This window comes from Streptomyces sp. NBC_00557, from assembly GCF_036345995.1.
In the GTDB taxonomy this organism is placed as follows: domain Bacteria; phylum Actinomycetota; class Actinomycetes; order Streptomycetales; family Streptomycetaceae; genus Streptomyces.
The window spans coordinates 8,316,535-8,372,525 of the sequence record NZ_CP107796.1 but is presented as its reverse complement, the minus strand read 5'-3'; the positions used below and the strand labels follow the sequence as shown (position 1 = coordinate 8,372,525).

At 70.4% G+C, this 55,991-nt stretch carries 55 protein-coding genes and 5 pseudogenes (2 of these 60 only partly in view); 33 read left to right on the top strand and 27 right to left on the bottom strand.

Annotated features, from left to right (window positions below; genetic code table 11):
* From OG956_RS37355 to OG956_RS37345, 3 genes are all read right to left on the bottom strand, one after another.
* A protein-coding gene (locus OG956_RS37355) for an Rv1733c family protein (RefSeq protein WP_330342447.1) crosses the window boundary here: on the bottom strand, positions 1-171 show its beginning. It extends 432 nt beyond the left edge of the window; 171 of the gene's 603 nt are visible here — the first part of the coding sequence; its start codon is at positions 169-171; the stop codon falls past the left edge of the window.
* A gap of 47 nt (positions 172-218) precedes the next feature.
* The gene (locus tag OG956_RS37350) at positions 219-920 is read right to left on the bottom strand and encodes a CBS domain-containing protein (RefSeq protein ID WP_330342446.1); all 702 of its coding nucleotides are present in this window, start codon (positions 918-920) and stop codon (positions 219-221) included.
* A gap of 166 nt (positions 921-1,086) precedes the next feature.
* Positions 1,087-2,805 carry a GAF domain-containing sensor histidine kinase gene (locus OG956_RS37345; RefSeq protein WP_330343045.1) on the bottom strand — a complete coding sequence of 573 codons (1,719 nt, stop codon included), beginning with the start codon at positions 2,803-2,805 and terminating at the stop codon, positions 1,087-1,089.
* 72 nt (positions 2,806-2,877) lie between these two features.
* Between OG956_RS37345 and OG956_RS37340 the strand changes: the two are divergent.
* Both OG956_RS37340 and OG956_RS37335 read left to right on the top strand, forming a co-directional pair.
* Positions 2,878-3,847: pseudogene (locus tag OG956_RS37340) on the top strand (putative PEP-binding protein); the annotation flags it as partial.
* A 186-nt stretch (positions 3,848-4,033) separates the two neighbouring features.
* Positions 4,034-4,498 (top strand): pyridoxamine 5'-phosphate oxidase family protein, encoded by a 465-nt coding sequence (locus OG956_RS37335; RefSeq protein ID WP_330342445.1) that lies wholly within the window; start codon positions 4,034-4,036, stop codon positions 4,496-4,498.
* On the opposite strand, the gene OG956_RS37330 is transcribed toward OG956_RS37335, so the two are convergent.
* The gene (locus tag OG956_RS37330) at positions 4,488-4,676 is read right to left on the bottom strand and encodes a hypothetical protein (protein ID WP_330342444.1); all 189 of its coding nucleotides are present in this window, start codon (positions 4,674-4,676) and stop codon (positions 4,488-4,490) included. The two genes, OG956_RS37335 and OG956_RS37330, sit on opposite strands and share 11 nt — an antisense overlap.
* Positions 4,677-4,928: 252 nt before the next feature.
* Between OG956_RS37330 and OG956_RS37325 the strand changes: the two genes are divergently transcribed.
* A complete protein-coding gene (locus OG956_RS37325) occupies positions 4,929-5,501 on the top strand; it encodes an Rv1733c family protein (protein ID WP_330342443.1) in 573 nt (190 codons plus the stop codon).
* Positions 5,502-5,764: 263 nt separating this feature from the next.
* On the opposite strand, the gene OG956_RS37320 is transcribed toward OG956_RS37325, so the two are convergent.
* Together OG956_RS37320 and OG956_RS37315 are read right to left on the bottom strand one after the other, a co-directional pair.
* Complete coding sequence (locus tag OG956_RS37320; RefSeq protein WP_330342442.1) at positions 5,765-6,673, bottom strand: universal stress protein; 909 nt, start codon at positions 6,671-6,673, stop codon at positions 5,765-5,767.
* Between the two features lie 24 nt (positions 6,674-6,697).
* Complete coding sequence (locus OG956_RS37315; protein ID WP_330342441.1) at positions 6,698-7,603, bottom strand: universal stress protein; 906 nt, start codon at positions 7,601-7,603, stop codon at positions 6,698-6,700.
* Positions 7,604-7,859: 256 nt separating this feature from the next.
* On the opposite strand from OG956_RS37315, the gene OG956_RS37310 reads away from it, so the two are divergent.
* From OG956_RS37310 to OG956_RS37275, 8 genes and pseudogenes are all read left to right on the top strand, one after another.
* Positions 7,860-8,582 carry a CBS domain-containing protein gene (locus tag OG956_RS37310; RefSeq protein ID WP_330342440.1) on the top strand — a complete coding sequence of 241 codons (723 nt, stop codon included), beginning with the start codon at positions 7,860-7,862 and terminating at the stop codon, positions 8,580-8,582.
* Positions 8,583-8,824: 242 nt separating this feature from the next.
* A pseudogene (locus OG956_RS37305) lies at positions 8,825-8,965 on the top strand (DUF1918 domain-containing protein); the annotation flags it as partial.
* Between the two features lie 16 nt (positions 8,966-8,981).
* Positions 8,982-9,860 (top strand): universal stress protein, encoded by an 879-nt coding sequence (locus tag OG956_RS37300; RefSeq protein WP_330342439.1) that lies wholly within the window; start codon positions 8,982-8,984, stop codon positions 9,858-9,860.
* A gap of 31 nt (positions 9,861-9,891) precedes the next feature.
* Positions 9,892-10,881 carry an Acg family FMN-binding oxidoreductase gene (locus OG956_RS37295; RefSeq protein WP_330342438.1) on the top strand — a complete coding sequence of 330 codons (990 nt, stop codon included), beginning with the start codon at positions 9,892-9,894 and terminating at the stop codon, positions 10,879-10,881.
* A gap of 39 nt (positions 10,882-10,920) precedes the next feature.
* Complete coding sequence (locus tag OG956_RS37290; protein WP_330342437.1) at positions 10,921-11,379, top strand: CBS domain-containing protein; 459 nt, start codon at positions 10,921-10,923, stop codon at positions 11,377-11,379.
* Positions 11,376-14,231 (top strand): cation-translocating P-type ATPase, encoded by a 2,856-nt coding sequence (locus tag OG956_RS37285; protein ID WP_330342436.1) that lies wholly within the window; start codon positions 11,376-11,378, stop codon positions 14,229-14,231. The genes OG956_RS37290 and OG956_RS37285 overlap by 4 nt, the downstream gene beginning before the upstream one ends.
* Positions 14,228-14,887, top strand: coding sequence for a potassium channel family protein (locus tag OG956_RS37280; protein WP_330342435.1), 660 nt, complete (start codon positions 14,228-14,230; stop codon positions 14,885-14,887). The genes OG956_RS37285 and OG956_RS37280 overlap by 4 nt, the downstream gene beginning before the upstream one ends.
* The gene (locus OG956_RS37275) at positions 14,884-15,540 is read left to right on the top strand and encodes a potassium channel family protein (RefSeq protein WP_330342434.1); all 657 of its coding nucleotides are present in this window, start codon (positions 14,884-14,886) and stop codon (positions 15,538-15,540) included. The genes OG956_RS37280 and OG956_RS37275 overlap by 4 nt, the downstream gene beginning before the upstream one ends.
* Positions 15,541-15,568: 28 nt before the next feature.
* Here the strand turns inward: OG956_RS37275 and OG956_RS37270 are convergent, their stop codons facing one another.
* The 7 genes from OG956_RS37270 to OG956_RS37240 all read right to left on the bottom strand — a co-directional run bounded on the left by OG956_RS37270 (position 15,569) and on the right by OG956_RS37240 (position 21,858).
* Positions 15,569-16,012 carry a universal stress protein gene (locus OG956_RS37270; RefSeq protein ID WP_330342433.1) on the bottom strand — a complete coding sequence of 148 codons (444 nt, stop codon included), beginning with the start codon at positions 16,010-16,012 and terminating at the stop codon, positions 15,569-15,571.
* 134 nt (positions 16,013-16,146) lie between these two features.
* Entirely contained in the window at positions 16,147-17,040 is an 894-nt protein-coding gene (locus OG956_RS37265) for a universal stress protein (protein ID WP_330342432.1), read from the bottom strand.
* 121 nt (positions 17,041-17,161) lie between these two features.
* Positions 17,162-17,626 (bottom strand): hydrogenase maturation protease, encoded by a 465-nt coding sequence (locus tag OG956_RS37260; RefSeq protein WP_330342431.1) that lies wholly within the window; start codon positions 17,624-17,626, stop codon positions 17,162-17,164.
* 11 nt (positions 17,627-17,637) lie between these two features.
* A complete protein-coding gene (locus OG956_RS37255) occupies positions 17,638-18,984 on the bottom strand; it encodes a Ni/Fe hydrogenase subunit alpha (RefSeq protein ID WP_330342430.1) in 1,347 nt (448 codons plus the stop codon).
* Between the two features lie 24 nt (positions 18,985-19,008).
* On the bottom strand, positions 19,009-19,857 hold the full coding sequence (locus OG956_RS37250) for an oxidoreductase (protein WP_330342429.1): 849 nt from the start codon (positions 19,855-19,857) through the stop codon (positions 19,009-19,011).
* A 1-nt stretch (position 19,858) separates the two neighbouring features.
* Positions 19,859-20,677, bottom strand: coding sequence for an FAD/NAD(P)-binding protein (locus tag OG956_RS37245; RefSeq protein ID WP_330342428.1), 819 nt, complete (start codon positions 20,675-20,677; stop codon positions 19,859-19,861).
* Positions 20,674-21,858 carry a 4Fe-4S dicluster domain-containing protein gene (locus OG956_RS37240; RefSeq protein WP_330342427.1) on the bottom strand — a complete coding sequence of 395 codons (1,185 nt, stop codon included), beginning with the start codon at positions 21,856-21,858 and terminating at the stop codon, positions 20,674-20,676. The genes OG956_RS37245 and OG956_RS37240 overlap by 4 nt, the downstream gene beginning before the upstream one ends.
* 332 nt (positions 21,859-22,190) lie before the next feature.
* On the opposite strand from OG956_RS37240, the gene OG956_RS37235 reads away from it, so the two are divergent.
* From OG956_RS37235 to OG956_RS37210, 5 genes and pseudogenes are all read left to right on the top strand, one after another.
* Positions 22,191-24,524, top strand: a complete 2,334-nt coding sequence (locus tag OG956_RS37235) for a heavy metal translocating P-type ATPase (RefSeq protein WP_330342426.1) — start codon at positions 22,191-22,193, stop codon at positions 24,522-24,524.
* Positions 24,525-24,652: 128 nt separating this feature from the next.
* Positions 24,653-26,485 (top strand): acetate--CoA ligase, encoded by a 1,833-nt coding sequence (gene acsA, locus OG956_RS37230; protein ID WP_330342425.1) that lies wholly within the window; start codon positions 24,653-24,655, stop codon positions 26,483-26,485.
* Between the two features lie 80 nt (positions 26,486-26,565).
* Positions 26,566-27,503, top strand: a pseudogene (gene pdhA, locus OG956_RS37220) (pyruvate dehydrogenase (acetyl-transferring) E1 component subunit alpha).
* Positions 27,500-28,051, top strand: coding sequence for an alpha-ketoacid dehydrogenase subunit beta (locus tag OG956_RS37215; protein WP_330342423.1), 552 nt, complete (start codon positions 27,500-27,502; stop codon positions 28,049-28,051). The pseudogene pdhA and the gene OG956_RS37215 overlap by 4 nt, the downstream one beginning before the upstream one ends.
* Complete coding sequence (locus OG956_RS37210; protein WP_330342422.1) at positions 28,045-28,308, top strand: transketolase C-terminal domain-containing protein; 264 nt, start codon at positions 28,045-28,047, stop codon at positions 28,306-28,308. The genes OG956_RS37215 and OG956_RS37210 overlap by 7 nt, the downstream gene beginning before the upstream one ends.
* A 65-nt stretch (positions 28,309-28,373) precedes the next feature.
* Here OG956_RS37210 and OG956_RS37205 read toward each other — a convergent pair whose 3' ends face one another.
* From OG956_RS37205 to OG956_RS37195, 3 genes are all read right to left on the bottom strand, one after another.
* Positions 28,374-29,402 (bottom strand): alcohol dehydrogenase catalytic domain-containing protein, encoded by a 1,029-nt coding sequence (locus OG956_RS37205; protein WP_330342421.1) that lies wholly within the window; start codon positions 29,400-29,402, stop codon positions 28,374-28,376.
* 77 nt (positions 29,403-29,479) lie between these two features.
* Entirely contained in the window at positions 29,480-30,955 is a 1,476-nt protein-coding gene (locus OG956_RS37200) for a bifunctional aminoglycoside phosphotransferase/ATP-binding protein (RefSeq protein ID WP_330343044.1), read from the bottom strand.
* 85 nt (positions 30,956-31,040) lie between these two features.
* The gene (locus OG956_RS37195) at positions 31,041-31,910 is read right to left on the bottom strand and encodes a universal stress protein (protein ID WP_330342420.1); all 870 of its coding nucleotides are present in this window, start codon (positions 31,908-31,910) and stop codon (positions 31,041-31,043) included.
* Between the two features lie 197 nt (positions 31,911-32,107).
* Between OG956_RS37195 and OG956_RS37190 the strand changes: the two genes are divergently transcribed.
* The 3 genes from OG956_RS37190 (at position 32,108) to OG956_RS37180 (ending at position 33,053) form a co-directional block, all read left to right on the top strand.
* Positions 32,108-32,413 (top strand): universal stress protein, encoded by a 306-nt coding sequence (locus OG956_RS37190; protein WP_330342419.1) that lies wholly within the window; start codon positions 32,108-32,110, stop codon positions 32,411-32,413.
* Positions 32,350-32,670: a universal stress protein gene (locus OG956_RS37185; RefSeq protein WP_330342418.1), complete on the top strand. Its 321-nt coding sequence runs from the start codon at positions 32,350-32,352 to the stop codon at positions 32,668-32,670. The genes OG956_RS37190 and OG956_RS37185 overlap by 64 nt, the downstream gene beginning before the upstream one ends.
* 113 nt (positions 32,671-32,783) lie before the next feature.
* Positions 32,784-33,053: a DUF1876 domain-containing protein gene (locus OG956_RS37180; protein ID WP_330342417.1), complete on the top strand. Its 270-nt coding sequence runs from the start codon at positions 32,784-32,786 to the stop codon at positions 33,051-33,053.
* 12 nt (positions 33,054-33,065) lie between these two features.
* Here the strand turns inward: OG956_RS37180 and OG956_RS37175 are convergent, their stop codons facing one another.
* Complete coding sequence (locus OG956_RS37175; protein ID WP_330342416.1) at positions 33,066-33,743, bottom strand: CBS domain-containing protein; 678 nt, start codon at positions 33,741-33,743, stop codon at positions 33,066-33,068.
* Between the two features lie 116 nt (positions 33,744-33,859).
* On the opposite strand from OG956_RS37175, the gene OG956_RS40350 reads away from it, so the two are divergent.
* Positions 33,860-33,970, top strand: a complete 111-nt coding sequence (locus OG956_RS40350; protein WP_443065649.1) for a DUF1918 domain-containing protein — start codon at positions 33,860-33,862, stop codon at positions 33,968-33,970.
* Between the two features lie 27 nt (positions 33,971-33,997).
* A complete protein-coding gene (locus OG956_RS37170) occupies positions 33,998-34,783 on the top strand; it encodes a helix-turn-helix domain-containing protein (RefSeq protein WP_443065648.1) in 786 nt (261 codons plus the stop codon).
* A 4-nt stretch (positions 34,784-34,787) separates the two neighbouring features.
* Here OG956_RS37170 and OG956_RS37165 read toward each other — a convergent pair whose 3' ends face one another.
* Positions 34,788-35,468, bottom strand: coding sequence for a CBS domain-containing protein (locus OG956_RS37165; protein WP_330342415.1), 681 nt, complete (start codon positions 35,466-35,468; stop codon positions 34,788-34,790).
* Positions 35,469-35,661: 193 nt separating this feature from the next.
* Here OG956_RS37165 and OG956_RS37160 point away from each other — a divergent pair, with 193 nt between their 5' ends.
* Both OG956_RS37160 and OG956_RS37155 read left to right on the top strand, forming a co-directional pair.
* Complete coding sequence (locus OG956_RS37160) at positions 35,662-36,537, top strand: universal stress protein (protein ID WP_330342414.1); 876 nt, start codon at positions 35,662-35,664, stop codon at positions 36,535-36,537.
* A 56-nt stretch (positions 36,538-36,593) separates the two neighbouring features.
* Positions 36,594-36,704: pseudogene (locus OG956_RS37155) on the top strand (hypothetical protein); the annotation flags it as partial.
* Here the strand turns inward: OG956_RS37155 and OG956_RS37150 are convergent.
* The gene (locus OG956_RS37150) at positions 36,705-37,979 is read right to left on the bottom strand and encodes an APC family permease (RefSeq protein WP_330342413.1); all 1,275 of its coding nucleotides are present in this window, start codon (positions 37,977-37,979) and stop codon (positions 36,705-36,707) included.
* Positions 37,980-38,537: 558 nt separating this feature from the next.
* On the opposite strand from OG956_RS37150, the gene OG956_RS37145 reads away from it, so the two are divergent.
* Positions 38,538-39,815 carry a vanadium-dependent haloperoxidase gene (locus OG956_RS37145; protein ID WP_330342412.1) on the top strand — a complete coding sequence of 426 codons (1,278 nt, stop codon included), beginning with the start codon at positions 38,538-38,540 and terminating at the stop codon, positions 39,813-39,815.
* Positions 39,816-39,917: 102 nt separating this feature from the next.
* Complete coding sequence (locus OG956_RS37140; RefSeq protein WP_330342411.1) at positions 39,918-41,162, top strand: MFS transporter; 1,245 nt, start codon at positions 39,918-39,920, stop codon at positions 41,160-41,162.
* A 100-nt stretch (positions 41,163-41,262) separates the two neighbouring features.
* On the opposite strand, the gene OG956_RS37135 is transcribed toward OG956_RS37140, so the two are convergent.
* Both OG956_RS37135 and OG956_RS37130 read right to left on the bottom strand, forming a co-directional pair.
* Positions 41,263-41,532 (bottom strand): hypothetical protein, encoded by a 270-nt coding sequence (locus tag OG956_RS37135; protein ID WP_330342410.1) that lies wholly within the window; start codon positions 41,530-41,532, stop codon positions 41,263-41,265.
* Positions 41,533-41,895: 363 nt separating this feature from the next.
* Positions 41,896-42,792 (bottom strand): GNAT family N-acetyltransferase, encoded by an 897-nt coding sequence (locus OG956_RS37130; RefSeq protein ID WP_330342409.1) that lies wholly within the window; start codon positions 42,790-42,792, stop codon positions 41,896-41,898.
* 174 nt (positions 42,793-42,966) lie between these two features.
* On the opposite strand from OG956_RS37130, the gene OG956_RS37125 reads away from it, so the two are divergent.
* Positions 42,967-43,320 (top strand): STAS domain-containing protein, encoded by a 354-nt coding sequence (locus OG956_RS37125; protein ID WP_330342408.1) that lies wholly within the window; start codon positions 42,967-42,969, stop codon positions 43,318-43,320.
* A gap of 280 nt (positions 43,321-43,600) precedes the next feature.
* On the opposite strand, the gene OG956_RS37120 is transcribed toward OG956_RS37125, so the two are convergent.
* Entirely contained in the window at positions 43,601-43,891 is a 291-nt protein-coding gene (locus OG956_RS37120) for a hypothetical protein (RefSeq protein ID WP_330342407.1), read from the bottom strand.
* Between the two features lie 7 nt (positions 43,892-43,898).
* Between OG956_RS37120 and OG956_RS37115 the strand changes: the two genes are divergently transcribed.
* The 3 genes from OG956_RS37115 to OG956_RS37105 all read left to right on the top strand — a co-directional run bounded on the left by OG956_RS37115 (position 43,899) and on the right by OG956_RS37105 (position 45,514).
* A complete protein-coding gene (locus OG956_RS37115; protein WP_330342406.1) occupies positions 43,899-44,072 on the top strand; it encodes a hypothetical protein in 174 nt (57 codons plus the stop codon).
* 332 nt (positions 44,073-44,404) lie between these two features.
* The gene (locus OG956_RS37110; RefSeq protein WP_330342405.1) at positions 44,405-45,211 is read left to right on the top strand and encodes a hypothetical protein; all 807 of its coding nucleotides are present in this window, start codon (positions 44,405-44,407) and stop codon (positions 45,209-45,211) included.
* A gap of 24 nt (positions 45,212-45,235) precedes the next feature.
* Positions 45,236-45,514, top strand: coding sequence for a hypothetical protein (locus OG956_RS37105; RefSeq protein ID WP_330342404.1), 279 nt, complete (start codon positions 45,236-45,238; stop codon positions 45,512-45,514).
* A 56-nt stretch (positions 45,515-45,570) separates the two neighbouring features.
* Here the strand turns inward: OG956_RS37105 and OG956_RS37100 are convergent, their stop codons facing one another.
* Both OG956_RS37100 and OG956_RS37095 read right to left on the bottom strand, forming a co-directional pair.
* Complete coding sequence (locus OG956_RS37100; protein WP_330342403.1) at positions 45,571-47,814, bottom strand: trypsin-like peptidase domain-containing protein; 2,244 nt, start codon at positions 47,812-47,814, stop codon at positions 45,571-45,573.
* Complete coding sequence (locus OG956_RS37095; RefSeq protein WP_330342402.1) at positions 47,804-48,205, bottom strand: hypothetical protein; 402 nt, start codon at positions 48,203-48,205, stop codon at positions 47,804-47,806. The genes OG956_RS37100 and OG956_RS37095 overlap by 11 nt, the downstream gene beginning before the upstream one ends.
* Before the next feature lie 1,024 nt (positions 48,206-49,229).
* On the opposite strand from OG956_RS37095, the gene OG956_RS37090 reads away from it, so the two are divergent.
* Positions 49,230-50,492 (top strand): hypothetical protein, encoded by a 1,263-nt coding sequence (locus tag OG956_RS37090; RefSeq protein WP_330342401.1) that lies wholly within the window; start codon positions 49,230-49,232, stop codon positions 50,490-50,492.
* Positions 50,493-50,929: 437 nt separating this feature from the next.
* Positions 50,930-51,871 carry a hypothetical protein gene (locus OG956_RS37085; protein ID WP_330342400.1) on the top strand — a complete coding sequence of 314 codons (942 nt, stop codon included), beginning with the start codon at positions 50,930-50,932 and terminating at the stop codon, positions 51,869-51,871.
* Between the two features lie 286 nt (positions 51,872-52,157).
* On the opposite strand, the gene OG956_RS37080 is transcribed toward OG956_RS37085, so the two are convergent.
* From OG956_RS37080 to OG956_RS37070, 3 genes and pseudogenes are all read right to left on the bottom strand, one after another.
* Positions 52,158-52,853 carry a type 1 glutamine amidotransferase domain-containing protein gene (locus tag OG956_RS37080; RefSeq protein WP_330342399.1) on the bottom strand — a complete coding sequence of 232 codons (696 nt, stop codon included), beginning with the start codon at positions 52,851-52,853 and terminating at the stop codon, positions 52,158-52,160.
* Between the two features lie 327 nt (positions 52,854-53,180).
* Positions 53,181-53,616, bottom strand: a pseudogene (locus OG956_RS37075) (transposase family protein); the annotation flags it as partial.
* Positions 53,617-53,759: 143 nt separating this feature from the next.
* Complete coding sequence (locus OG956_RS37070; protein WP_330342398.1) at positions 53,760-54,587, bottom strand: SDR family oxidoreductase; 828 nt, start codon at positions 54,585-54,587, stop codon at positions 53,760-53,762.
* 201 nt (positions 54,588-54,788) lie between these two features.
* Here OG956_RS37070 and OG956_RS37065 point away from each other — a divergent pair, with 201 nt between their 5' ends.
* Together OG956_RS37065 and OG956_RS37060 are read left to right on the top strand one after the other, a co-directional pair.
* A complete protein-coding gene (locus OG956_RS37065; RefSeq protein ID WP_330342397.1) occupies positions 54,789-55,676 on the top strand; it encodes a helix-turn-helix transcriptional regulator in 888 nt (295 codons plus the stop codon).
* Between the two features lie 139 nt (positions 55,677-55,815).
* Positions 55,816-55,991, top strand: partial view of a GNAT family N-acetyltransferase gene (locus tag OG956_RS37060; RefSeq protein WP_330342396.1) — the start only. The gene runs 544 nt beyond the window's last position; 176 of the gene's 720 nt are visible here — the first part of the coding sequence; the start codon lies at positions 55,816-55,818; its stop codon lies beyond the right edge, outside the window.

Genomic DNA, 55,991 nt, shown 5'->3' with positions numbered 1-55,991 from the left:
GTCAGTCACCTGTGCCGACACCGCCCCCGCGAGGAGTCCGCCAAGAAGGGCGAGCACCCAGCTGACCAACACGATCCAGGCCTCGACGACATCGCTGTGCCGCCTGACCGGGTTGCGCCGCCAGCGCCACAGCCATGTGCGGGGCACGTTGGCGGGAGGTGTCCGCGTCATCGGTCGCGCCGCCTGTCGCCTGAAACCGTCGTCCGGGACCCTCTTCGTCAGGCGGGGGCCGGCCTTTGCGCGTCCGGACGGTAAGTGCCGATGTCTGGGCGGCAAGGCGGACCGAGCAGCTCACAGCGCACGTCCACCACACCGGGCACGGCCCGTGCGAGGTGGACGGCGAGCGGGATCAGGGCCGTCCGGAGGATCCGGCCGGTGAGTGTGACCACACCGTCGTCGACGTGAACCCGGACCTGTTCCGCGTGTGCGCCGAAGAGGCGGGCGACGACCTCGCGCCGGACGTCCTCGGCGATGTCCGTGTCGGCCCGCATGAAGATCTTGAGCAGGTCGGACCGGCTGACAATGCCCTTCAGGAACCCGGCGCGGTCGACGACCGGCAGCCGTTTGACGCCGGTGCGCGCCATGATGCGCGCAGCGCGGGCAAGTGTGGTGTCGGGCGCCACCGTGATGACGGGAGTGGTCATCAGGTCTCCAGCGGTGGCTGCATCCGCCTTGGGAACGCCGGCGAGACCCCGCTCCTGTCCGTATGGGCCCGGACCGCCCTCGCTGTACGCTTCCTTGGGCAGCAGGTCGGCCTCGGAGACCACGCCGACGACACGTCCGCCGTCGTCCAGGACTGGAAGGGCGCTGACGTGCCACTCCCGCATGGTCCGCACGATGTCCTTGAACGCCGCCCCCGCCCGCAGGGCGACGACCCTGCGGGTCATCACGTCGTTCACGACGGGGGAAGTGCCGTTCATGACGTCCTCCAGGGGCCGGGTGCTGTCTTACGACACCTCCAGGCTGCGCCGACGAGCCGGATGCGGGCATGGGCCGAATGGCCTGTTCGAAGGGCCGTTCGCCCGGTCCTCCGGCTCCCTGAGCTGCTTTGACCGACCTGCACCGCACTCCCGCGATGTTCGCCGCCTATGTGGTGGGGACAGGCACCCGCCAGCGCAGGGTGGCGCCACCGCCGTCGGGCCTGGGCAGGTCGAGGTGTCCGCCCAGCTGTTCCGCACGCTCGGCCATGTTGAGCAGTCCGCTGCGCCGACCGTCGGCCGGAATACCCACACCGTTGTCCGAGACCGTCAAAGTCACCTCATGGCCGTCGGCCGTCAGCACGACCTGAGCCCGGTCGGCATGGGCGTGGCGGGCGATGTTGGCAAGGGCCTCAGAGAGGACGGCCACGACGTGGTCGGCGATTTCGCGCGGCACATCGGTGTCGACCAGGCCCTCAATACGGACACTGGGCGCGAAACCCATGGCTGGGGTGTTCTCGCCCACTGTGCGCACGACCCGGGACCGCAACCCGTCCTCGGCTCCGGCCGGGCGGACGCGCAGTCCGAAGATGGCCGACCTGATGATCTTGATGGTCTCGTCCAGGTCGTTCACCGCCCGCCGCACCCGCTCTGCGGCCTCCGGGGACTCGATCAAGCGGCCCGCGCTCTGCAAGGTCATTCCTGTCGCGAAGATCCGCTGGATGGCCAGATCGTGCAGGTCCCGGGCAATCCGGTCCCGGTCCTGCAGCACGGCGATCTGCTCGGCGTCCTTGCGTCGCTCGGCCAGTTCCATGGCGATCGCGGCCTGAGCCGCGAAGCCCTGCAGCATCTCCGTCAGCTTGTCGGAGAACCCCGACCGCTCGGCCTCACGGGCGACGAGCACCACGCCCCGGACATTCCCTTCCCCGGTGCCGATGGGCACGGCGAGGGCGGGGCCGAGTCCCTGGAAGCGCGCGGGCTCCGGGCAGATGCGCTCATCATGCTGTACGTCGGCACTGACGACCGGGGCGGCCGTGGAGGAGGCCAGGCCCATCAAGGTCCCCGACAGGGGCAGCACCAGGCCCCTGTGCGCTTCGGCGTCCAAGCCGACGGCGATCTCCACCGTGAGCGACCCGCCGTCCGCCGACGGCATGGCCACGGCCGCCAGCGCCGACCGCATGAGTTCACGTGCCCGTTCGGCGATCAGCTTGAGAGTTTCCGTGCGTTCGCTGCCGACCATCAGGCTGTAGGTGATCTCGGTGTTCGCCAGGAGTTGGCGCTCGCGCAGCCTGACGTCCTCGTACAGCCGGGCGTTCTCGATGGCCACCCCGGCCGCCACGGCCAAGGTCGACAACACCGCTTCGTCTTCCTCGTCGAACTCCAGCCCGCCCCGCTTCTCGGTGAGGTACAGGTTGCCGAAGACCTGGTCGCGTATCCGGATCGGTACACCCAGGAAACTGTTCATCGCCGGATGGTGGGGCGGAAAACCGTAGGAGGCCGGGTGCTGGGAGATCTTCTCCAGCCGGAGCGGCTGCGGGTTCCGGATCACCTCGCCGAGGATGCCGTGACCTTCCGGGTAGTGGCCGATCCCAGCGATCTGCTGCTCGGTCACACCGACGGTGTGGAAGGCCGACAAAGACCTGCCATCGGGGCCGATGACGCCCAGAGCGGCGTACTGGGCGTCCACCAGCACGGCAGCCGACTCGACGATCGAGTGCAGTACCTGTTCGACGTCCAGTTCCCGGCCGACTGAGAGCACCGCCTCCAACAGGCTGTGCACGCGGTCCCGGGCGCCCCGAGCCGCGTTGATCCGAGCCTGCAGCTCCTCCAGCAGCTCGTCCAGCTTGAGCTGCGGCACGCGTATGCGGCGCTCCTCGGGGGTTGCCACCACTCGCCTCCACGTCCCTTCGGGCGGCCATGGGTGGGCTTCGGGGACATCTGCCAGATTAGCCTCCCGAGGCGTACCGAGCACATGTTCCTCGGCGACCGGCGCAAGCTGGTCGAGGACATGATCCTTGCCCGCCCAGAGACGGGTCGTTACCGGGCGCCGGCAGCTCTACTGCCGCTGCAGCGGAAGGACTTCACCGGCCTCCTCGAGGCGATGGACGGACTGCCGGTCACTGTCCGGCTTCTCGACCCGCCGCTGCACGAGTTCATGCCCGACCGCACCGCTCTTGCGGTGCGCATCGCCGCGGTCGAGGCCACCGGCGAACAACCGGACGCACACGGCGTGGAGTTGCTCGAGGCAGTGAACCGGATGCACGAGGAGAACCCGATGCTCGGACTGCGGGGCGTGTGCCTCGTCCTGGTAACTCCGGGACTGGTCACCATGCAAGTACGGGCGATCGGTCGTCGAGCGTATCCGCGCGGGCGGGTCTCCACGGGCGGAGATCATGGTCGCGCTGGTAGGCGCCGTCGAGGAACTCCGGCTAGCCCGCCAAGAGGTCATGCGAGTCCTGGCGGCGGTCGGCGAGGAGACCGGCGTCCCCGTCCGGTGTCCGGTCTGCACCATGATCGAGCTGCCCCGGGCCGCCCTCACGGCAGGCCGTATCGCCGAGGAGGCGGAGTTCTTCTCCTTCGGCACCAACGACCTCACCCAGGCCGCCTGGGGCTTCTCCCGCGACGACGTGGAGGCCGCGTTCTTCTCCGCCTATCTCGACAAGGGCGTCTTCGCCGCCTCACCGTTCGAGACACTCGACCGCGAGGGTGTGGGCCGACTGGTCCGGATCGCGGTCAAGGAGGGGCATGCGGCCCGCCCGGACCAGCAGACAGGTGGGTGCGGCGAACACGGTGGCGATCCGGAGTCGATCCACTTCTTCCACACCACGGGCCTGGACTACGTCTCCTGCTCGCCGTTCCGGGTCCCGGTGGCGCGTCTGGAGGCCGGGCGGGCGGCGCTGCCCGGCATGGACGCGAGTGACAGCAGATGAGCGGGACGTTCGGCCCCTTGCTCGACCCGAACGGCACTGGGGAGCAAGCGCGTGATGGACGACGGTGAGAGCAGGAGTTGATCCCGGCCCCCCGGGGGCATCGCTCCCCCTCATTCCACCCGACCATGCACAGGCCAACTGGAGCCGGAAGAAGATCAGTTATTCGTCTGCAAAAAGAAGCAGCCCATGACCCGCAACCAATCCCGCGCGAACCGGCGCATCGACCTTGACCCTGCCGAGGCACTGCGGCTGCTGGGCAGCGTATCGCTGGGAAGAATCGTCTTCACCCGGCAGGCCTTGCCCACGGTCCGCCCCGTCAGCCACGCCATGGACAGTGGGGACATCGTCATCCGCACCTACGAAGGCGCGGCCCTGACATTCCGCGCCGAGGAGGCCGGCGACACGGGAGTGGTGGTCGCCTACGAGGCCGACGCCATCGACCCGGACACCCATCTCGGCTGGAGCGTCGTCGTCACAGGTTACGCCCACCTGGTCACCGACCCGGCAGAGCTGGACCGCATCCGGGAGCTGTTGCGGCGCTGGGCACCAATCGAAGGCATGGATCAAGCGGTGCGCATCCGCCCGGAACTGGTTGCAGGTGTCCGTCTGACGGAGTCCGCCGTACAGTCGCAGCAATCGTTCACCCAGTGATCCGGCGCCCCGTCACACTGCCGGGATCGACATCCCACGCCTCGCGGTCGCCGCCCGCCCAGGGCTTGCCGTGCGTCTTCTCCGCCACCAGCCTGCTGGTCTGGGTGGGCGTATCCAGGGCGGCGCCGGACAGCGCGGCCATGGTGGCCTCCAGCGCTCCGGCCGACCGGTCCAGCACATCGTGGGACCTTGAACGTGGATCGGCCGTCCGGCCCTCCCCGGCCGGCCGGTCGGTTCCGACCGGCTCGTCGGCGGGGCGGTGGGGCTGCGGTACCGCGCCGGGCCGCATCTGATTCCCCGCGTCCCTGTTGAGGACATCGCCCACGGGGACCGGGCCCGGATGGCCCGGCAGGAGGGCCGCTCGGCCTCTGTGAAAGCCGCACCTACGGAGTCACCGTCGAAGGGTCGTCGCGGCGTGGAGGTGTCCGTTATGAGATGCAGCAAGCGGCTGTGGCGATGGCGGAGCAGTCCGCTGCGGCGGCGCGAGGACGTCATCGAGGCCTGGATTGTCCTGGCGGTCTGGCTGGTCATGGTGATCGGTGGCGGCGTTGCCGCACTCGTCACGGACCGCAGCGCCGAGCACGAGTTCGCGGAGCAGCGTACCCACCAGCATCCCGTCGACGCTGTCCTGCTCACCGACGCTCCCCACGGAGTCAGCGCGGACTGGTCGACCGACGGTCGTGTCCAGGGATCGGTGCGCTGGAAGGCCCCCGACGGCACCTCTCGTACCGGCCGCACGCTGGTGGACGGCAGCCTGAAGGCCGGGGCTCGGGTGAGGGTGTGGCAGGACGACCGGGGCCGGCTCATGCTCTCGCAGCCGACGGACCGAGGCGAGGGTCATGTCGAGGCCGCGCTTTTCGGCGCCGCGGCGGCCCTCGCCGTCGCAGCCCCGGCCTTCGGCGCGGGCGCCGTCGCGCGAGCGCGGCTCGATCGGCGCCGTATGGCCCGTTGGGACCAGGAGTGGGATCTGGTAGGACCGCAGTGGGGCCCCAGGACGGGCTGATCACACCCAGGCGCAGCCGCACACCGCCGCGCCGCATGTCACGAAGGAAGCGTGTCGGTCACCATGCCGGACACTGTCCGGGTCTCCCCACTGCTCGGAGACCGCGTCGAGGGAAGCTCCCCGCGGTTGCCAGGCTTTCGCCTTCGCCGGCGTACACCGGCGGCCCCTTTGGCAACAAAAGGGGCCGCTCGCTTCCACGGCTCGCCGGGAACAAGATCAATAAAGACCAGCTGGATGGTCAACCGGTGGATACAGGCCGGGGCTCAGGCGGGCTCGGGTACGACGGCCACCGGGCAGGCCGCATGATGCAGCACGCCGTGGGCGACTCGGCCGAGCTGGAGCCCGAAGTGGCCCTGGCGTCGTCGCGCGCCGACGACGAGCAGGTCGGCCTCGCGGGACACCGCGATCAGGGCGTCCCTTGCGTAGCCCTCGACCGTACGCCGCCGTACCCGCAAGTCGGCCGGGGCGTCCCTCAACGCTTCTTCCACCAGGTCCACGGCCTGCTGCTCCTCCAAGTGGGCGGGGCCACCGACGATCAGGGGGTGTGCGGGAGGCTCGTGCAGTGGTCGGCGCCAAGCGCGTACGGCTTCCAGCGGGACCCGGCGCAGCAGGGCCTCCCCGATCGCGAATCGTGCCGCGGCCGAACCCGCCGGCTTCTCTCCCACCCCGAGAGCGATGCGGCCATGTGCCCCGATGCGTGCCTGGTTGTCGTGGCTCCCGCGGAGCACGATCACCGGGCAGCGGGCGCGTCCCGCCACGGCGACGCTGACCGAGCCGAGGAGGGCCTCCGTCACCGCGCTGCGACCACGGCAGCCCAGCACCATCGCCAAGGCGCTGCGGCTCTCACGTACCAGGCCGTATTCCGGTTCCTCGGGCAGCACATCGGTGCTGACCTTCACGCCTGGTCGCCGGTGACGGGCCCGCCGCTCGGCGGTCCGCACGATGTCCTCGGCCATCACCTCTTCGGACGCCTCGCCGAAGTCGGTGGCCCTCGAAGCGCCCTCGTAGCGCTCCCACAGCGAGGCGTACACCAGCCGGAGCGACGCCCCGCGCAGGGCGGCCTCGTCGGCAGCCCAGTCCACGGCCCGCAGGCTCGGCTCGGAGCCGTCGACGCCGACGACCACGGGCAGCTCCAGAGGCTCCCCGTAGGCATGTACGGCTGATGCACTCATGGCTTCTCCTTCTCGGGAGCGGGGTCAGCTGTGTGCGACGACCGCGACGGGAGCGGCGATGTGGTGCAGGGCGGAGTGGGTGACATGACCGATGCGGGCACCGGGCGACCTGGTGCGGATGCGTCGGCCGACGACCACCAAGGAGGCGCCACGGGAGTCGTTGACGAGAACCTGCGCGGCACTGCCGCACCGGCTCGCCTCGATCACCTCGACGTCAGGGAACTTCTGCTGCCAGGGACGCACCACCTTGCTCAGGAGAGTGGCCTGTCCGCGTTCGAGGGTGTCGTAGAGTTCGGCGTCGCCGGCGAAGCGGTAGAAGGAGGTCGGCGGCTCGGGCCAGGCGTGGACGATCCGCAGGGCAGTCTTCCGGCGCGCGGCGGCGTCGAAGGCGAACTCCAGCAGGGTGTCGTCCGCTTGGTCGATGTCGAGCCCCAGCACAACCGGCCGGAAAGGCGCCGCAGCGGACGGCACACCCGCCGGATCCATCTCGTGCTCGTCGGCGGCCTGCTCTCCCGCCCGCACCAGCACCACCGGCCGCTCGGCACGGGCGACGACGCCCAGGCTCACCGACCCCACCATGAACCCCCCCAGCCCCCCGAGGGCCCGCGAGCCCAGGACCAGCAGTTCGGCAAAGCCCGCCGCCTCGCACAGGACGTCGGCCGGGGTCCCGGTCAGCTGCTCGGTGATCACCTCGATGCCCGGGTGGCGGAGCCGGATGCCGTCCGCGGACTCGTTCGTCACCTGCTCTGCCCAGTGCCGGTAGGTGTCGGGATCCAGCAGTGGAGTCCGGGCCACGAATCTGGGAGTCGGCTCCGAGATGTACATGATCTTCAGGGGCAGGCCGCGCAGCAGCGCTTCTCGCGCCGCCCACTCGGCCGCGGCCCGGCTCTCGGGCGAGTCGTCGACACCTACGGTGACGGTGCGGGACATGGTCTCCACCTCCCAGGACGAGGGTTCCGACACCAGGGTGGCGTGGCGGCGCCGAGGCAATCAGGGGCCACACGGCCCCATCATGGCCCGACCGACCCTCTGCGGCCCGTCAGCGCCCCTGCTGCGGCGAAAGCGCCCCTCTTGCAGCCCAGAAGCCCACGGGCCCGTCCCAGGGCCGTGCGGCTCCTGGTGCCGCCGCTGTCCCCGGCACACCCTGGAAGGAGCCGGACACCGCCGAGGCCCTTACGGAGTCACCATGTACGGCACCCGCCACATCGTCAGCGACGTGATGACCCAGACGGTCGCCGCCGTCGGCCGCCGTGCCCTCTTCAAGGAGATCGTACAGCTGATGCAGGACTGGAAGGTCAGCGCCCTGCCCGTGATCGAGGGCGAGGGCCGGGTGGTCGGTGTGGTCTCCGAAGCCGACCTGCTGCCCAAGGAGGAGCTCCGGGACGACCCCGACGCGGGCTACCTCCAGCTTCGACAGCCCGTCGACGTGGCGAAGGCCGGGGCCCTCACGGCCGGCGACCTCATGTCGTCCCCCGCCGTCACGGTCAGGGCCGGCGCCACCCTCGCCGAGGCCGCGCGCATCATGGCGCACGAAGGGGTCAAGAGGCTGCCCGTGGTGGACGACGCAGGACTGCTGGCCGGTGTCGTCAGCCGGGCCGATCTGCTCAAGGTCTTCCTGCGCGACGACGAGGACATCGCCGAGGAGGTGCGGCGGGAGATCTCCTCGAACCTCTCCCCGCCACCGTCGTCGGCCGTCCACGTGGAGGTGCACGACGGGGTCGTGACGCTCACCGGCCGGCTCCCCGACACTTCCCTCGTGCCCGTCGCGGCCCGGCTGATCAGGGCCGTCGAAGGGGTGGTGGACGTGGAGTTCGATCTCGCTCACCACAGCGCCGCACGGTGTCCGGATGCCACATCGTCGCGGGGCCTGGGGCCGGTCGGCTCTGCTACGACCGGCGGCGACGGATGACGATCGGTCAGTGGGACAGTCGACAGCCTGCCTGACCCGCCATGTGACGGCGGAGGGGTCGGTAGGCCTCCGGTGGGGACCAATGGCCCTGGCAGGCAGGCGCCGCCAACGCCTTCCATGGAAATAGCGGCGGCATCCTTTCGCGCCACCGCAAGAAGGAGGTCAGGGCGATGTCCGCTCCCGCACCAGCAAAGAACGCGCAGGCCGTCACGCACGCCGACCGAGAGGCGACCGGCAGCTCCCTGCGCGCTCGCGCCGCACGAGACGGCGAGATCGTCGGCCTCCACCACAAGGACGGCAGCCCGCCCTACGACGTGCGGTGGGCCGAGGACGGACGAGTGACCCTGTGCTTCCCGAGTCCTGATGCGTACGTCGGGCACTTGGGGACCGGAGGCGGGCATGTCCGGGCCCGGTGACCGCCGACCGATCGTGGTGGGTGTCGATCCCGATCCCGTCCACCGCATGGCACTGGCCTGGGCGGCGGACGAGGCCGTCCGCAGACGGTTGCCGTTGCTTGCGGTCCACGTGGAGGGCGTGCCCACTCGGGGGTACCGGAGGCCGGAGGTCCCGCCATCCTGGGAGGACTGGAACGAGGCTCTGCACAAGGCCGGCCAGCAGGTGCTGGGGCAGGCCGTGGACTTCGTCTCGGACCGGCACCCGCAGCTCCAGGTCGACGCGCTGCTCGCGGAGGGCGACCCGGTGTGGGTACTGCGCGAGCAGAGCCGCAACGCCACCGCCGTCGTGCTGGGCTCGCGGCACCTGAGCCGGAAGCAGGAGGTGTTCGGCTCCGCGTCGGTCGCCCTGCCGGTCATGGCCCGTACGCACTGTCCCCTGGTGGTCGTCCCCGAGCCGGAACACGTCACCGAGGAGCCGGAGTACTTCGTCGTCGGTGTGGACGGCAGCGAGCACTCCGCCGCCGCGGTCGACGTGGCGTTCGAGGAGGCGGCCCAGCGCGGCGCCCGGCTGCGGGCCCTGCTCGTCTGGGAGCCCGGACCGCTCAGGGTCTTCGACGAGCACCAGCCGCAGCAGGAGTGCCGACGGCTCCTCTCCGAAATCGTGGCGGGACGCCAGGCCCGCTATCCCGAGGTGGACCTGCACCACGAAGTGCTCGTCGGGCATCCCGTCCAGGTGCTCACCGACGCCTCGGCACACGCGTTGGGCCTGGTGGTGGGGACCCGGGGCCGTGGAGGCTTCACCGGCATGCTGCTGGGCTCGGTCAGCCAAGGCGTGCTGCACCACGCCCGCTGCCCTGTCATCGCCGTACCGACCCGTGAGTGAACCGGCAGGACCGGCACGAAGGGAAGCCGCCGTGACTGCAGAACCTCTGGACGTGGACACCGTCGCCGGGCTCGTGGCGGACGCCGCAGCGGCGCCCTCGCTGCACAACGCCCAGCCCTGGACCTTCCGCTACCTGCGGGACATCGGTGTCCTGCGGCTGTACGCGGACCTGAAGCGGGCACTGCCGCGAACCGACCCCGAGAACCGCGGCCTGCACCTCGGGTGCGGCGCCGCGCTGCTCAACCTGCGCGTGGCCGCCGCGGCAGCCGGGCTCACGCCGGTCGTCCGGTTGCTACCGGACGCGGCCTTCCCGGAGTTCCTCGCCGAGGCGCATCTGTGCGGCACGGGAACCCCCGACGGGGCGCTCGCCCGGCTGAGCCCTGCGATCCATCGCCGTCACTCCAGCCGCTTCCCCTTCCGCGAGGAGACGCTCCCCCTCGACGTGCAGGAGACGTTGCAGGAAGCTGCGCTCGCCGAAGGCGCACAGCTGCTGTTCCCCGGCGCATGGCACGTGCAGTCGATCCTGGAGCTGGCGCGGGACGCCGAGGGCAGAGAGGCGCTCGCGCCGGGCGTGCGTGAGGAGACGGCGCGCTGGGCGCACACCGGCTCTTCCGGCGACGCCGGGGCCGTTGACGGCATCACCGCCGAGGCTTTCGGTCCTCGCCAGCACCACACCACGGTCCCCGTGCGTGACTTCGCCGCCGGTCGTCCGGTGCCTGAACGCGGCTGGGCGCCCTTCGAGAGGGAACCGAACATCGCCCTGCTGGGCACGGCCCACGACGGGCCCGCGGACTGGCTGTCGGCCGGCCAGGCACTGGAACGGGTCCTGCTCCAGGCGACGACGGACGGGCTCGTCGCCTCGGTCACTTCCCAGCCGCTGGAGTGGCCCGAGATCCGGTGGGCCGTCCGCGACCCCGTCTTCGCGATGGCTCATGTCCAGATGGTCATCCGGCTCGGTCACGGCCCCGAAGCCCCCGCGAGCCCACGACGGGCGGTGGCCGAAGTGCTCGACGTTCTCTGAGTCGCACCTTGCGGACCGTGGGACAGCGAGGAGGAGCGCATGAAGGTTTCCGAGGTGATGACGGCTCCTCCGGTGTGCGTGGCACCGAACGCCACCCTGGTCGAGGTGGCCCGGCAGATGGCCGAGAGCGCCGTCGGGTCTGTGCTGGTGGTCGAGGAAGGAGCACTGCACGGCATCGTCACCGACCGCGATCTCGCCGTTCGCGGCATGGGCGGCGGCCTGGACGCGAGGGCCCGGGTGGAGGCGGTGATGTCGGCCCGCGTCGTCACGGTCGAGGCCGTCGAGGATGTAGGGGCTGCCTATCGCGCGTTCCGTCGCACGGGGGTCCGCCGGCTTCCGGTCCTGGACGCGGGCCGGGTGGTGGGGGTGCTGACGATCGACGACCTGTTCCTCGACCTGTTCCGGCGGTTCGCCGACCTGCTGGGGCCGGTGTCCTGGAGCGTCCTGCAGGAGCCTCCGGGACCGCCCCAGGAGGTCGGAGGTCGGAGCCCCGGATGAGCCCTGAACAGGCCCGGCAGGGCGCGACCGCGCTCCACGAGGACGGTCCCGCGGCGGGCGGTGAGGCCGCGGCACAGGCGCCACCCGCGGACCGGCCGAGCATCCCTGTTCCGTCGATCCCCTCCCTGCCGGTTCCCGCGGTCTTCACCGCCCTCGAAAGCTCCCCGCGCGGTCTGACGCCGGCCGAGACCACCGCGCGACGGGACCGCTACGGCCCCAACGAGCTGCCCGGAGCGAGCCACGGTCAGGTATGGCGTCGGCTGCTCGCCCAGTTCACCGACCTCTTCGCGGTCGTCCTGCTCGTCTCCTCGGCGATCACGTTCCTCGCCTACTGGCTGGGGCAGCCCCGGGACCCGGCCACCCTGCAACTGGCCCTGGCCATTCTCGGTGTGGTGCTGCTGAACGCCGGCATCGGTTTCGCGCAGGAGTACTCCGCCGAGCGCACCGCGGAGTCCTTGCAGGCGATGGTGCCGCACACCTGCCGGGTACTGCGGGACGGGGAGCGGCGGGAGCTGTCGGCGCGGGATCTGGTGCCGGGCGATGTGGTGGTCCTGGAGGCCGGGGACGCGGTGCCGGCCGACTGCCGACTGGTCGAGGCTCAGGAAGCGGCCGTCAACAACGCCGCGCTCACCGGTGAGAGCGATCCCGTCACGCGCATCGCGGAACCCGTGCCGCCGGGGCCGCCGCTGGAGGCACGCAACTGCGTATTCATGGGCACCGACCTGGTCGCCGGCACCGGCAAGGCCGTCGTGTTCGCCACCGGCACGTCCACCGAGTTCGGCAAGATCTTCCGGCTCACCGCCGCCGCCCCGAGGCAGCAGACCCCCCTGCAGCGGCAGGTCGCCGTCATGGCCCGCCGGGTCGCGGGCGTGGCGCTTGCGACCGGCGCCGCCCTGTTCGCCGTTCGCGTGCCCAGCGGGCAGCCGTTCGTCGACACGTTCGTCTTCTCGCTGGGAGTGATGGTCGCTCTTGTGCCCGAGGGACTGCCGGCCACGCTCTCCGTGTCGCTGGCGATCGGTGTCCGTCGCATGGCCCGCCGGCACGCGCTGGTCAAGCAGTTGCTCGCCGTGGAGGCGCTGGGTTCGACCAGCGTGATCTGCACCGACAAGACGGGCACTCTCACGCAGGCCGAGATGACCGTCGTGCAGCTGTGGGCGGACGGGGTGTCGCACGCCGTGGCGGGAGTGGGGTACGCGCCGGTCGGTGAGATCACCGATCCTCCGCCCGTACGGGAGCTGCTGCGGGCGGCGACTCTGTGCAGCAACGCCCGACTGGTGCGGCCCACCGGGCGGGACGCGTGGCGGGTGCTGGGAGACACCACCGAGGGTGCGCTGTTGGTGGCGGCCATGAAGGCCGGTCTGGACCCCGCCAAGGAGGAGATGCGGGCACCCCGGGTGGCGGAGTACCCCTTCGACTCGGCGCGGAAAATGATGAGCACCGTCCATCGCGACAGCGACGGGACGTATTTCGCCTGTGCCAAAGGCGCCCCCCTCGAACTGCTCAGCCGCTGCCACGCCCTCGACCACGGTGACGGGAAAACGCCGCTGACGGACGTCGATCGCAGCCGTGTGATCGCAGCGGCGGACCGCATGGCAGGGCAGGGCCTGCGCGTGCTGGCGGTCGCTCGACGGCAGGTCTCCGGGCCTCGGCCACCGATCGCGGATGTCGAGGCCGAGCTGACCCTGCTGGGGCTCGCCGGGATGTACGACCCGCCGCGGCCGGAGGTACGGGACGCGGTGGACGCGTGCCGGCGGGCCGGGATCCGCATCGTCATGGTCACCGGTGACCATCCGCTGACCGCGGAGGCCGTCGCCCGTCGCGTCGGCATCGTGCGCGAGGGGGCTCCGGCCGTGGCGACCGGCACCCAGCTGGACGCGATGGACGACAGCGGCCTGGACGAGCTGCTGACCGGCTCCGCCGAACTGCTGCTGTGCCGGGTCAGCCCCGAGCACAAGATGCGAGTGGTCACCGCGCTGCAGCGGCGCGGAGAGGTCGTAGCCGTCACCGGCGACGGGGCCAACGACGCCCCGGCCCTCAAACACGCCGACATCGGCGTCGCCATGGGGGCCTCCGGCACCGACGTCGCCCGCGAGGCCGCCGTGATGGTGCTGCTCGACGACTCCTTCGCCTCCATCACCACCGCGGTGGGACTGGGCCGCTCGGTCTACCGCAACATCCGCAAGTTCCTGATCTACCTCTTCAGCCACAACATCGCCGAACTCATGCCGATCCTCGCGGCGACTTTCGCAGGGTTCCCACTGGTGCCGATCACGGCCGTGCAGATCCTCGCCATCGACCTCGGCTCCGACGTGCTGCCCGCCCTCGCGCTCGGCGCGGAACCGATGGAACCCGACGTCATGAACAGCCCGCCGAGGCCCCGCCAGGAGCGGCTCTTCTCGGCCGCCGTCATGGGCCGCATCCTCTTCCTGGGCGGTATCCAGGCCCTCGGCGTGTGCGCCGTCTTCTTCTGGCACATCCACGCCTCCGGCATTCCCTACGCGGAGTTCACCAAGGACAACACCGTCTACCGCGAGGCGATCACCATGGTCCAGGCCGGCATCGTCGTCAGCCAGTTCTTCAACGCCCTCGCCGTGCGCACCGACCGGCAGAGCGTCTTCCGAGCCGGTCTGCTGAGCAACCCGTGGCTGCTGGCCGCCGGCTGCTTCGGCATCGGGCTGATGGCCGCCATCAGCTACGGGCCACCGCTCCAGGCCGTCTTCAACACCGCGCCGCTGGTCCCCGCCGACTGGGCGGTCCTGGTGGCGCTCGGAGCACTGCTGCTGGCGGCCGAGGAACTCCGCAAGTGGGCACTGCGGCGCCGGAGGCCATCCCAGAAGGGAGGAACACCGTGAGAGTGATCATCGCGGGCTGCGGTCGGCTCGGCGCCACCCTGGCCACGCAACTCGTCACCGAGGGCCACGACGTCCGCCTCATCGACCGCCAGGCCAAAGCCCGGCGGAGGTTGTCACCGGGCTTCCCCGGCGCCTTCCACGTCGGCAACGGGTTCAGCCGCTCCGCGCTGGAATCGGCCGGCATCGCCCATGCGGACGCGTTCGTCGCCGTCACCTCCGGGGACAACAGCAACATCGTCAGCGCGCGCACCGCCAAGGAGACGTACCGGGTCCCGATCGTCCTCGCCCGCATCCACGATCCTCGCCGTGCCGACATCTACCGGGACCTGGGAATCCCGACCATCTCCAGCGTCCGCTGGGCCGTGGGCCGCATCCACCAGATGCTGCTGCACCGGCACCTCACCCCCGAAGTCTCCTTCGGCAACGGCGAGACGCTCCTCGTCCGCTCCCAGCTGCCGCCCTATCTCACGGGACGGCAGGTCACGGAGTTCGACGTCGACGGCGAGATCCGGGTCGTGGAGATCACCCGTGGCGGCCGGTCGCTGCTCCCCGCACGTGGTGTCCTGGCCGAGCCCGGCGACCTCGTCACCTTCGGTGTCGCCGTAACGGCACTGGGCCGGCTGAGCGGCTTTCTCGACAAGGAGCTGGGAACGTGAAGGTCCTGATCGCGGGCGCGGGCCGACTCGGCACCCAAATCGCGCAGGTGCTTTCCGCGGCGCGCAACGACGTCACCCTCATCGAGTACGACGACGAGCGCGTGACGGAACTCGGCGGCCTGCCGCACGTGCGCCTCGTGGCGGGGGACGCCTGCGAGCCGGGCCTGCTGGAGCACGCCGGAGCCCTCGCCTGCGACCTCGTCATCGCCGCCACCGGCCGCGACGAGGACAACCTGGTCATCAGCCTGCTGGCGAAGCGGCAGTTCGGGGTGGGGCGGGTGGCCGCGCGCGTCAACGAGGCGGAGAACGCCTGGCTCTTCGACCAGCGGTGGGGCGTGGACGCGGCGGTGCCCGCCGCCACCCCGCTGATCTCCCTCATCGAGGAGGCCACCGGAGCCACGGACACGGTGGCACTGCTGCGGCTGAGCAAGGCCGGTGTCGAGGTCATCGAGACCGCGATCACCGAACGGTCCCGGGCCGCCGGTCACACGCTGAGCGAGGTCTCCCTGCCCGCCGGCACCGTGGTCGCCACCGTCGTACGCGGCGGGCAGCCCACTGTCCCGAGTCCCGAGGTGCGGCTGCTCCCCGGCGACGAGTTGCTGCTCGTGTCGCACGCGGCGACCGAGCAGGAGATCCACGCGGCCTTCCAGTGATCTTCCCCGGCACGGGGCAGGCTTCGCGTCACTGCTTCTGGCAGCGCACGATCACGACCGGGCAGCTCGCATGCTGCGAGACGTGCTGGCTGACGGAGCCGAGCAGGGCTCGGGCGAACCCGCCCCTCCCCCGGCTGCCGACGACCAGGACCTCGGCTCCTTCGGCTGCTCTCAGCAGGACGTCGGCGGCGTTGCCGTGCACCACGTGGGTCCGGACCGAGTCGGCGGCTCCCGCGCCGAGCACATCGGTCAGCTCCTGGTTCATCTTCTGCCGGGTCTCGTCTTCGTCGACGTCCATGTCCACAGCGGGCCCCGACCAGCCGTACAGGCCCGGCAGCTCCCACACCGCGACCGCGTCCACGGCGCCGCCGACCAGGCCGGCATAGCGCACGGCCCAGCGCAGGGCCTCGTAGGAGGACTGCGACCCGTCGACACCGACCACCACCCGGCGCTCGGAAGCATCCTTGTCCATGCGTCCCACTTCTCCTTTGGTGTCTGTGCCCGCCGGGCCGGCGCATCTCCTGTTCTCCACGCTGCGGGCCTCCTCGCCGCACCGCCAGAGATGGGCATCCAGCGGCATGACGGACGACGGGAACGACGGTGCCGTCAGCGCCCGGCCCTCGCCTGCCGTTCGGGCACGACCGCGACCGGGCACTGGGCATGGTGCAGGAGTGCGTGGCTCACGCGGCCGAGCTGGAATCCGAAGGCGCCCGTTCGGCGCCGGGCCCCGACGATCACCAGGTCGGCAGCGGCCGACCGGTCCACGAGAATCCTGGCGGCCGGCCCCTCCGGCGTCGCCGGGCGCGTCCGGACATGCGGATACTCGGCGATCGCGGCCTTGAGCCGAGCGTCGACGACGGCGGAGGCACGCTCCTCGTACGTGTCCGCCGGCCCTCCTGTACGTATCCGGTTCCCTTTCCTGTCGAAGGCGGGCCTGCGCCAGGCATGCACCACGTCCAGGACACAGCCGCGCACCTCGGCCTCCCGGAAGGCGTACCGCACGGCCTCGGTGCTCGTGTCGTCGGCGTCACCGATGCCCAGCAGGACCCGCGCATGCGAGCCGGCGAGCCCCGCCGGATCGCCCCGGACGACGATCGCCGGGCAGTGTGCACGGGCCGACACGGCCAGACCGACCGACCCGAGCAGCAGTCCCTTGACCTCGCCCCGGCCACGCGAACCCGTCACCAGCGCGAAGGCCTGGCCACTCTCGTGAACGAGAGCGGCCACCGGGTCCTCCGGGAGGATGTCGGTGGTGACTTTGACATCCGGGTTGCGCCGTTCGGCACGATCGGCCGCCGAAGCCACGATGTGCTCGGCCATCACCTGCTCGGAAGGGCGCCCCGGGCCCACCGAAGGAAGACCGGCCTCATAGCGCTCCCACAGGGAGGCGTACACGAGCCTCATCGGAGCACCATGGCGCGCGGCCTCGTCCACGGCCCAGTCGACCGCTGTCAGACACGAGTCCGATCCGTCGACGCCCACCACCAGAGGGAGTGTCATCGTCCCCACCGCCTTCCTGGGTGCCTGGCGTGCGGCACATGGGGGGTGACCTTCACCGTCGCACCCCCGTGGCACAGGTCGCGAGGGCGGTTCGACCCAGGCCGGGGGACCTTCGGCCCCGCTACCGCTCGTGGTTTCGCTCGTACGCCTGCCGGACGGAGGCGGCGACCCGGTCGACCAATCCCGGCAGCGCCGACCGCACCGCTTCGCTCAGGCGCGCGCCGAGCTCGACGTCGGCCACCTCCATGGCATGCACCACGAGACTCGGTGGCAGCTGGTCGAGGGCCTCCGCCAGGGCGAGGCACTCTCCGAGCCCGAGTGCATGCGTACTCGCCGTACCCGCTGTCCGGGCGGCCGCGTCCGCCGCCGTGAGGGTGTGCAGCTCCCCCGGCCGGCTCGGCCGAGCGCGAAGCGCTTCCACCACGACCACCGTGTCAGCGCCGCGCCACAGGTCGAGCATGCGGGCAGGTTCACCGTCGCTGACCGCCAGGACGGTTCCGTCGGGAACACGGCCCCGCATCGCCTCCACGGCTGCCGGGCCGACACCATCGTCACCGCGCAGGGGATTGCCCACGCCGATCACCACGACCCGCCCGCTCACGAGCGTTCCACGGTCACGTCGAGGAAGTGGGCGGAACAGGAGATGCAGGGATCATGGTTGCGGATGGCCCGTTCGCAGAGACGGGTCAGTTCCTCGTCGTCGGCGGCGGGCCCGGGCCTGTCGAGGCGAGCCTGGACGGCCCTGCGCACGTCCTCCTCGATGGCCGTCTGGTTCTGGGCCGTGGGCGGGACGATGCGGGCCTCGGTGAGCGTGCCGTCCTCCGTGAGCGCGTAGCGGTGGTACAGCAGGCCCCGGGGCGCCTCGGTGGCCCCGACCCCCACGCCCCGGCGGGGCGGGACGTCGACGGCCGGCCGGGGAGGTGGTTCGTATCCGTCGATGATCCGCAAGGCCTCCTCTACGGCCTGCACCACTTCGATGGCCCGTACGACGATGCTGCGGAAGGGGTTGTCGCAGATGGCGCCGGTCGCGGGATCACCGAGACCGGCTTCTCCCGCCACCTCGGCGGCCACGGGGTGCAGCCACTGGCCGTTGATCGCGTAGCGGGCCAGCGGGCCAGTGAGGTAGCGGCGGCCGTCGAGCGTGGCCGTCAGCGCGGTTGAGTGGGGTACCTGCTCTTCCCGGACGTGCTGTTCGAAGTCGGTCAGGGGGATCGGGTGCGGCGCCCGGCCGTGGTCGGCAGCGGCCATGACCACCGGTGTTCCGATGTCGACGGCGTACCGGCCGGGGTGGCGCAGCGCGAACAGGTCGTGGTCGCACACCGCGTCGGGGAAGTCGAACGCCGCCACCCAGCGGACGGTCTCCAGCGCGTCGTCCCGGGCTTGCCGCAGCCGTTCCGCCAGAGGACGCAGCTCGTCCGGTGACGGCGTCCGGTAGAAGCCGCCGATCCGGACGTTGACCGGGTGGATGGGGCGGCCGCCGAGCTGCTGGACGATCGCGTTGCCGGCCTGTTTGAGCCTCAGGCCGCGTTCGACGGCGGCTCGTTGGTCGCGGGCGAGTTCCACGACGTCGGCACGCCCCAGGAAGTCCGGGGCGTGCAGCAGGTAGATGTGCAGGGTGTGGCTCTCGATCCACTCGCCGCAGTACAGCAGGCGGCGCAGTTCCGCGAGGGGGCCGTCGACCGTGACGCCGCTGGCGTTCTCGATCGCCTGGCAGGCGCTCATCTGGTAGGCGACCGGGCAGATGCCGCAGATGCGGGCGGTGATGTCGGGGGGTTCGGTGTGGCCCCGGCCGGTCAGGAAGGCCTCGAAGAAGCGTGGGGGTTCGTAGATGCGCAACCGCGTCTCGACGACCGTGTCACCCTCGACGCGCAGGTGGAGGGCAGCCTCGCCTTCCACCCTGGCCAGCGCGTCCAGCCGCAGGACGCGGGTTCCGCGATGGTTCATGCGAGCCTTTCCGGGCGGGTTGCGTCAGGCCGAAGGGCCCTGTCGCTCCTCGGCCGCGAGGTCGGGTACGGGGGCATACTCCGGCGACGCGGCGTTGAAGGTGCGGAAGACACGCTGGACGTCCCGCTCGCTCATCCCGTCGTGGCGCAACTGCGCGACCATGGAGCGCAGGTTGGGTTTGCTCGACGGCCCGAAACAGCCGTAGCAGCCGCGACCGTAGGCGGGGCAGATGGCACCGCACCCCGCGTGCGTGACCGGGCCCAGACAAGGGGTGCCGTGGGCGACGGTGATGCAGGTGGTGCCGCGCCTCTTGCACTCGAAGCAGACGCTGTGGTTGGAGATCTGCGGTTTGCGACCGGCCAGGTAGGCGGTGATGACTTCGAGGAGCTGGCGACGGTCGATGGGGCACCCACGCAGTTCGAAGTCGACCGGCACATGGGCCGAGATCGGTGTCGAGGTCTCCAGTGTGGCGATGTACTCCGGCTGCGCGTAGACGGCGGCGAGGAAGTCCTCGACGTCGGCGAAGTTGCGCAGTGCCTGGATGCCGCCCGCGGTGGCGCAGGCCCCGATGGTCACCAGGTACCGGGAGATGCGGCGGATGTGCTGGATCCGCTCGGCGTCCTCGGCGGTGGTGATCGACCCTTCGACGAGGGAGAGGTCGTACGGCCCCCGGCCGTCCAGCCGCGCGTGTTCCCTGTCGGCGCCCTCGGCCGGGGTCATCTCCAGGAAGTGGTCGATCCGCACGCGCTCGGTGAGGCCGAGGAGTTCGTCCTCGCAGTCCAGCAGGGTCAGCTGGCAGCCGTCGCAGGAGGCGAACTTCCACACGGCGAGCGTCGGCCGCGGGTCGCGGGCCTGCCCAGGTTCGGTGGCCATGTCACAACTCCCTCACGAGGAGCAGGGGCGCCACGCGGTCGTAGCCGACGACCGGCCCGTCGCGGCACAGCAGGAGCGGACCGAGCTGGCAGTGGCCGCAGTGGCCGGTGGCGCAGTGCATGTTGCGTTCCAGGGACACCTGAATGCGGTGCGGGTCCAGGCCCCGGGCCACGAGGTCGCGAGCGGTGTGACGCATCATCACCTCAGGCCCGCACACCAGCGCGCAGGTCCGTTCCGGGCGCAGATCGATGCGGTCCAGGAGCGTGGTGACCACGCCCACCGCACCCTGCCAGCCCGGGGCGGGCCGGTCGACGGTCACCTCCACCCTGGCATGGGCGCGCCAGCTGTCGACCTCGTCGCGGTAGATCAGGTCGGCAGGAGTGCGCGCGCCCAGCAGGACCGCGAGCGGGCCGTATGCCGCCTGCCGGTCCAGGAGGGCGTGGACGACCGGCCGCAACGGTGCCAGACCGATGCCGCCGGCGACGATCAGAACATCGCGGCCGACCGCCGCTTCGAGGTCCCAGCCGGTGCCGTACGGCCCGCTGAGCCCGACGCTGTCACCCGGGCGCAGTCGGAAGAGGGCGGCGGAGACCGCGCCCACCGCACGCACGGTGTGTACGAGCCCTCCGTGGCGGCCCGGCAGGGCGCTGGCAGAGACAGGCACCTCGCCGACCCCGAACGCGTAGATCATCGCGAACTGCCCCGGTGCGAAAGGCGGGAGTTTCCGTCCGGCCGGGACCAGCTCGATCGACCGGGTGTCGCCGGTCTCGTCCCAGGTGCCGGCGACCCGGTACGGCAGCGGGGGCGTCACGGTGCTCATGGTGGCTCCGGCGCCGGTCCCGACGCCCCGGACTGTGTCCAGTCGTGCAGGGCGGCCGCTTCCTCGGTGATGTCGATGCCGACCGGGCACCACACGATGCAGCGTCCGCAGCCCACGCAGCCGGACGAGCCGAACTGGTCGTACCAGGTGCCGAGTTTGTGGGTCATCCACTGCCGGTAGCGGCTGCGCGAGGAGGCGCGGACCGGACCGCCGTGCAGCTGGGAGAAGTCCAGGTCGAAACAGGAGTCCCACAGCCGCCACCGCTCCGCGTGGTCGCCGGTGAGGTCGGTGACGTCCTCGGTGGTGGTGCAGAAGCAGGTGGGGCACACCATGGTGCAGTTGCCGCACGTCAGGCACCGCCCTGCGACGTCGTCCCAGCGGGGCGCGTCGAGGGTTCCGGCCATCAGCTCTCGCAGGTCTGCCTCGGGCATGGTCCGGCCCATGCGGTCCGCGGCGGCCGTGACGCCGGCGCGAGCCGTCTGCCGGGTTTCCGGGTCGGCCGGGCGGCCGGGCAGTTCGGCCAGGATCTCCGCGCCTTCCCGGCTGCCGCCGCGGACCCAGAAGCGGTGACCGTCCTCATCGACCACTTCCGTCATCACCAGGTCGTAGCCGGGGCCCGCAGCGGGTCCGGTGCCCATCGAGACGCAGAAGCACGTGGCGCCGGGCTCTGTGCACTCGACCACGATCAGCAGGGCCCCGGAACGCCGCCCCTCGTAGCCGGGATCCCGGTACGTCCCACCGGTCAGTACGCGGTCCTGGATGGCGATGGCCCTCAGATCGCAGGGGCGCACCCCCAGGAAGGCGTACCGAGGCGGCGTGCCCTGCTCTGCCGTGAAGACCAGCTCCCCCTCCATCCGGTCGGCGCTCCACTCCCGCACTCGCGCCGGGTGCAGGTAGGACTTCCATGACTGGGGGCCCGCCGCGTTCGCGAAGGCCGCCCCGTCCGGCCGCTCCCGCAGCCGGTACCGCCCGGCCTCCAGCTCCACACCCCATCCGTACGGCAACTCGTCGGCCGACCGCAGTTCCGCCAGCTCGATGGCGCCGTCCCGCGCAGTGGGTCCGATCACGGTGTATCCGCGCCGGATCAGGACGTCCACGAGCGCGGCCATACCGTCCTTGCCCATGACAAGTCCGTCGGACCCGGGCACCTGGGAGATCTGCACATCGGCGTCGGTGCTCATGACCGACCTCCTTAGACACAGCGGACGGCACGTGGAGCCCCGCCGTCCCCTCACACCTACGATCGCAGCATTTCCGCTGTGGTGCCGCCCGCGCCGACCGACAGCGCCAGCAGGGACCAGCGGCCGAGTGCCGCGGGGCGGCGCCCCCGTGACGTGCGGGACGGCGGCGGTGTTCCCACCACGCTGGCACCGAGGACGGCGAGTGTGACGGAATACGGTCGGCGGTCGGCCCTGGACCAGGGACGAACGTCCCCTGGCGCGTACTCGCAGTGCGGCGATGTCATGGAGGAGGACCGACCCGAGAGTCATCACACCCGGCGTTCAGGTATGCCATGAATGACAGACCCTCCCTCACGGCAGGACTGCGTCACTCGATCGCGGCGGATGTGTCGCCGCGACTCGAACCCGTCCTGCTGGCCGTGACGGCAGCGGCTCTGATCGCTGGTGGCATCGCCTGGCTGACGGGCGCCGACGCCGTGGCCGGTCTCTTCTGGGAACTGGGCACCCTGTTCGCTCTCGTTCCCGCGGTGGGTTGGGTGCTAGCCGCGCTGCGGCACGGCCGCACGGGCGTGGACGTCATTGCCGTACTCGCGCTCGGCGGCGCCCTGGCCGTGCACGAGTACCTGGCCGGTGCCCTGATCGCACTGATGCTGGCCACTGGCCGCACCCTGGAGGCCGCAGCCCGGCGACGCGCCTCGCACGACCTGCGTTCCTTGCTGGAACACGCACCCCGCTCCGCACGCCGCCGCACTCGCGGCGGCGTGACCACGGTGCCGCTGGCGGAGGTCACCGCCGGTGACCTGCTCGTCGTCGGCCCCGGCGAGGTGGTTCCCGTCGACGGCCGCGTGGTGAGCGCCGCCGCGGTCCTCGACGAGTCGGTGCTCACCGGTGAGCCCCTGCAGGTCGAGCGGGCAGGCGGGGAAACCGTGCGCAGCGGCGTGGTCAACGCCTCAGGCGCCTTCGAGATGCGGGCCACGGCCACCGAGCAGGGCAGCACATACGCCGGGATCGTACGACTGGCCCAGCAGGCCGGCGCCGAGTCCGCGCCGGTCGTGCGATTGGCGGACCGGTACGCGGCCTGGTTCCTGCCGCTGTCCCTGGCGGTGGCGGGACTGGCGTGGCTGATCAGTGGTTCGGCCGTACGCGCGGTCGCCGTGCTGGTGGTCGCCACCCCGTGCCCGCTGCTGCTGGCGGCACCGGTCGCGATCGTCTCCGGCCTCTCCCGCGCTTCCCGCCTCGGCGTCGTCATCCGCGACGGCGGTGCCCTGGAGAACCTGGGCCGCGCCCGCGCCCTTCTGCTCGACAAGACGGGCACTCTCACTCGAGGTCGGCCGCGCGTCGTCGACGTCGCCGCCGCCCCCGGCGTCAAACCCACGGAAGTCCTGCGCCTGGCGGCCTCCCTCGACCAGTACTCGCCCCACGTACTGGCCCAGGCCATCGTCGACGCCGCCCGGGATCGCAAGCTGGAGCTGTCGGTCCCCTGCGACGTCACCGAGGAACCGGGCCGGGGCGCCACGGGCACCGCCGATGGGCACCGGCTGGCCATCGGCCAAATCGTCGCCGGCGAGGACCGGCCGACCTGGGCCCGGGCGGTCGACAAGCGCGCCCTCCTCGACGGCGCGGCCGTCGCCTGGCTGACCCTCGACGGCCACCTGTCCGGCGCCATCCTGCTGCGCGACCCACTGCGCTTCGACGCACCGCGCACCCTGCGCCACCTGCGGGCCGCGGGCTTCGCGCGGCTGCTGATGCTCACCGGGGACCGAACCGCACCTGCCCGCGAAGTAGCCACCGTCCTCGGGCTGGACGACGTACGCGCCGAACTCTCCCCCGCCGACAAAGTCGCCGCCGTACGGGCCGAAGGCGAGCGCGCGGTCACGGTGATGGTGGGCGACGGCGTCAACGACGCGCCCGCCCTCGCCGCCGCCGACATCGGCGTCGCCATGGGCGCGCGCGGCTCCACCGCCTCCTCCGAAGCCGCCGACATCATCCTGACCACCGATCGCGTCGACCGCCTCGCCGACGCCGTCGCCATCGCCCAACGAGCGCGGCACATCGCCGTCCAGAGCGCCCTCGGCGGCATGCTGATGTCCCTGGCGGCCATGGCCGCGGCCGCTGCCGGCCTGCTCCCGCCCGCCGCCGGAGCACTGCTCCAAGAGGGCATCGACGTCGCCGTCATCCTCAACGCGCTGCGCGCCCTGCGAGCCGGCGATGCCGCGCGGCCGGCCCTCGCTCCCGCTGCCGAGGCCCTCATCCACCGTTTCGCCGCCGAACACGAAGGGCTTCAGGACGTCCTCGAATCCGTCCGCGACACCGCCGACCGACTCTCCGACTCCCCTGACCCCCGGGCCCTGGAAGCCGTCGAGGAGACCCACCGGCTGCTCATCGAGCGACTCCTGCCCCACGAGTACGCCGAGGAACACGAGCTGTACCCGGCCCTTGCGCCGACGCTCGGCGGGCCCGAGGCCACCGCCACCATGAGCCGTGCCCACACCGAAATAGAGCGTCTCTCCCGCCGCATCGCCACCCACGTGCAACTTGCCCACGCGAACGGAGGCCTCTCCCCCGAGCAACTCGACGACCTGCGCTCCTGTCTCTACGGCCTGAACACGGTCCTGCGCCTGCACTTCTCCCAGGAGGAGGAGAACTACTTCTCCCTCGCCCCCTGAGCGACGGCATCGCGAGAAGGATGACGCGGATCTGAGCTGTCCGGCCGCGGACGAGGGCCCTTCGACCCATGCGGACAGGGCAAGCCGGGCGGATGGTTGAAAAGGGCCCGGAGGAAGGAGGGGCCGGCATGCCATGGGAGACCATCCGGAAGGACACTCCGCTGCGCATCGCCCCCAATCTGCGCGACTACGACAAGGAGTGCGCGAGCTTTTCGTGGCAGGCGGCACGCCGCAGGCTGCAGGGGCTGCCCGGTGGGCGGGGTCTGAACATCGCGCACGAGGCCGTGGACCGGCATGCGGCATCGGGCCGGGCCACAGCGGTCGCACTGCGCTGTGTCGGACGGGACGACTCCGTCACCTCGGTGACCTATGGGGAGCTGGCCCGATCGACTGCACGGTTCGCCAACGTGCTCCGCGGCCTCGGGATCGGGTACGGCGACCGGGTGGTGACGCTGCTGGGGCGCTGCCCCGAGCTGTACACCGTGGTCCTCGGCACGTTGAAGAACACCAGTGTCCTGTGCCCGCTGTTCTCCGCCTTCGGACCGGACCCGGTGTTCCAGCGGATGACGCTGGGCGACGCGCAGGTGCTGGTCACCACGGCGGACCTGTACCGGAAGAAGGTCGCCGGGCAGCGCGACCGGCTCGCCGCCCTGCGCCACGTACTGATCGTCGGCGACGGGGCGGACGACCTGCCCGGCACCCTGTCCCTCACCGCGCTGATGGCCGACGCGGCCGACACCTTCACGATCCCGCCGACCTCCCCCCACGACATGGCCCTGCTGCACTTCACGAGCGGCACGACCGGCATCCCCAAGGGCGCGGTGTACGTGCACGAGGCGGCCGTCGCGCACTACGTGTCCGCGCTGTACGCCCTCGACCTCCACGAGGGCGACGTGTTCTGGTGCACCGCGGACCCGGGCTGGGTCACCGGCATGTCCTACGGGATCGTCGCCCCTCTCATGCACGGCGTGACAGTCGTGGTGGATGAGGGCGACTACGACGCCCGCCGCTGGTACCGGATCCTCGCCGAGCAGCGGGTGAGCGTCTGGTACACGGTGCCGACGGCGCTGCGCATGCTGATGCGGACGACACCGAGGACGGGCCCTTACGACATGCCCCGCTCCTTCGACCTGAGTGCGCTGCGGTTCATCGCGTCGGTCGGCGAACCGCTCAATCCGGAGGCGGTGGTGTGGGGCGGGGACGTGCTCGGCATGCCGGTGCACGACAACTGGTGGCAGACCGAGACCGGCGCCATCATGATCGCCAACTTCGCCGCTTGCGACATCCGTCCCGGCTCGATGGGGCGCCCGCTGCCCGGTGTGGATGCGGCGGTGCTGCGGCGCGGCGAGGACGGCCGGGCCGAGGTCGCCGACGGGCACGTCGCCGTACTGGAGGAGCGCGGGGTGGAGGGTGAGCTGGCGCTGCGGCCCGGCTGGCCGTCCATGTTCCGCGGCTATCTGCACGACGAGCCACGCAGTGCGGCGGCCTTCGCGGACGGCTGGTACCTCACCGGTGACCTCGTACGACGCGACGCCGACGGCTGGTTCTGGTTCGTCGGGCGCGCCGACGACGTCATCAAGTCGGCAGGACACCTCATCGGGCCGTTCGAGGTCGAGAGCGCTCTGATGGAGCATCCGGCGGTCGCCGAGTCCGGGGTCATCGGCCGACCGGACCCCGTGGCAGGGAGCATCGTCAAGGCGTTCGTCACGCTGCGGCCGGGCTTCGATGCGAGCAGCGCGACCCGGCGGGAGCTGCTGGCCTTCGCCAGGCGCCGGCTGGGCCCGGCCGTGGCGCCCCGCGAGATCGCCTTCGACCAGCATCTGCCGCACACCCGCAGCGGCAAGGTCATGCGCCGCCTGCTGCGGGCCCGCGAACTCGGCCTGCCGGAGGGGGACATCTCCACCCTGGAGGACTCCGCTTCGGAGGCCACCTCTACGGCGAGGACGGAGCAGCCCGCATGACCACTCGCAACCCCCGCGCACCACGGCCCGCCGCCCGGCCGAACCGTCAGGCCGCACATCGCGTGGCCCTGCTGGAGGCGATGCTGCGCGTCCGCCGGTTCGAGGAACGCTGTGTGGAGCTGTACAGCAAGGCACGCATCCGGGGTTTCATGCACCTCTACATCGGTGAGGAAGCCGTGGCCGTCGGCGTCAACGAGGCCCTCACGGACGACGACGCGGTCGTGTCGACGTACCGCGAACACGGGCACGCACTGCCCGCGGGGTCCCTGCCGAGGCGATCATGGCCGAGATGTTCGGCAAGGTCACCGGCTGCAGCAGAGGCCGTGGCGGCTCGATGCATCTCTTCGACGCCGGCCGACGCTTCTACGGCGGCAACGCGATCGTCGGCGGCGGGCTTCCCCTCGCGGCCGGTCTCGCCCTCGCCGACCGCATGACCGGCCAGGGTCGCGTCACCTGCTGTTTCTTCGGGGACGGCGCCTTCGCCGAGGGCGAGTTCCACGAGACCGCCAACCTCGCCGCTCTCTGGCAACTGCCCCTGCTGCTGGTCTGCGAGAACAACCTGTACGCGATGGGCACCGCTCTGGCCCGCCACCAGGCGCAGACCGACCTCGCGCTGCGCGCGGCCGCGTACGGCATGGTCTCCTGGGCCGTCGACGGCATGGACGTCTTCGCCGTCGAGGACGCGGCCCGGCGGGCCGCCGAAGGGGTGCGTGCCGGGACCGGGCCGCACTTCATGGAGATGCGCACGTACCGCTTCCGCGCCCACTCCATGTACGACTCCGACCGCTACCGCGACAAGGCCGAGATCGAACACTGGAAGGAACGCGACCCGGTCGAGGGGCTCGCACGGCGGCTCCAGGACGCGAAGGAGCTTTCCGACATGGCCCGCACAGCCGTGGAGGACCGCCTGGCCGCCGAGATCGACGCGGCCGTGGAAGCGGCCGAGCAGGCTCCGCACGAACCGGTCGAGGACCTGCTCAAGTACGTCACCAGCCCGATGGAAGTGACTCGGCCATGACCACGACGCGGACCCGTGTCGCCGAAGCCGCCGTGCCTTCCGACCGGAAGACGACGTACCGGGAGGCCATGCGCGAGGCCATGCGCGAGGCGCTGCGCAGCGACGAGCGGGTATTTCTGATGGGTGAGGACGTCGGCCAATACGGCGGCTGCTTCGGCGTCAGCCTCGGCCTGCTGGAGGAGTTCGGACCCGAACGGATCCGCGACGCACCACTGTCGGAGTCGGCGTTCGTCGGTGCGGGCATCGGTGCCGCCCTGGCGGGCATGCGGCCGATCGTCGAGATCATGACGGTCAACTTCAGCCTGCTGGCCCTGGACCAGATTCTCAACAACGCGGCGACGCTGCTGCACATGTCGGGCGGGCAACTGCCCGTACCGGTCGTGATCCGGATGACCACGGGCGCGGGACGGCAGCTCGCGGCCCAGCACTCGCACAGCCTGGAAAGCTGGTACGCGCACATCCCCGGCCTGCGGGTCCTGGCCCCGGCGACCCTCACCGACGCCCGGTACATGCTGGCCCCGCGCTCGCCGACCCCGATCCGGTGCTGATCTTCGAGCACGGCAGCCTGTACAACGTCTCGGGCGACCTGCCCGCCGACGCCGGCCCGGTCGACATCGACCACGCGGCCGTCCGCCGTCCCGGCACGGACGTCTCACTGATCACTTACGGCGGCTCCCTGCCCAAGGCACTGGCCGCCGCCGACGACCTCTCGAGCGGCGGCATCAGCGCCGAAGAGGACTACCGGGACCTGACCACGCTGTCCGATACGACGCGGTTCCTGGTCGGGACCAGCCAGGGGTCATGACCCGCTTGTGACACGCGGGGCCGCAGCTGACCGGCACGCTCACGGCACACATTCCTTCCGCGCGGTCACTCCCGTTGCAGCACGACTTTGAGGGCGCCTGTGCTGGTGCCGCGCGCGAACGCCTCATAGGCGTCTTCCATCCGGTCGAGGCCGAACGTGTGGGTGACCAACGGGGAGACGGGCAGATGACCGAACCGCAACAGCTCCAGCAGCCACGGCGTGGAGGACGTGTCGACCTGGCCCGTACTGATCGTCACGTTCTTGCGCCAGAGGGACTCCAGATGGAGTGACACCGGTTTGCCGTGCGTGCCGATGCTGGCGATATGTCCTCCCGTGCGGACGGCACGCGTGCAGAGCACGAAACCGTCCGGGTCGCCGGACGCCTCGATGACCACGTCGGCACCCGGCCCCTCGGACAGGTCGGCGATCATGGTTCCTGGCGATTCGGCGGCATCCGCTCCTACGCGCTTGGCTTTCTCCAGCCGAGCGCCGGCCAGGTCGACGACGATGATCCTGCGGGGCGAGTAGAGCCGGGCAATGACCACCGTGGCGAGACCGACGGGGCCGGCACCCACCACGACGACGGTGTCCCCAGGGCCGACGTGTCCGTTGCGGATCCCGACCTCGTAGGCGGTGGGAAGGAGTTCGGCGAGCAGGACGGCGTCGGCGAGCGGGAGGTCGGGGGGCCGTCGGGTGGTGGAGTGATCGGCGAACGGCACGCGCACCAGTTCGGCCTGGGTGCCGTTGACCAGACTCCCCAGGATCCATCCGCCACCCCCACGGCACTGTCCGTACCTGCCGTCGCGGCACTCGGCGCAGTCACCGCAGGCCGAGACGGACGACACGATCACCTGATCGCCGGGGCGCAGGTGATGGACCTGCTCACCGACGTCGACGACCTCGCCGACGGCCTCGTGGCCGAGGACCGTCCCCGGCTTCACCTCGGGGAAGTCGCCTCGCCGTATATGCAGATCAGTGCCGCAGACGGTCGTCGCGTCGACCCGGACGATCGCGTCGGTCGCCTCCTCGGTCACCGGATCGGGAACAGTGTCCCAGGAGGTGTGTGCCGGGCCGTGGTAGACGAGCGCTCGCACCGCTTTCACTCCCTCGCTCCCCCACCTCCACGGTCACCCCCGCACCGCACCCGGGCAACACGGCCACGCGCGACACCTCAGTCCGGCTCCATGTAGGGGCGGCGGAAGACCGGTGCCTGGCCGGTGCCCCACGGGCGTACGGCCGCCAGCGCCTGGGTGACCGCGGACTCCAGCGCGCCACTGGTGTCGACCGGGACGGCCTCGGGCCACGCCGGCTCCTTCGCGGCCATGGCGGTGGCGACGTCGAGGTCGGCGTCGGAGACGCCGGGGGCGCGCGTGCTCAGGCGGGCCGCCGACAGTTCGCCCGGCACCTGGCAGTGGAGGGCCACCAAGTGGGCGCTGGTTCGGTCGGCCACGCGCAGAGCTGCTTCGCGCTGTGCGGCGTCGGACCAGGTGGCGTCGAGGACCACCGACTCGCCGGAGGAGAGCAGTACGGCCGCGCGGTCGAGCAGGGCGGCGTAGGTTCTGGCCGTCCACTCGGGCGTGTACAGCCCTTCGCCGTAGCCCGCCGCGGCGGACTGCTCCGCCGGGATGCCCGCCAGCTCCTTGCGCATGCGGTCGCTGCTGAGCAGGGTGACCCCCAGCCGGTCGGCCAGGGCTGCGGAGAGGGTGGACTTCCCGCTGCCCGGCAGTCCGCCGACGAGGGTGAGACCGATGGTTGAGGTGCGCAGGTGGCGCAGTGCCATGGAGGCGAGCCGCCGCGCCGCGGTTTCGGCGCCGGACGTGCCCTGCCGGGCCTGGATCACCGAGACCTTGGCGCGGACGAAGGCGCGGTAGGCGACGTAGTGGTGCCACAGGGAGGGTGGTGCGGGATCCCCTGAGTATTCGCCGTACCGGGCGAGGAAGTAGGCCGCGGCCTCCGGGGCTCCGAGCTGTTCCAGGTCCATGGCGAGGAAGGCGGCGTCGTCGAGGCCGTCGACGTAGCGGAGGCGGTCGTCGAACTCCAGGCAGTCCAGTATCCGGGGGCCGTCGTCGAGGCAGAAGACATCCTCGGCGAGCAGGTCGCCATGGCCGTCGACCACCCGTCCCTGCTCGATGCGGGTGTCGAAGAGCCGCTTGCGCCCGGCGAGATAGCGGCGCACCAGCCCTTCGATCTCGGTGAGGCAGCCGGGCACGGCGCCGTCCGCGGCCAGCGCCCGGACCTGCGCGAAGCTCGCCTTCCATCGTGCCGACAGCGCGTCCCGCGTGCCCTGCTCGGCGACGTCGCGGCCACGGGGCGCGTTTGCGTGCCATGCCGCCAGTTGCCGGGCGACGGTGCGAAGGACGTCGTCCACGACAGCCCCCGCCCGGACGAGGTGGGAGAGGCGGCGCTCTTCCGGCATGCGACGCATCACCACGAGTGGTTCAGGCGACTCGCCATCGGGACTGCGGAACTCACCGATCCCCACGTAGACATCGGGGGCGAATCGGCGGTTGAGGGCCACTTCGCGCTCGCAGGCCGCTCGGCGGGCCGCGACCGTGGTGTAGTCCAGGAACCCCAGATCGACCGGCTTCTTGAGCTTGTAGGCTCGGTCGCCGACGAAGAACAGCGTCGCGGTGTGAGTCTCGCACACCGCAGCGCGCGGCAGCGGCTCCCCGTCGTGCGGGACACTCGACCGCAGAGCGGACGCGTCGGCACGCGGCTCGCGGACACCTGGCTCAGTCATGGGCAACCACCGCGACCGGACAGCGTCCATGATGGACGGCTGCCTGCGCCACCGGACCGAGGTAGTGCGCCGGACCGGCACGATGCCGGCGTCGGCCCACCACCAGCAGCGAGGCGCCCTCGGCAGCTTGTACGACGGCCTTGGCGGGGCTTTCGAGACGGATGCTGTCGGCCACGTCCACCCGCGGGTACTTCTCCCGCCACGGCAGCAGCGCTTTGCTCACCTGCTCCTGCGCGCCCCGGGTCGTCTCCTCGCTGAAGCCGTGGTCCACTCCCCAGGGAGTACGTGCGCGAAGCGGCACGCTGCGGCCGTGGACGGCGAGGACGGGAAGCTTCCTGACCGCAGCGGTACGAAAGGCGAAATCGAGTAGGTCGTCCGGCGATCCGCGCAGTTTCAGAGTCACAACGACGCTTCTCTCCGCCGCGGCTGCTCTCCTCGCGTTCCGGGGTTCAGCGCGCACCAGCACCACGGGCCGCTCCGCCCGTGCCACGACGGGCATGCTGACGTCCCCGAGGAAGTAGCTCTCGACGGACTCGAGTCCTCGGGAGCCCACCACGACCATCTCCGACTCGGAAGCCGCCTGGAGCAGAGCGTGTTCGGCGTCGTCGGCAACCAGGCTCGTGTCGATGGCCAGGCCCGGGTGGCGGGCCCGGAGTTCCGCCTGCGCTGTGTCGACGAGACGCTTCGCCCAGTAGTTCTGATCGACTTCCGCGGGGAGACGAGCCGGCTCCGGGGCAAGCGTCGGCAACGCGTGCAGCAGCCGGAGAGTGAGTTTTCGCCTCCCGGCCTCTTCGGCGGCCCAGCGGGCTGCGGCCAGGCTCTCGGGCGAGCCGTCGAGGCCCACGGTGACGACTGGTTGCATGACGGCTGTCTCCGTCTCGTAAGAAGCTGGAGGGGACGGCGAACGAGTCCGGTCGTGTGGACCGGTCGGGCATCGCCTGCATACCGGAAGAGATGCGTTCTCCTCCCTTCGAGGATCTCCCGGCGCTCGCCGCGACGCATGTGGGCCCCGGGGCGGGCCTGAAACCAGGGCATGCGGCAGGAGAGGGGCAGGCGACGGTGACGATTCCCCTTGCGGTGGGCGTCGACGGATCCGAGGCGAGCCTCGCGGCCGTCGACTGGGCCGCCGACGAGGCGTCCCGGCACGGGATCCCGCTCCACTTGCTGCACGCGGCGGTCGGTGAACAGGAGGCGTCCGCCGTGATCAGGGCTGCCTCGGCGCGCGCCAGGGAGGGTGCTCCGGCGGTGCGGTTGTCCAGCGAGGTGTCGCAGGAGGACGCGGCTTCTGCCGGCTCGAGGCCGTGCACGCCTGGAGGGCACCGTCCGTGCCTGTACGACACCGCAGGCACCCTCATGGCAGTTTGAGGCCCACCGGCGTCCCCCGGCAGGTGCTCGACGACGCTCTGCGCCGGCCCACGGAAAGGTACCGCGACGCCGCGGTGAGCCGGTGCTTGATCGAGAAACCGGCGTGCCAGGCGCTGCTGGAGGCCGCGTCGACAGCGGATCTGCTGGTCGTGGGTGCTCGGCGGCGACGTGGGCATCCGGGGCTGCAACTCGGCCTGGTCAACCATGCTCTGCTGCATCACGCGCCGTGTCCTGTGGCCGTCGTACCCCAGATGTGACCGCCGCAGGGACCGGCTTTCAGGGCCGGTCGCCGGTATCCCGGGACCTTCGGCCCCGTGATCCAGGACGGCCGTCGTCGGATCGTGGAGACGTGCCAGGCAAGGAGAGAACGATGTCGCACACAGGACAGTGGAAGGTACGTCTCGACCTCTTCGAGGACGACGATGGGACGACGAAGGCCCACTTGGTGCTGGACACCGGCACCACGGCACTCACCGGCCACGGCATCGCGCACTGCCACCCGGCGGACACGAACGTGCCGGAGATCGGCGACGAGCTGGCGGCAGGCAGGGCGCTGGTCGATCTGGCCCATCAGCTGCTGGAGACCGCCGAACGCGACGTCCAGGCCAACGCCCGCCAGACAGCCGGACAACCCTCCTGATGCCCAGCCGCTTCACACGGTCCCAGGAGGTGTGTCCCGGGCGTCATCCGTCCGGAAGGCGATCTGCGCGGTGACCGAGACCACGCCGTCGATGCCACGGCACAACTGTTCGATGACGGGGATCAGACTCTTGTGCTCCACGGTGCCTGCGAGGGTGACCCGCCCATCGCGGACCTCCGCGGTCACGTCCCTCGGATCGAGCCCCAAGGTGCGCTGCAGAACGTCTCCGGTGATCTCCTCGCGGATGGCGTCGTCACGGCGCAGGAAGACCCGCAGCAGATCAGCACGACTGACGATGCCCAGCAGCCGGTCGGCCTCGTCGACCACGGGCAGGCGTTTGACATTCTGGGTCTCCATGAGGCGGGCGGCCTCGACCACGGTCCACTCGGGCCGTGCGCACACCGCGGGAGCGGACATCAGTTCCTCGGCCCGGGATCCCTCGGCCTTGGCGCGTTCCCAGGCCTCCAGATGCGGAATGGGGGTCCTGCCGGTCGGGTCGGCCTGGTCGGCGCTCTTGCGCAGCAGGTCGGCCTCGGACACCACGCCCATCGGGCGGCCGAGCTCGTCCACCACGGGTACGGCGGTGACCCCGTTCTCCTCCAGCAGCCTGACGAGCTCCTTGAACGGCGTGTCGGGCCGTGCCCGGACGACGTCCCGGGACATGAGCTCCTCGACTGTTCGGTGATGCATGGTGCCTCCCGGGTGCGGGACACCCGCCGCGCGGATACGAGGCCGCCGCCCCGTGCGACGGTGCGGCCCGCGTGGCAGGTTGGATACAGCACCATTCTGAGGAGAGGGCGGCGATCATGCGAGCTCACCTCGGCGACCAACTCGTCATCGAGAGTCCGGCGACCGGCGCAGCCAGGCGCGACGGTGAGATCGTCGGACTGCACCACGACGACGGAACACCCCCCTAGGACGTGCGCTGGTCGGACACGGACGACGTGACGCTCGTGTTTCCGGGGCCGGACGCCCACATCCGCCATCTCGAGCACAAGCAGCCCCCGGGGGTGAGCGAGGCGCCGCCGGCAGCCGGCGAGGCAGCGGCCGCGTCCGCGGTGACCAGGCCGGCCGGGGCGGGCAATCCCGGTGACATCGGCCGGCGGGTGGCCGTCGAACGCCGAAGGCGTGGGCTCAGCCGAGAGGAGACGGCCGGCCGCGCGCGAATGTCGCCCTGCTATCTGGCCTATCTGGAGGAACAGCCCGCCGATCCGACCTTGGCGATGCTCATCAGGCTGGCCGACGCGCTGGGTACCTCGGTCGCCGCGCTGCGTGGGGGAGGCATCGATCTCCTGCCCGGTCAGCAGGGACACGCACTGCTGCACCCTCGTCTGTGGGACCTCAGCCCCCAGGAGTGCCGCACCCTGCTCTCCACGCACGGGGTGGGGCGAATCGCGGTGGCGACGTCCGACGGCCGTCCGGCGGTCGTCCCGGTCAACTATGAGGTCGTCGATGACGCCATCGTCTTCCGGACCGCGCCCGACTCCGTGACGGCGGCGGCAGCGGAGACGGAGGTCGCCTTCGAGGTCGACCACGTGGACGACGCCCTGAGCCAGGGCTGGAGCGTGCTCGCCGTCGGACCGGCACGTGTGGTGACGGACCCCGAGGCGGTACGCGGGCTCGCCCAACGCGCGCACACCACGCCGTGGGCGGGTGGCGCGCGCGAGATGTGGGTCTCGATCGAACCCACCAACCTCACCGGCCGCCGGATCACCCCTGCCGATCAGTAGACGGTCATGGCTCGTACGCAGGGCTGTCCGGTCCTGAACCCTCGCGGTCGAGTCGGGATTCGACGCCCACGACGCCCTCCAACCCGCTCACGAGACGCTCGGCGACCCAGATGAGCGAGGTGTCGTGGACGGGCCCGCGGAGCTCGACGACACCGTCCCGCACGGACACGTGGATGGCGTGGGCGTGCGTGGGGAACAGGTAGGACACCACCGTGCGGCGGACCTCCTGCTCGATGTCCTCGTCCGACCGCAGGAAGACCCTCAGCAGGTCGCCACGGCTGACGATGCCGCGCAGTCCGTCCTCGGCATCGACGACGGGGAGCCGTTTGACGTGGTGGACGGCCATGAGGCGTGCGGCCCGGGCCAGGGTGTCGTCCGGGCGGACCGTGACAGCGGGCGCGCTCATCACCTCCTCAGCGGTCGCACCTTCCGCCTTGGCCAGATCGGACCGCAGCCGCGTGCGCTCGGAGCGGGTGGGCCGGCGATCCCGGAACTCCTCCTTCGCCAGCAGGTCGGCCTCGGACACCACGCCGACGACCCGCCCTTCGCCGCTCACGACCGGCAGGGCACTCACGTGGCGCTCGTCCATGACCCGCACGATCTCCTTGAACCGCGTGTCCCGCCCGACGGCGACCGCGGGCGTGGTCATCACATCGCTCACGATGTGCGGAACAGTGACGGGCATGTCTCCGTCCTCGAGGGGCGGCCGGGGGAACCGGCTCGGCCGATGCCTCAAGCATCACCATGACCTGGCAGGTCGCAAACCGGCCGGAGAACCACCCTGGCCCCGGGCCCGGCGGCGTGTCGCGGCACCGGGCAGGCAGTGCGACGGTAGTCACAGGAGGATCTCGGCACCGGGCGAGAGGGCGGTGACGTCTATGGGACTCCCACTGGTCGTGGGCGTCGACGGATCGGACTCCAGTCTGGCAGCGGTCGACTGGGCCGTCGACGAGGCGGCACGGCACGGTCTGCCGCTCCATCTCGTCCATGCCTCCCTCTGGGAGCGCTACGAGGGAGTCCAACCGTCCTTCAGCACAGACCGTCCGGCCGAGGAGGTCATGGCCGAGCACATCGTAGCGTCCTGCGTGGAACGGGCCCAGCGACGCAATCCCGGGGTCAAGGTGTCCGGCGAGGCATTGCCCGAGGACGCCGTGTCAGCGCTGCTACGGACGGCGCCCGAGGCCTTCGCCCTGGTCACGGGATCTCGTGGGCGCGGCGAGATCGCCGGGATGCTGCTCGGGTCCGTCAGCCTCGCGGTCGCGGCCCGCGCCGTCTGCCCGGTCGTCGTCATCCGGGGCGCGGAAGACAACCGCCGGGGAGCCTACGGCCGCGTGGTGGTGGGGGTCGGTGACGCGTCCGGTGGTACGGGGGCCGTACGGTTCGCCGTCCGGGAAGCCGAGGTGCGCGGCTGCGCCCTGACAGCCGTAAGGGCCTGGCGCAATCCGTCACAAGAACCCGTGGACCACATGCTGATCGCCGACGACGCCGCCAGGCTGCGCGAGGAGCGGGCCGCGACCAGCCTCGAAGACGCCCTGCGCGAGGTGGTACGGGAGCATCCCGAGGCAGATGTCCGTCGCAAGGCGGTCGAGGGCGCCGCCCACCGGATCCTCCTGCAGGAATCGGGCGAAGCCGACCTGATCGTCGTCGGCGCTCAGCGTCGGCACGGCCACTTCGGTCTGCAACTCGGCCGGGTCGGTCACACCCTGCTGCACCACTCGGACTGCCCGGTCGCCGTCGTCCCCCAGCCGGTCTGAGACCCGCCGCAGACACTCGGCCTCCACAGCCTGCGAAGGAGAGGGAAAGGTGGCGGATGTCGGAGCGGACACGGGAGTGGACGGGTTACGACCCCACCACCGAGCAACTGCGTGAGTCCCTCTGCACACTGGGCAACGGCTACTTCGCCACACGCGGCCCACTGGCGTTACGACGCATGTCGTGCCGTGAGGCGCCGACGCACGCCGTAGGCCGCCGCTCCGAGGGCGAGCACCGCCGCCCCCCACACCACGGACGTCGCAGGCAGGGTGAAGGCCAGGACCGTGCAGCCGGTCAGCCCGACCGCAGGGACGATGCGCGGCGGCGGGTTCTCCTCCTGGGTCAAGGTCCAGGCGGAGGCGTTCGCCACGGCGTAGTAGGCGAGCACGCCAAAAGACGAGAAGCCGATCGCGCCGCGCACGTCTGTGGTGGCGGCCAGGATCACCACCACGGCGCCCACCAGCAACTCCGATCGATAGGGCACCTTGAACCGTGGATGCACGGCGGACAGAGCATGCGGGAGGTGACGGTCCCGGGACATGGCCAGCGCGGTCCGAGAGACGCCCAGGATGAGCGCGAGCAACGACCCGAGGGCCGCCACGGCCGCCCCCACCCGCGCCACCGGGACCAGCCCCGGCACCCCGGCCTGCCGTACTGCCTCGGCCAGCGGCGCGCTCTCCCGTGCCAACCCGTCCGGGCCGAGCACGGCCAGCACGGACACGGCGACTGCCGCGTACACGACCAGCGTGATTGCCAGGGCCAGTGGAATGGCCCGAGGGATCGTCCGGGCCGGGTCTTTCACCTCTTCGCCCAGGGTCGCGATCCGCGCGTATCCGGCGAAGGCGAAGAACAGAAGGCCGGCCGCCTGCAACACCCCTGTGAGGGAAGCGTCCGACCCGATGTCAAGCCGCGCGGTCTGAGCATCAGTGGAGGTCAGACAGGCCACCACCACGGCTCCCAGCGCGGCCAGGACCACGGCGACGATCGCCCGCGTCAGCCAGGCGGCCTTCTGGACACCCACGTAGTTGACGGCGGTCAGCGCCACCGCGGCAGCCACCGCGACGGCGTGCGCCTGGGCCGGCCACACGTACGACCCCACGGTGAGTGCCATCGCCGCGCACGAGGCGGTCTTGCCGACCACGAAACCCCATCCGGCGAGGTACCCCCAGAACTCGCCCAGCCGCTCACGGCCGTACACGTACGTCCCACCGGACTGCGGACTGCGTGCCGCCAACCGGGCCGAGGAGGTGGCGTTGCAGTACGCCACCACGGCGGCGACGGCCAGCCCCACGAGCAGTCCCGAGCCCGCCGCCCGCGCGGCCGGCGCCAGGGCGGCGAAGACCCCCGCACCGATCATCGAGCCGAGCCCGATGACGACGGCATCGACAACGCCCAGCCTCCGCTCCAGCACAGCGGCCCCATCGTGCTGCGACGCCTGGCTCACTCTCCACCACCATCTGTCGGCATCCGGGACCGCGAGACCATACCTGTCGGGGATGAACAGGAGGTCGCACGTGTCGCAATCCTCGGCTCCCGAAGTCCCGGTCGGAGTTGTTTTCGTCGCTCCCGGAGGCGGTCACGAGCCGGGCGGGCGTGCTGCTGCTGACCCGTCTGCTCCCGCTGGTCTGAGTTGCGGCGTGGATCGGGTCCCGGCAGGCTGTAGCTGGCGCTCGACCGTGATGACGTGAAGAGGTGATCGGGTTGCGCACCATGCGCCCGGTCGGCCCTCCGAAACGTCGGCGCTGGTGATGTGTGCCGCCTTGTGAGCCGGTGTTTCCGCAACGACCGGCCCAGCCCGGGTACCAGCCGGACCAGAACCGGCTTCTCAGTCCCCGTCCCGCCCCGGAGCCGATGTGCGGGGTGCGTCTTTGTGGCATTGGGCTGCGCACGCGCCGTTCGATCCGTGGTGTCCGCCGGCCATGTGGCCGGCCGTGACCCGGATGGGTGACGTGTACGGCAACGGTCACCACGACCCGCCGCCGACGACAAGGAGCCGCAGAGCATGGGCGGAAAGCAGAAGACACTCGTCATACTGGCCGGAATTGCGCTGACAGCCGGACCCACCAGCCCCGCTTTCGGGGTCGGCGCCACTCACTCGTCCACCCTGCCCACCGCAGCCACGGAGCCGGGCACGTCGGTCGTGGAATGGAACCGCGAGCTCATCACCATCCTCAGTGATCCGAAGGCGCAACCGGCCGGCGTCCAGCCCACCCGCAGCTTCGCGCTCCTCCAGGCCGCCGAGTACGACGCGGTGGTATCGATCACCCGGGCCGGCCCCGCCTACAAGTTCTCGGTGGCGGCGCCGCGAGGCGCTCGTGCCGATGCCGCAGCGGACCAGGCAGCCCACGACGTGCTGGTCGCCCTGTACCCGGCCCAACGCGCGAGCGTGGACCAGCGGCTGAGCAGCCAGTTGTCCGCGATTCCGGCCGGCCCGGACAAGCAGGCGGGCATGACGGTGGGAGCCGCGGTCGCCCGCCGGCTGATCAGTCTGCGGTCCCACGACGGGTCCTCGGCGAAGCCGCCTCGCTTCCGGCCCGGCGACAAGGCCGGTGACTACCGGCGCACCCCTCCGGACTTCCCGGAGCCGGTGTTCACCAACTGGGGCTCGGTCAAGCCGTTCGTACTGGCCGGCGGTGACCAGTTCCGCCCAGCGGCGCCGCCTGCCGTGAGCAGCGCCGCGTACGCCACCGCCTTGAACGAGGTCAAGAGCCTGGGGAGCAAGACCAGCACCACCCGCATCCCCGATCAGACCGCGTCCGCCAAGTTCTGGGCGGCGGCGCCCATCTGGAACGTCTGGAACCAGATCGCACAGAACCTGGTCACCTCCACGAACACGAGCCTGGAGCGGGCGGTGAAGGTCTTCGCCCGCCTCGACCTGTCCCTCGCCGACACCACCATCGCGCTGTACGACGCCAAGTACGCCTACCGCGTATGGCGGCCCGTCACCGCCATCCGGCTCGGCGGCACACACTACAACCCGGACATCGCCGGCGATCCCCACTGGGCTCCCCTGTTGACGACCGCCCCGGACCCCTCATATCCCAGCGCTCACGCCGCCCTCAGCCAAGCGGCGGCAACGACGCTCACCGGGTTCTACGGCGCGCGGCATCATCTCGCGGTGACAACGAAAGGCACCACCCGAACCTATGCCGGCTTCCAGGAGGCGGCCACCGAAGCGTGGCTCAGCCGCATCTGGTCCGGCCAGCACACTTCGATCGACAACAGCGCGGGCCGACAACTCGGCTCCCAGGTAGCGGGCTTCGTGGCAGATCACCTCTGACCGTCCACACGCGGCAACTGGACCGCTGTATGACCGTAATCCAGGCCCGCTGCTCCCTGCGGACGACAACTGGCGGCACCCTCGTGGCACCGAGGCGGCCCCGTGCGCGATGAGGACGACCGGTTGCCCGCAAACGCGCGGATGGCACGGGTAGCCGTATCGGCGATCTTTTTCGTCCACGGTGCGGTCTTCGCCTCCTGGGCCGCCCGCGTGCCCGCCGTGCAGACCGAACTCCGTCTCTCCGCAGGCATTTCGGGCCTGGTGCTGGCCGGTCCCGGACTCGGGGCGCTGGCCGGCAGCCAGGCAGGCGGGCTGCTGGTGCGGCACCTCGGCAGCCGTGCGGTGAGTGCGACGGCACCCGTGGTGCTGAGCGTGCCGCTGGGCCTCATCCCGGTGGCACAGTCGCCTTGGTCCCTGATGGGCCTGCTGGTGGTGCTCGGCGCGGCCGACGGGTGCACGTCGGTGGCGATGAACGCTCAGGCGGTCGTCGTGCAGCGGCGGTACGGACGGGCGGTGCTCAACTCCATGCACGCCATCCGCAGCGTCGGCGCTGTCGCCGGCGGGCTGGCCGGAGTGGCCACGGCGGCCCTTGGCCTGACATTGACGACCCAGTTCGTGATCACGGCTGCCGTGCTCGCCGTGGTGTCGGCGGTGGCGGCCTGCGGGCTCGGGCCGGACAGGGATCGCGCGCGGCAGGCGCAGCGGACCAAGACCGCTCGTGTGCCGGACGCGGGCGAACAGGATGCGGCCGATCACGGGCCGAACAGGTGGATGCTCGTGCTGCTGCTCGCGTTGATGACCTTCCTGACTGCTCTGGTGGAAGATGCCCCCGCCTCCTGGAGCGGCGTGTATCTGAGGCACGTGGGGGCGGACGCCGCAACGGCCGCCGCCGGCTATGCGGCCTTCTCAGCAGGAGAGGGCGTCACCCGGCTGTTCAACGACTGGATGGTCGACCGCATCGGCTGGGCCCGCCTGATCCGGGTAGGCACCTTGTGCTGCGCCGCCGCGCTGAGCGCGGCGCTGCTGCTCGGACAGCCCGGGACCACGCTCCCGGCGCTCGTTGTCGCCGGTGCCGGCATCAGCGCGGTCTTCCCCGGTGCGTTCACAGCGGCGGGTGGGCTTCCCGACGCGCCCCTGGCGATGGGCCAGGTCGGCTTTGCCGGAAACCTCGGCTGGCTGCTGGTCTCCCCGATCATCGGCGGCTTGGCGACGGTGGTCGGCCTTCCGATCGCCCTGGGTCTTCTGGTTGTCGCTGCGGCAACCATCGCCGGCCTGGCCCCGATCACCCGCTCGGCCGCACCACCGCACTCGGGTACCCGGCAGATCGCCCAGGAGATGAACAGCTGACCAGGCCGATCGTCGGAGGAAAGAAGGTTCAGTGCGGACTGTGCGCGTCAGAAGTCGATCAGTGGATGGGCCGGTCCGGAAGTTATCCCAGGGAGATAGGTCACGAAGTCGCCGGTGTCATATTAAGACGTGCCGCCCCCCGTTCTTCCACATCGGCGCGCGGATCGTCGCGCAGCCGCATCAGATCCGCCGTCTCCTGCGCTCCGTGCGGCACCGGTGTGCGCGCATAGGCCCGCCGCCAGGCTGCCGCGTCCGCCGGAAGATCCGGCATGGTCTCGGTGGACACCCGCGTGTCGTTCGGGATCAGCCAACTGTTCAGGAAGCCACGCGTCTCTTCCGCAGTCGGACTCGTCATCGTCGCCGTTGCCATGCAATCACGCGAACACCCCACCACCTCCCTGGACCGGCGCTGAGGCATAACCGAGAAGCATGCCGGTTGCTGCTGACCCCCGACAGCGCGGCCGCCCCGACCGGTTTCTCCTCAGACCGGTCGTCCGGCCGGGCCGTGCGCACAACCCCTTGCCCAGAGGGGCGCAACCGCCCGGCCCGCTCCGTCGTAGTCCTCAGCGGTTCCTTGACGGGGTCGCGGTGCGGCTCGATCTCCCCCCACCTGACCCGGCCCGTTCACGTGTCGGCCCATGGCCACCGGAAACCAGCTCTTGAGCAGCCTGGCTCAGTCCGCCGCCTCGCTCGTACAGATCCTGAGGGACGACGTGACCGCCACGGAGGCCGCTCAATCCGGCGTCAGGGCCGCCGTGGGCAGCCTGGTGAACGTGAGCAGCCGGTCGACCTGGGTGAAGTCGGAGGCCGCGTACGTGCGCAGGGCGACAGCGGGGTCCCGTTCCGGGTCGGCGCCGGCCTCGTCGAGGTAGACGATCGCCTCGCGGGCGCCCAGGCCGACCAGGACGTCCAGCGCGTTGCCGAGCAGACCCAGGCCCATGCCCTGGCCGCGGGCGTGAGGGGCGACGGTGATGCTGCGGATCAGGCCGACCCCGTCCACGGGGCGTTCGAGGGTGGCCTGGGCCAGGACGTGTCCGGGACGGCGGACCTGAAGGTGTTTGCCCGGCGGTGAGGTGGTGTCGTTCATCTGGACGTCGGCGAGGTGGGGCAGCCCTGCGATGGGCAGCTCGGCACGCAGGTACCGGCACCGGCCTCGGGTGGTGAAGCCCGCAGCCTGAAGAGCTTCCCGAGTGACCCGGCGGTGGTACTCCGGCAGACCGACCAGGCCTCGGGTGATAGCGCACGCCAGGGTGAAGGCGTGCACGGGCCGGCTGTCGTTGCACTGCAGCGTCTGGGCGATCAAGGCCTGTGCCGTGGAGAAGTCCTCGTGGCAGTGCAGCCACAGCAGCAACGCCGTGCCGTCGCCGGGCTGCCCGGCGCAGGAGACGGCGCCCGCGATAGCGCCGCCGGGTGTGCACAGCACCGTGGTGATGACCGTCCCCGCCAGCGCGGCCCACGCATCGAGGTCAGCATCTGAGCGGCCGGCCACGGCGTCGGCGAGCATGCGCGCGGAACACTCCGGCTGGCCCGGCAGCCGGTCCGCCGCGAGCAGCTCCAGCACCCCCGCCTCGTCCGCCGACTCGAACGGACGCAGCTCCGGCGGGTCCGACCCGCCCACAGTGATCGCCACAGCCGCACCTCCCGGGTGTGTGCGGCACTTCCCACCTCCAGCCTCCTCCCTCCAGGCCCGCGGCGCTAGACGGAAGGGGGATTCGCGCGCTCCCGGTCGGCGTGAAGATCTGCTGTGAGGGGAACGCGGTAGGCGATCGGCTGCGTCTCCCGGTGAGACGGCAGGGAGCACGTGATGAACGCACAGCCCTCAGTCCACGCGACTGGGTCGGGCCCGTGCCTGACCGCGCGGATCAGCGGAACCATGGACTATGAGACGGCCGCGTTCTTCCGCAACCGTCTGCTGGACGAGGTCACCGGGGACCGGCGGTACGTGGTGCTGGATTTGTCCGCGGTGTCGTTCTGCGATTCGTCCGGGCTGAACGTGCTGCTGTGGGCATGGCGGCAAGCGGCCGAAGCCGGTGCCGTGCTGGTACTGGCCTGCGTGCCGCCGGCTCTGCAGCGCACCCTGACCAGGACCGGGGTGGACAGCCTGCTGCGCGTGTACGGCACCGTCGCCGAAGCCGAGAACGCGATCACAGCCGAATGAGCCGATCCCTCCGGGGCAGGCAAACGGCGAGAGACTCTTCCAAGGCTCGGAGGGCTGGATGGTCCATTCACCCGACGAGGAGCACGCCCGCTTCCAGGGCGCCGGCCCGCAGCTGGCCGAACGCCTGACGAACGTGGCACGGGGCGCTCTGGCGGTGCTCGCGCCCGCAGGCGGCCCGGAGACCGACGCGGTGCTGTGGGTGGTGTCCGAGCTGGTCAGCAACGCGGTGCGGCACGGCGGCGGGGTGACCGGGTTCGGGCGACTTGGCGTTGGTTCAAGGTCAGCCTGCCGTTGTGGTGATCACGGACACGAGGTGGATCGCGCGCTGTTCGGCGGTACGGGAGCCGCGCAGGGGCTTGCCGTCCAGGGCCACGGCCTCGCCGGGGTCGGCAAGGTGGGCGAGCCAGGCGCCGACGGCGGTGTCGAGGGTGTCACCGTCCAGGCGGGCCGGCAGGCGGCCGAGGGTGCTGGCGCGGGGTGCGGCCCGCAGTCCGAGGCGTTCATGCAGGTGGGGTGGGAGTTCGGCGGCACGTCGGGCGACCGCGGCGAGGGTGCGGGCACCGGCGATCACGGCCAGGGTGCACAGCGGCGAGCATCGGGCCGAGACGGTGGCGGCGGCCCTGGCGGCGCCGGGGATCGGGCAGGCCGTCCAGGACCTCGGCGAGGTCGACCGCCTGGTCGAGGTCGGCGGGGTCGAGGGAGGCGACCGCATCGTGGTCGCGGTGGCGCTCGAGCGCGGTGATCGAGGATGACGGCATCGGAAGCGGTTGTCGTTGATGAGGCGTCAGACGCCTTGATCATCAACGACCGCTTCCGCCGTTCTCCGACCGGCCCCCAAGCGCAACGTGAGGCACCCTGGCGCGTATCGACGTTTCTTCGGGCCGCCGGGTGGAAGCCGAACGCCGGACCGCCTTCCGGTCCCACCACGCTCATCTGACCCATTGACACCTTTCCCCGCATCTCGGGTAAACCGCGCTCCCTGACTGGCCCGGGAATTTCTTACGAGCACCGCCACATCGAGCTCAGAACGACAACGGATGGCGAGATCCGCTGGCTGCCGTAGCTCTTCCCTGGCATGCTTGCCATGAACGACTTCCTGCATTGTCGTTCCAAGGGGGAGACCACGGCGATGCCGTCGCACTGGCCCAAGATCCAGCCACCGACAAGTTACGGCGCCGGAGTAGGTGCCATCCTGCGCGTGCTCTTCCCTGCTGCGGTGATCGGCGTCATCTTCGGGCTGATCATCATGGTTGCCGCAGGTGAGCCCAAAGACGGCACAGCCCATGACGGCACCTCCCCTGCGGTGGCGAGCGGGATTCCCACACCGACGGACTCGCTTGCGTACCCCACCAGCACGCCGCCGTACACCAACCCCTCGGGTCCCGCAAGCACTTGGGACACCGACCCCGGCCCGTCGACGTGGCAGGCGACGCCTGACGACCCGTTGGCACAGGCGCGTCCGGACGATTGCTTCGTCAGTGTCGGCGACCAGCGAACGGGCCGGCTGGAGCCGGCCACGTCGTGCGAACCAGGCACCTTCACGGTGATCAAACGGCTGGATTCCACCCTCGACCGCTCGGGCTGCCGGCCTACCGCCGGCGGTTACACCGTCACGGATCCGAGCGCCGATCTCGTGCTGTGCCTGAGGTACAACTACGCAGACCCAGGGGGGTACGCCGAGGTCAACGACTGCTTGATCATGACCAAGAAGAGCGGCGGCCATGTCGCTCTCGCCGTCCCGGACACGTGTGCCCACGCGAACATCGTCATCACCGGGCGGAAAAGCGGTACAGCCGACCGGCACTGGTGCGGGTCGGACGGGCTCATTTACTGGTCTGCGCCCAGCGGCTACTCCTGGTTTTCCTACACGCTCTGCTACCGCTACCGGTGACCACCACGAACGAAGGACCGACGCATGTCCGAGACACCCGCCGATCGCGCTCGAGCCCGCTCCACCGCGCCTGCGCCCACAGAGGTACCGGTCCGGTGGAGCAAGATCCTGCTGTGGCCCGGATTCATTCTGCTGGGTGTCAACGCAGTGGTCGCCATCGCGATAGGCAACCAGACACAGAAGGCCCAGCTCAACGGCCTGACACGGCTCCTGGTGGCCAGTTCGGTGGTGCCGGTGCTCTGCCAGGCGCTGCTGATCGCCGGCTTCATCGCGCTTGTTATGGAGCACCACAGCGAGGACTGAGAGAACGGCATCACAACGCGGTCAGCGATACGCGACAGTTTTCCACGCAGAGATCATCAGCCATCCCAGGGAAGAGCCGACGACGACGCCGGTGGGGAGGCCGACGAGATCAAGATCTTGAAAGTACCGGTGCACGCCTCACCAGGTATGTTCGCGCTGCACAGCAATTGCGGCGAGGAGACGGTGAGTTCGTATGCGCCGGACTTCGGAAGTTCCCAACGCTGGTTATTCGCCAGGCAGTCAGCCTGGTGATCACTTACGGGTACCTGGCCGCTCGGTCCCTTGAGGGTCAGGTTCGGCGAGAACCCGTTCGTCGGCGAGCCGTTCCTGTCGCAGTCCAGGCGCCGGAAGTAGACCCCTCGCTGATCGGACACATGGAATGTGTAAATCTGGACGGACTCGGGTTTCTCGATCTGCCCAGCGCCCGGTGCGGGGCGATCCGGGCCGATGGTCTGCCCGACGGTCACGCTGAATCGTTGCGGTGCGGGTCTCTCCAGGACCGGGAGAACGAGGAGGTCAACGACAAAGCCCAGCCCAATGAGTACCGGAATGCCGGCGACAACATACCGCCCGAAATTCGCGCGCCGTGGACGTTGCTCGAACAGCAGGGGCTGAGACTGCTCCTGGTCGCCCGTCCGCAGGCGTACATTGACGACATGCTGCTGCGCCGTGCGGGCCGGCCGCGTCCTGGCACGCAGGCGGACGCGGGTTCGCACGGTGCCGCCCGGGGCGATGCGCAGTCGGCGGTCGGCCGCATTCGTGCGGATGCCGTAACCGGACACAGCCAGGTTCGCCGAGACGGGGCGGTCGCCGGTGTTCGATACCTCGACCTCAAACCGTCCACGTCCGCTGAGCGCACTTCCGGACAGGGCCCTCGGGCGTACGTGGAGCGCCAGGGGGCCACGCGGTGGCAGCCGGACGAGGGTGGGCCGATCGTCCGAGTCAGGAGCCGCGGAACTGTGGACGGGGACCAATGTGCGGCCAGGCTTGGAGGCACCCAGTCTCTGGAGCAGTTCGGGGAGTCCGAGCTCCCCCGATCCGGTGGCAGAGCTTCCCTCCGTACCGAGGGGGTGCTCCAGTAGCGTCTCGACAAGCGCGGAGGTGAAGGGGCTCAGCAGGTCGGCTGCCGCGTTGCCGGAGTCCGCCGTGGAGACGCGGTCCGGGCCGTTGACCACCACCCAGCTATGTGATCCGGCCAGCTGCTCGGCAGGTTGCGCTGGAGCCTCAGCCGGACTGGGCAGATAGTGGCAGTCCAGCAGCATGCCGCTTGCCGCCGCCCGATGGCGCGAGGCCACCTCGCAGATCTCCGGGGCCGACAGCGCGCGCACAGCGCCTGCCGTGTCGTAAGCCGCGAGCTGCAGGGTGCCCTCCCGATCCGCCCACGCATACCCGCTGTAAAAGACGAGGAGCTGGTCGTCGGGGGATGCCCTCTCGTAAAAGGAGCCCAGCTCGTCGAGGATCTTCTCTTTGTCGCCGTCAATCACCGTATGCACGTCACTGAAAAGGCCGAGATCTGGATGCCCGAGAACAGCACGCAGCAGGGCTACGGCGCCCGTCGGGCCGTTCAGCGGTTCCAGCTGCGGCTGCCACGGGAAGTGGGAGTTACCGATCAGGAGGGCGCGGTGGACGCCTCGGACGAGGGGAGCGGTGCCGTAGCGCCGCAGGTCCGGCCATCGAACAAGCACGGCATCTATCGGGGTGGCGTAGAAGGTACCGCCTGAAGCGAGCGAGGGGTGGTCAGGGCGGGGGTGTTGCCAGCGGGTGATGCCGACGACGCGCTCCGGGTCGTTGGCTAATACAGGACCACCGCTCAGGCCGTGAAGGGAAAGACCGGCCGCCGCCTCCTGGCAGTAGAGCTCCAGCACGGGGGAGCCGTCCTCGCTGCGAGTCGTCCGGCCGCTTATGGTGCCGGTCACTGCGCGTATGTGCACTCCCGTCGGCTCCGTCGGGCAGCCGAGTGCGCGATAGGGCTCATGAGTGAGGACGGTCGACCCGAGCTGGACCGTCCGAGTACCAAGTGGCGGAGGGGCACCTAGTGCGAGCACCGCCACGTCCAGCCAGGCATCGAACTCCTTGACAGTCGCAGGCAGTTCGTACGGTGCGCCGACTGGGTCCGGCAGATGAATCCGCACGACCAGCTTCCGGTGGGTGACCTGGCCGGTGAGGCGGTTCCCGACGCAGTGGAAAGCGGTGAGCGCGATGGCGTCGTCGACCAGGAAGGCAGTGCCGACAGGAGTGCCGGCGTAGGCCTCTAAGAGTTGTCCAACCGCCGTGCCAGGCCGACGGTCCTCACCCGGCATGGCGTGTCTTCCAGGCCAGCCGCACGGAGAACGTCCCGCCCGCGGTCGCCTTGATGAGAACCCCGCCTTCGGCCTGCAGCGACAGGTCGAAGCGGAGTTCCACCTCCTCGAGCCCCCATTCCGGCGCATCAGGGTCGGCTACCGGCACTGGCGTCCGTCCCTGGGCCTCGGGCTCGTCGGTCGCGCCGGAACCCTCGCGGAGCCGCTCGGTCAAGCGCGCGCGGAAGCGCTCCGCCACCGCCGCCACGCTGTCCGCGATCTCCGCCGCGCGCCGCTCAAAGGCCTCGGGAACAGCAATTCTGGGCCCAAGGTCCCCGTTAGCCGATGCCTGAACCTCGACCAGTACCTCGTCAAGCGCCCTGCGAGTGACGTCCCCGTTCACGTCGTCCACGCGTTCACCCCCTTGCCGAAAGATCATAGCTTGGGGCGTCAGATCGCACCCCCGATTCGAAAGGCCGCCTACAACACCGAGTTGCGGTTCCGGCTCAGCATCTCAGGAGGGTCGGGGACTGACGCGGTGGCTTCCGCTCCGTTTCCAGCCCCCGCCGCTTCAAACCGTACGTGCGGTTCTCCCGCATACGGCTTTCCGACATCTCTTGCCGTCCAGGGCCACCGCCTCGCCAGGGTTGGCAAGGTGGGCGAGCCAGGCGCCGACGGCGGTGTCGAGGGTGTCGCCGTCCAGGCGGGCCGGCAGGCGGCCGAGGGTGCTGGCGCGGAGTGCGGCCCGTAGTCCGAGGCGTTCATGCAGGTGGGGTGGGAGTTCGGCGGCATGTCGGGCGACCGCGGCGAGGGTGCGGGCACGGCGATCACGGCCAGGGTGCACAGCGCGAGCATCGGGTGCGGCCGTGGTGCGCGCCATGGCCGCAGTCAAACGCGAACTCGCTATCGCCGCACTTCCAGAGCTCAGACCGGCGGCCCCAAGGAACGAGTCAAGACCAGGTCCGCGCTGACTACCGCGCTGCCCAGGAACACACCGCCCTCGGCCTGGAGGACCGCGAGCCGGTGTCCAAGCCCGCCCTTTCGGTCACTCCGGTACGGCCGTGGCCGAGGCGGTCTATCGGAAGCAGAACCAGGTGGGGCGCCTAGGAACGTTCCTAGGCGCCCCACCTGGTTGCCGGCCCGCCACGCCCCCTCCCGTCTCCAGGCCCACGGTGCTCCTGACGTACTGCTCCAGCGCATACGCGTGCAGGCAGATCCGCCTTGGCCCCGCTACAGGTACTGAGGTCATCAGGCAGGGGACCTGTGTTGCTCGTGTGACGTATGCGCACGCAACACCGCTCTATCTACTGAGTAGTCGTATGGGACAGCCTCGCTGCCGTGGAGTCCATGGCGGCCCTGGAAGGGATACAAGAGTGGCACCTCAGGCAACACGTCACCGGCGTTCGGCAAAGCGCCGCCTCATCGGCGCAGGCGCCGTGGCGACCGCGGTCGGAGTCGCGCTCACCGCGACGCTCGTAGTGAACGCCGACGCCGCGTGGACGTCCGCGTGGAATGTCACCGCGTCCGGCTGGTCCGGCCAGGACGACCCCCAGGTCTCCATCGACCGCTCCGGCGATGCGCTGCTCGCCTGGGCGGCCATGGACAATGCGAACAGCTCCTACTTCCGCGTACAGACCCGGGTGAAGTACGCAAACGGCACCCTGGGTGCGACCCGCACCCTGTCCCCGGACGGCCGCGCCATCAGCTGGGTGCAGGCCGACTCTGACGACACCGGCGACTCATCGGTGGTGTGGCAGCAGGACAGCACCGTCGTCGGCCGCCGGGTCGCGTCCTCCGGCAGCCTCGTCGGCTCGCTGCAGATGCTCTCCACCCCCGGGTCGCCCGCAACCACGCCCTCGGTCGCCGTGACGCCCGGAGGCAGCTCGATGGTGGCGTGGACGGAGATCCGCGACGGCAGCTGGTACGCGGTGGCCCGTCGGCTGAACCTCGACGGCACGCTTGGCGCGGTGCACACACTCGGCTCGGGCTCGGCGGAGCCGCCGGCCATCGGCGTGGACCGCAATGGTCAGTTCGTCGTCGCCTGGGTACGCGGCTCCGAGGTGGTGGCCAAGCGGATGACCGCGACCTCGATCTCCGCGGCGAAGGTGCTCACCACGCCGATCGCAGCGTACGGCGGCTTCGGCATGGTTCGGGTCGGCGTGGACCGGGACGGCGACGCGGTGATCAGCTACCGCTCCGGCGGCGGCGACCGCGCGCAGGTCTGGGCCTCGCGCTGGAGCCACACCGGCACGCTGTCGAACCCGCTGCGTATCTCGACATCCACGGAGAACGTGGACTTCCATCACACCCTCGGGACGGACCTGGACGGCGACTCGATGATCGTGTGGGTACGCAACAACGCCGGTAAACGCGAGCTGTACGGCCGCAAACTCTCCGCCGGCGGAACCCTCGGCTCCATCACGTCGCTGGGCGCCGGCGACCGCCCCGACCTCGCCCTGGACGACGACGGCGACGGCATGCTGGTGTCGCAGACCACCACGGCCATCTCCACGCCACCGTACAGCGTCACGAAGGTCACCGCCCGGCTCATCAGCCGCTCTGGCACCTTCGGCAGCGCGAAGACGCTCACGACGGACGGCCGCGTGCCACAGGTCGCAGCGCGTCCGACGGCCGTGTTCACGACCACGTGGCAGCAAGAGTCGTACCCGTACACGATCAAGGCGATCACTGGTCCTTGATCTGTCTTGGTCGACGCTGCCGACGGCGGAGTCCGAACCGTCTTTGTACGCCCTGCCGCTGACTCTGGCGGTCTTGAAACCCGTCGTGGCAGCGATGTCACCGTGGGTTCAAATCCCACCGCCTCCGCACGATGAGCAGTGAGAACGGCCCCTGACCCGGGTGTTTGGTCAGGGGCCGTCGTCTTCTCCGGCCACCGCGACTGTCCGGTGTTCCCCGTGGTTTCCCGCTCTATCGGGCACGGCTGGGACACGGGCGACTTCTGATCCGTAGCTCTGAGGGCTTGAATCTGCGGCTCCTTGTGCTCCAGCAGTTCTCTGTGCTCCCGTCGGCTGATTCTCACTCCTCCTGAGTGATGACATGGATGCGCCCGGTGGTTGACGCCCGTGGGGCAGTGGTGAATCAGACTTGAACTCCGTTGTGTGAACTGGGAGTTCAAGTGGATCGGTGGGATCGGGTCGGGCGGGTCGCGGCGTATGGGGCAGCGCTGGCGCTGACGCCCTACTTGCTGATCAAGGTGTCGTGGGTGGTCGGTTCGCTCTTGGGACTGCTGCCGGTCGGGACCGGGTTCGGCAAGGCGGAGTGGGTGGTCCTCAACAGCGCAACGATCGGTATGGCAGGGATCGGGATCGCGGTGGCGCTCGCGCTGGTGCGGCCGTGGGGGATGCGCATACCGGGAGCGCCGTTGGCTTTCTGCGCTTGGGTTGGGACGGGGTTCCTCGTCCCGGTGTTGCCGTACGCCGTTCTCAGTTCGCTGCTGGGCCCGGCGGATGGCAATCCGAAGAGCGGGAGTGACGCCGGCCCGTCGATGCCGGTCTGGGAGGCCGCGCTGGTTCAGATCGGGTTTGTAGGCATGGGGCTGGGTCTGGCCATCGCGTTGCCCGCATACTTGCGGCGGCGTTGGCCGGACGCGTTCGCGGGCCGGCTCGGGGATGGTGGGGAGGGCTCGCCAAGGGCGCTGCCGTGGATGGTCGTGGTCGGCGCCGCAGTCGGTCTCATCTGGCTGTACTGGGCGACGGGCGGCACCGCAGGTGTCGCCCGTCGCGGCGAGCGGGACCTCGCTTGGTATGTGCTGTCCGGAGTCTTCGGGTTTTGGGCGTTTGTGGCGTCCGCCGCCACCTGGGCTGTCGTCCGAGGCTGGCCCGCACGGGTCCCTCGGTGGGCCCCGATGGTGCTCGGCTGGCTCGGCTCGGGCTCGTTGTTCGCCTGGAGCGGCTGGAAACTTCCGTTGACCCTGTACCTGGTAGTCGCGCAACCGGCTGATGCGGCCCTGCCGGAAAGCCTCGCGCTCGCGGCAGTCCTTCACCTCGCAGCGGTGGGGGCGGGCGCCGCGATGCTGCGAGCGCTCGTTCGTAGGCGGCCGGTGTCATCGAACTCGTAGCCGACCCTCTCCCGCGTGCGTCACTCGACAGACTGAGCGCTTCAACGGACGAAAGGCGCCGTGTGAACAGCTCAGCCACACAAGGGGTGCTTGCGGAGACGGGAACGAGGGCGCCCACGATCATCGTGTGACGAACAACCTGGACACCCTCGCGACAGCACTGTATGCGGCGACCGACGATCTACGCCGGTCATGCCTGTGAGCGGCCGCTCACCCGATGCGCTCGAGCTGCGTGGCTGCTGCCCCGAGCATGATCACGCCCGGGGCGAGACAGCGCCACCCGCAGTCAGGAAAGAGCCCTGACAATCTCTTTGGCAAGCGGGCCCGAGGAAGCGGGATTCTGTCCTGTGAAGAGGTTGCGGTCGATGACCGTGTAGGGCTCCCAGGCCGGACCCCGTGAATACTGGGTCGGCAGCTTCTTCAACTCGTCCTCCAGTAGCCACTTTGCCTTGTCGGCGAGACCGACGCCAGCTTCCTCTTCGTTGCAGAAGCCTGTCACGCGATAGTTCGCGAACGGCGTGTCGCCGTTTGCATCACGGGTCGCGAGAAGAGCGGCCGGGGCGTGACAGACGATGCCGAGTGGATTACCGGAAGCGAGTGCTTTTCGCAGCAGTGAACCGGAGTCGGGGTCGACCGAGAGGTCTTCCATGGGGCCGTGCCCTCCGGGGTAGTACACCGCGGCGTAGTCCTCGAGGTACACTTCCCTGAGGGATATGGGATGCCGGAGTTCATCCGCCGACTCGATGACGGCCTCCTGTCGGAGGGCGGTTTCCTCGCCGCCTGCCATACGGGGCTCCAGGCTCATCGTGTCCACAACGGGAACGACGCCAGCCGGAGTTGCTACCGTGACCTCGTATCCGGCGCCGGTGAACACACCGTAAGGAGCAGTGAACTCCTCGGCCCAGTACCCTGTGGGGTGCCGGTGCCCGTCCTTGAGGGTCCAGTAACTCGCGCCTGTCAGCACGCAAAGGATCTTGGCCATACGACACTCCTCTGGAAGACGGAGTCCCCTGGAAAGGGCATGAGTGCCAACTTGAACTCCTGTCACAAGTGTGTGCGGACAGCCTGGCATATGCAACCCGATCGGCGTCATGAAGACGCCGATTTGAATTTCGATGCCGCCATATAGAAAATGCGTGACACGAATATATTCGATTCTCGGCGATCGGTAATTCATTGCGCGCCGACGTCGGGGCGCGGGCCGTAGGCTGAGCCGCTTATGGCGTAGGAGGCGCAGCAGGCACAGCCCCTGCTAAGAAGTTGGTGCGTGATAGCGGGTGAGGCGTGTTCGGCCTGCTCTCGGCCGTTTTCAGGTCATGAGAGTGCGGTCGGAGACGAGGCCGGCGATGGCTCGGTAGGTGTCGGGCGGCGATCGCGACGGTGGGTCCAGCGCATGAGTTGTTTCCAGCGTTTGTGGTCGGCGAGGGCGTGCTCGACGGTGATGCGGTCGGATGAGTGGCTGTGCCGATCGCGTTCCCACTGTTCGACCCTGCTGGGCAGTGCACCGGGCCCAGGTAGCCGTCGTCGCAGCACTTCCACCAGGTCGAAGTGCTGGAAGCAGCCGCTGATGCCAGCGGCGCGAACTGCGGTCGCATCGTGCATTCGCCCCGGCCGCAGGCCGTCGGCCCACAGGGTGCGGCTCTGGTGGTCTCGATGACAGTGGCTTTCATTCGTCCGAGGGGCCCCGGGCTGTCAGACGTCGTGCCGGACATCCCCGCCCTCAACCGTGCAGCGCTCCGCGGCGGTGGAGGACACCGCCGGCCGCGCCGACCGGCGCCCGCGGTGAGACGCCCACGGTGAGAGCAGGCCGGGCCTCGTCGTGCCTCCTCAGGGACGGGCTGTCGGCGCATCTGCGAGGGTGCTGCGCCGGCGCCGGTGGGGGCGGCGGTCAGACACCCTCAGTGGCCGGCACGCTCGGGAAGGACTCCCAGCGGTCGAGTTCGGCGAGGCGCGAGCGGAGGGAGGCCCGGATGCCGTCGACGGCGTCGGCCCCGACGGCCAGGCGCAGCGGCGGGTTCTCCATCGTCGTCACCGCCATGATCGCGTCCGCGACGGCCTCGGGGTCACCGAAGGCCTGGGGTGGCTGGGCGGCGAAGTCCGTGAGGAACTTGCCGACCGTCGGCGCGTAGACGTCGTCGGGAGCGACGACATGGAGGCTGGCGGCGAACTCGGTTGCGAAGGTGCCCGGCTCGATGATGGTGACCTTGGCTCCCGTAGGAGCCAGTTCGTGGGCGAGGGCCTCGCTGAGCAGCTCCACAGCGCCCTTGGACGCCGCATACAGACCGGAGGACGGCCAGGCGAACTGGCCGATGAGCGAGGACAGCTGCACGATCCTCCCCCGTGCGGCCCGCAGCGCGGGGAGCGTGGCACGCAGGACGGCGAGGTTGGCCAGCACGTTGGTTTCGAAGACCGCCCGGGCTTCGGCGGCCGGAATCTGCTCGAGGGATCCGAACAGACCGTACCCCGCATTGTTGACCAGCACGTCGAGTCCTCCTGCCGAGCGCACGGCGGCGGCCAGGACCTCCTCCGCGTCTGGCGAGGTGATGTCCAGCGGTACGGCGGTGACCTGGCCCCGCGGGGCCTGGCCGGCCAGCGCGACGAGCCGGTCGCCGCGCCGGCCCACGGCGATCACATGGGCACCGGCGGTGAGGGCACGCTCGGCGACGAGACGGCCGAAGCCGGAGGTCGCGCCGGTGACGAGCCAGGTGGAAGACATGTCGGAAACTCCCTGATGGCAGGCCGTACGCCCAGAGCACGGCACGATGGGTGAGGTCGGAACACCGCGGTGGTGTCCCCGCTCTCCAGCCAACACCCGGCCAAGCTCTGCGACGGCCGCCCGACCGGCCCGCTGCTTCCTGGGACTCGCAGGGCCACCTTCACCGCGGCATCGAGGGCCGGCGGGCGCGACCATGGACTCATGCAGCGGAACGAAGGCCTCGGCGACTTCCTGCGCGCCCGGCGTGCGGCGATGGATCCCCGGCGGCTCGGCATCCACGACCCCACGCCCCGCCGGGTGCCCGGGCTGCGCAGGGAGGAACTGGCCGCGTTGGCGGGCGTCAGCGTGGACTACTACACACGCCTGGAACAAGGCAGGCCCATTTCCCCCTCGGAAGCCGTTCTCGACGCCCTGGCGAACGCTCTGCAGCTCGACCCGGCGGAACGCAGCTACCTGCACGCGGTGGCCCGTCAGCCGGGCGGGGGCCGCCGGCGCGCATCCCGCGCGGTGCAGAAGGTGCGCCCCGGCGTGCACGCGCTGCTCGCCCGCCTCGGCGACACTCCCGCCTTCGTGCTGGGACGGCGCACCAGCATCCTGGCCGCCAACCGCATGGCCGGTGCCCTGCTCGCCGACTTCGACGCGATGCCCGCCCGCGACCGCAACGTCGTCCGCTGGGTGGTCCTCGACGAGGCCGCCCGGTCGCTCTTCGGGGAGGGCTGGGAAAAGATCGCCTCCGAGTTCGTGGGCGTGCTGCGCATGGATGCCGCCCGCTACCCCGACGACGCGGCCACCGCCGAGCTCGTGGGCGAACTGTCCATGAAGTGCGAACACTTCCGCCGCTGGTGGGCCGGACAGAAGGTCGTCGTCCACAGTTACGGCACGAAGACCCTCCACCACCCGATCGTCGGCGACCTCACCCTGCGCACCGAAGTGCTGGCCTTCCCCGGCGATGCCGACCAGAGTCAGTACACCTTCCTCGCCGACCCCTGTTCACCGTCCGACGAGGCTATGACGGTGCTGTCCGCCTGGGCCGCCGAACAGGCCCACTCCCACCCGCCGAAGGCGGCACCGGCCACGCCCCGCCGGTGAAGCAGCATCGCTGGTGCCACCAGGAGCCACGTCCCTGTCGCGTCGGCGGCGTCCTCCCCTGCGCGCCGCCGCGAAACGCCGCGCCGCTGCATCAGGAGACTGCACAACGATTTGCCAGTGATCGATGAGAAGGACTGAAATGGATCACACTCATCCCGAGGGCCGGCAGGCCGACACCGAACACGTCCTGGACAACCCGGTCTACGCGTCGCTGTCCAGCCCGCACCACGCCCACCTGGCCCGCGGACGCGGACGCGTCCTGCGCTACCTGGACGACGTAGCGCCCTTCCTGGGTTTGCCGGATCACCCGACGGA

Excerpts from the sequence above, each read along its gene's own strand:
- OG956_RS37105 (WP_330342404.1), top strand. The coding sequence starts at position 45,236 with ATGTCCGAGACACCCGCCGATCGCGCTCGAGCCCGCTCCACCGCGCCT.
- OG956_RS37235 (WP_330342426.1), top strand. The coding sequence starts at position 22,191 with ATGAATGACAGACCCTCCCTCACGGCAGGACTGCGTCACTCGATCGCG.
- OG956_RS37065 (WP_330342397.1), top strand. The coding sequence starts at position 54,789 with ATGCAGCGGAACGAAGGCCTCGGCGACTTCCTGCGCGCCCGGCGTGCG.
- OG956_RS37265 (WP_330342432.1), bottom strand. The coding sequence starts at position 17,040 with ATGACACTCCCTCTGGTGGTGGGCGTCGACGGATCGGACTCGTGTCTG.
- OG956_RS37350 (WP_330342446.1), bottom strand. The coding sequence starts at position 920 with ATGAACGGCACTTCCCCCGTCGTGAACGACGTGATGACCCGCAGGGTC.
- OG956_RS37245 (WP_330342428.1), bottom strand. The coding sequence starts at position 20,677 with ATGAGCACCGTGACGCCCCCGCTGCCGTACCGGGTCGCCGGCACCTGG.
- OG956_RS37240 (WP_330342427.1), bottom strand. The coding sequence starts at position 21,858 with ATGAGCACCGACGCCGATGTGCAGATCTCCCAGGTGCCCGGGTCCGAC.
- OG956_RS37215 (WP_330342423.1), top strand. The coding sequence starts at position 27,500 with ATGACCACGACGCGGACCCGTGTCGCCGAAGCCGCCGTGCCTTCCGAC.
- OG956_RS37160 (WP_330342414.1), top strand. The coding sequence starts at position 35,662 with ATGGGACTCCCACTGGTCGTGGGCGTCGACGGATCGGACTCCAGTCTG.
- OG956_RS37290 (WP_330342437.1), top strand. The coding sequence starts at position 10,921 with ATGAAGGTTTCCGAGGTGATGACGGCTCCTCCGGTGTGCGTGGCACCG.
- OG956_RS37325 (WP_330342443.1), top strand. The coding sequence starts at position 4,929 with ATGAGATGCAGCAAGCGGCTGTGGCGATGGCGGAGCAGTCCGCTGCGG.
- OG956_RS37080 (WP_330342399.1), bottom strand. The coding sequence starts at position 52,853 with ATGGCCAAGATCCTTTGCGTGCTGACAGGCGCGAGTTACTGGACCCTC.
- OG956_RS37125 (WP_330342408.1), top strand. The coding sequence starts at position 42,967 with ATGAACGCACAGCCCTCAGTCCACGCGACTGGGTCGGGCCCGTGCCTG.
- OG956_RS37320 (WP_330342442.1), bottom strand. The coding sequence starts at position 6,673 with ATGAGTGCATCAGCCGTACATGCCTACGGGGAGCCTCTGGAGCTGCCC.
- OG956_RS37195 (WP_330342420.1), bottom strand. The coding sequence starts at position 31,910 with ATGCAACCAGTCGTCACCGTGGGCCTCGACGGCTCGCCCGAGAGCCTG.
- OG956_RS37175 (WP_330342416.1), bottom strand. The coding sequence starts at position 33,743 with ATGCATCACCGAACAGTCGAGGAGCTCATGTCCCGGGACGTCGTCCGG.
- OG956_RS37310 (WP_330342440.1), top strand. The coding sequence starts at position 7,860 with ATGTACGGCACCCGCCACATCGTCAGCGACGTGATGACCCAGACGGTC.
- OG956_RS37250 (WP_330342429.1), bottom strand. The coding sequence starts at position 19,857 with ATGGCCACCGAACCTGGGCAGGCCCGCGACCCGCGGCCGACGCTCGCC.
- OG956_RS37300 (WP_330342439.1), top strand. The coding sequence starts at position 8,982 with ATGTCCGGGCCCGGTGACCGCCGACCGATCGTGGTGGGTGTCGATCCC.
- OG956_RS37255 (WP_330342430.1), bottom strand. The coding sequence starts at position 18,984 with ATGAACCATCGCGGAACCCGCGTCCTGCGGCTGGACGCGCTGGCCAGG.
- OG956_RS37165 (WP_330342415.1), bottom strand. The coding sequence starts at position 35,468 with ATGCCCGTCACTGTTCCGCACATCGTGAGCGATGTGATGACCACGCCC.
- OG956_RS37100 (WP_330342403.1), bottom strand. The coding sequence starts at position 47,814 with ATGCCGGGTGAGGACCGTCGGCCTGGCACGGCGGTTGGACAACTCTTA.
- OG956_RS37135 (WP_330342410.1), bottom strand. The coding sequence starts at position 41,532 with ATGGCAACGGCGACGATGACGAGTCCGACTGCGGAAGAGACGCGTGGC.
- OG956_RS37180 (WP_330342417.1), top strand. The coding sequence starts at position 32,784 with ATGTCGCACACAGGACAGTGGAAGGTACGTCTCGACCTCTTCGAGGAC.
- OG956_RS37145 (WP_330342412.1), top strand. The coding sequence starts at position 38,538 with ATGGGCGGAAAGCAGAAGACACTCGTCATACTGGCCGGAATTGCGCTG.
- OG956_RS37335 (WP_330342445.1), top strand. The coding sequence starts at position 4,034 with ATGACCCGCAACCAATCCCGCGCGAACCGGCGCATCGACCTTGACCCT.
- OG956_RS37070 (WP_330342398.1), bottom strand. The coding sequence starts at position 54,587 with ATGTCTTCCACCTGGCTCGTCACCGGCGCGACCTCCGGCTTCGGCCGT.
- OG956_RS37270 (WP_330342433.1), bottom strand. The coding sequence starts at position 16,012 with ATGGACAAGGATGCTTCCGAGCGCCGGGTGGTGGTCGGTGTCGACGGG.
- OG956_RS40350 (WP_443065649.1), top strand. The coding sequence starts at position 33,860 with ATGCGAGCTCACCTCGGCGACCAACTCGTCATCGAGAGTCCGGCGACC.
- OG956_RS37285 (WP_330342436.1), top strand. The coding sequence starts at position 11,376 with ATGAGCCCTGAACAGGCCCGGCAGGGCGCGACCGCGCTCCACGAGGAC.
- OG956_RS37315 (WP_330342441.1), bottom strand. The coding sequence starts at position 7,603 with ATGTCCCGCACCGTCACCGTAGGTGTCGACGACTCGCCCGAGAGCCGG.
- OG956_RS37110 (WP_330342405.1), top strand. The coding sequence starts at position 44,405 with ATGAACGACTTCCTGCATTGTCGTTCCAAGGGGGAGACCACGGCGATG.
- acsA (WP_330342425.1), top strand. The coding sequence starts at position 24,653 with ATGCCATGGGAGACCATCCGGAAGGACACTCCGCTGCGCATCGCCCCC.